41 protein-coding genes and 3 pseudogenes are annotated in these 43,628 nt (G+C 37.2%); 41 read left to right on the top strand and 3 right to left on the bottom strand.

All coding sequences use genetic code 11. The features are described from left to right. The first annotated feature begins 128 nt into the window (after positions 1-128). The 11 genes and pseudogenes from AB5Z12_RS14685 to AB5Z12_RS14635 all read left to right on the top strand — a co-directional run bounded on the left by AB5Z12_RS14685 (position 129) and on the right by AB5Z12_RS14635 (position 9,233). On the top strand, positions 129-1,124 hold the full coding sequence (locus AB5Z12_RS14685) for a SpaA isopeptide-forming pilin-related protein (protein WP_330602472.1): 996 nt from the start codon (positions 129-131) through the stop codon (positions 1,122-1,124). Between the two features lie 66 nt (positions 1,125-1,190). Then, a complete protein-coding gene (gene srtB, locus AB5Z12_RS14680; RefSeq protein ID WP_173735733.1) occupies positions 1,191-1,919 on the top strand; it encodes a class B sortase in 729 nt (242 codons plus the stop codon). Positions 1,920-2,140: 221 nt separating this feature from the next. After that, positions 2,141-2,602: a hypothetical protein gene (locus tag AB5Z12_RS14675; protein WP_173735734.1), complete on the top strand. Its 462-nt coding sequence runs from the start codon at positions 2,141-2,143 to the stop codon at positions 2,600-2,602. A 24-nt stretch (positions 2,603-2,626) separates the two neighbouring features. After that, positions 2,627-2,908: a hypothetical protein gene (locus AB5Z12_RS14670; RefSeq protein WP_148462716.1), complete on the top strand. Its 282-nt coding sequence runs from the start codon at positions 2,627-2,629 to the stop codon at positions 2,906-2,908. A 289-nt stretch (positions 2,909-3,197) separates the two neighbouring features. After that, positions 3,198-3,761: an RNA polymerase sigma factor gene (locus AB5Z12_RS14665; protein WP_148462715.1), complete on the top strand. Its 564-nt coding sequence runs from the start codon at positions 3,198-3,200 to the stop codon at positions 3,759-3,761. Next, positions 3,751-4,821 (top strand): DUF4179 domain-containing protein, encoded by a 1,071-nt coding sequence (locus AB5Z12_RS14660; RefSeq protein WP_148462714.1) that lies wholly within the window; start codon positions 3,751-3,753, stop codon positions 4,819-4,821. Before AB5Z12_RS14665 ends, AB5Z12_RS14660 begins: the two co-directional genes overlap by 11 nt. Before the next feature lie 144 nt (positions 4,822-4,965). After that, positions 4,966-6,087, top strand: a complete 1,122-nt coding sequence (locus tag AB5Z12_RS14655) for an IS110 family transposase (protein WP_243880102.1) — start codon at positions 4,966-4,968, stop codon at positions 6,085-6,087. Further along, complete coding sequence (locus AB5Z12_RS14650; protein ID WP_243880104.1) at positions 6,088-6,408, top strand: transposase; 321 nt, start codon at positions 6,088-6,090, stop codon at positions 6,406-6,408. It abuts the gene before it with no gap. Between the two features lie 539 nt (positions 6,409-6,947). Then, positions 6,948-7,122: pseudogene (locus AB5Z12_RS14645) on the top strand (peroxiredoxin); the annotation flags it as partial. A gap of 92 nt (positions 7,123-7,214) precedes the next feature. Beyond that, entirely contained in the window at positions 7,215-8,198 is a 984-nt protein-coding gene (locus AB5Z12_RS14640) for a KamA family radical SAM protein (protein ID WP_148462713.1), read from the top strand. 27 nt (positions 8,199-8,225) lie between these two features. Then, a complete protein-coding gene (locus AB5Z12_RS14635) occupies positions 8,226-9,233 on the top strand; it encodes an ATP-grasp domain-containing protein (RefSeq protein ID WP_368357331.1) in 1,008 nt (335 codons plus the stop codon). A gap of 6 nt (positions 9,234-9,239) precedes the next feature. Here AB5Z12_RS14635 and AB5Z12_RS14630 read toward each other — a convergent pair whose 3' ends face one another. Beyond that, a complete protein-coding gene (locus tag AB5Z12_RS14630) occupies positions 9,240-12,086 on the bottom strand; it encodes a TIR domain-containing protein (protein ID WP_173735735.1) in 2,847 nt (948 codons plus the stop codon). A gap of 506 nt (positions 12,087-12,592) precedes the next feature. Here AB5Z12_RS14630 and AB5Z12_RS14625 point away from each other — a divergent pair. The 4 genes from AB5Z12_RS14625 (at position 12,593) to AB5Z12_RS14610 (ending at position 21,436) form a co-directional block, all read left to right on the top strand. Then, a complete protein-coding gene (locus AB5Z12_RS14625; protein WP_148462710.1) occupies positions 12,593-13,510 on the top strand; it encodes a tyrosine-type recombinase/integrase in 918 nt (305 codons plus the stop codon). 496 nt (positions 13,511-14,006) lie between these two features. After that, complete coding sequence (locus AB5Z12_RS14620) at positions 14,007-17,159, top strand: tetratricopeptide repeat protein (RefSeq protein ID WP_173736304.1); 3,153 nt, start codon at positions 14,007-14,009, stop codon at positions 17,157-17,159. A 165-nt stretch (positions 17,160-17,324) separates the two neighbouring features. After that, positions 17,325-17,918, top strand: coding sequence for a type IV toxin-antitoxin system AbiEi family antitoxin domain-containing protein (locus AB5Z12_RS14615; RefSeq protein ID WP_173736305.1), 594 nt, complete (start codon positions 17,325-17,327; stop codon positions 17,916-17,918). Between the two features lie 332 nt (positions 17,919-18,250). Further along, positions 18,251-21,436 (top strand): hypothetical protein, encoded by a 3,186-nt coding sequence (locus AB5Z12_RS14610; RefSeq protein WP_148462707.1) that lies wholly within the window; start codon positions 18,251-18,253, stop codon positions 21,434-21,436. Here AB5Z12_RS14610 and AB5Z12_RS14605 read toward each other — a convergent pair. Together AB5Z12_RS14605 and AB5Z12_RS14600 are read right to left on the bottom strand one after the other, a co-directional pair. Beyond that, positions 21,416-22,537, bottom strand: coding sequence for a glycosyltransferase (locus tag AB5Z12_RS14605; protein ID WP_368368693.1), 1,122 nt, complete (start codon positions 22,535-22,537; stop codon positions 21,416-21,418). The genes AB5Z12_RS14610 and AB5Z12_RS14605 overlap by 21 nt on opposite strands. A gap of 12 nt (positions 22,538-22,549) precedes the next feature. After that, positions 22,550-23,632, bottom strand: coding sequence for a glycosyltransferase family 2 protein (locus AB5Z12_RS14600; RefSeq protein WP_148462705.1), 1,083 nt, complete (start codon positions 23,630-23,632; stop codon positions 22,550-22,552). A 264-nt stretch (positions 23,633-23,896) separates the two neighbouring features. On the opposite strand from AB5Z12_RS14600, the gene AB5Z12_RS14595 reads away from it, so the two are divergent. The 26 genes and pseudogenes from AB5Z12_RS14595 to AB5Z12_RS14470 all read left to right on the top strand — a co-directional run bounded on the left by AB5Z12_RS14595 (position 23,897) and on the right by AB5Z12_RS14470 (position 43,492). Then, positions 23,897-24,934, top strand: a complete 1,038-nt coding sequence (locus tag AB5Z12_RS14595) for a nucleoid-associated protein (RefSeq protein WP_148462704.1) — start codon at positions 23,897-23,899, stop codon at positions 24,932-24,934. 11 nt (positions 24,935-24,945) lie between these two features. Beyond that, positions 24,946-26,421 carry a hypothetical protein gene (locus AB5Z12_RS14590; RefSeq protein ID WP_148462703.1) on the top strand — a complete coding sequence of 492 codons (1,476 nt, stop codon included), beginning with the start codon at positions 24,946-24,948 and terminating at the stop codon, positions 26,419-26,421. A gap of 1 nt (position 26,422) precedes the next feature. Then, positions 26,423-27,478 carry a hypothetical protein gene (locus tag AB5Z12_RS14585; RefSeq protein ID WP_148462702.1) on the top strand — a complete coding sequence of 352 codons (1,056 nt, stop codon included), beginning with the start codon at positions 26,423-26,425 and terminating at the stop codon, positions 27,476-27,478. Continuing rightward, on the top strand, positions 27,475-28,044 hold the full coding sequence (locus AB5Z12_RS14580; RefSeq protein WP_148462701.1) for a hypothetical protein: 570 nt from the start codon (positions 27,475-27,477) through the stop codon (positions 28,042-28,044). Before AB5Z12_RS14585 ends, AB5Z12_RS14580 begins: the two co-directional genes overlap by 4 nt. A 210-nt stretch (positions 28,045-28,254) precedes the next feature. Then, complete coding sequence (locus tag AB5Z12_RS14575; protein ID WP_195587472.1) at positions 28,255-28,485, top strand: hypothetical protein; 231 nt, start codon at positions 28,255-28,257, stop codon at positions 28,483-28,485. A 74-nt stretch (positions 28,486-28,559) separates the two neighbouring features. Beyond that, on the top strand, positions 28,560-28,964 hold the full coding sequence (locus AB5Z12_RS14570; protein ID WP_173736306.1) for a hypothetical protein: 405 nt from the start codon (positions 28,560-28,562) through the stop codon (positions 28,962-28,964). A 213-nt stretch (positions 28,965-29,177) separates the two neighbouring features. Further along, a pseudogene (locus AB5Z12_RS14565) lies at positions 29,178-29,367 on the top strand (helix-turn-helix domain-containing protein). 51 nt (positions 29,368-29,418) lie between these two features. Further along, the gene (locus AB5Z12_RS14560; protein WP_148462699.1) at positions 29,419-30,111 is read left to right on the top strand and encodes a response regulator transcription factor; all 693 of its coding nucleotides are present in this window, start codon (positions 29,419-29,421) and stop codon (positions 30,109-30,111) included. Continuing rightward, positions 30,108-31,139: a sensor histidine kinase KdpD gene (locus AB5Z12_RS14555; RefSeq protein ID WP_173736307.1), complete on the top strand. Its 1,032-nt coding sequence runs from the start codon at positions 30,108-30,110 to the stop codon at positions 31,137-31,139. Before AB5Z12_RS14560 ends, AB5Z12_RS14555 begins: the two co-directional genes overlap by 4 nt. Before the next feature lie 171 nt (positions 31,140-31,310). Continuing rightward, positions 31,311-31,976, top strand: coding sequence for an ABC transporter ATP-binding protein (locus tag AB5Z12_RS14550; RefSeq protein WP_148462697.1), 666 nt, complete (start codon positions 31,311-31,313; stop codon positions 31,974-31,976). Between the two features lie 15 nt (positions 31,977-31,991). Beyond that, positions 31,992-34,403 carry an FtsX-like permease family protein gene (locus AB5Z12_RS14545; protein WP_368357330.1) on the top strand — a complete coding sequence of 804 codons (2,412 nt, stop codon included), beginning with the start codon at positions 31,992-31,994 and terminating at the stop codon, positions 34,401-34,403. A gap of 148 nt (positions 34,404-34,551) precedes the next feature. Continuing rightward, positions 34,552-34,729, top strand: a pseudogene (locus AB5Z12_RS14540) (transposon-encoded TnpW family protein); the annotation flags it as partial. 253 nt (positions 34,730-34,982) lie between these two features. After that, the gene (locus AB5Z12_RS14535) at positions 34,983-35,678 is read left to right on the top strand and encodes a response regulator transcription factor (RefSeq protein WP_148462695.1); all 696 of its coding nucleotides are present in this window, start codon (positions 34,983-34,985) and stop codon (positions 35,676-35,678) included. Positions 35,679-35,694: 16 nt separating this feature from the next. Next, a complete protein-coding gene (locus tag AB5Z12_RS14530) occupies positions 35,695-36,204 on the top strand; it encodes a VanZ family protein (protein WP_148462694.1) in 510 nt (169 codons plus the stop codon). Positions 36,205-36,215: 11 nt separating this feature from the next. Next, the gene (locus AB5Z12_RS14525; protein WP_368357329.1) at positions 36,216-37,280 is read left to right on the top strand and encodes a sensor histidine kinase; all 1,065 of its coding nucleotides are present in this window, start codon (positions 36,216-36,218) and stop codon (positions 37,278-37,280) included. 140 nt (positions 37,281-37,420) lie between these two features. Beyond that, on the top strand, positions 37,421-37,921 hold the full coding sequence (locus tag AB5Z12_RS14520) for a hypothetical protein (protein ID WP_243243568.1): 501 nt from the start codon (positions 37,421-37,423) through the stop codon (positions 37,919-37,921). A gap of 373 nt (positions 37,922-38,294) precedes the next feature. Next, complete coding sequence (locus tag AB5Z12_RS14515; protein WP_187564930.1) at positions 38,295-38,591, top strand: hypothetical protein; 297 nt, start codon at positions 38,295-38,297, stop codon at positions 38,589-38,591. Between the two features lie 159 nt (positions 38,592-38,750). Next, on the top strand, positions 38,751-38,954 hold the full coding sequence (locus tag AB5Z12_RS14510; RefSeq protein ID WP_302673742.1) for a PF20097 family protein: 204 nt from the start codon (positions 38,751-38,753) through the stop codon (positions 38,952-38,954). An 85-nt stretch (positions 38,955-39,039) separates the two neighbouring features. After that, the gene (locus AB5Z12_RS14505; protein ID WP_187564929.1) at positions 39,040-40,020 is read left to right on the top strand and encodes a hypothetical protein; all 981 of its coding nucleotides are present in this window, start codon (positions 39,040-39,042) and stop codon (positions 40,018-40,020) included. 58 nt (positions 40,021-40,078) lie between these two features. Further along, positions 40,079-40,267, top strand: a complete 189-nt coding sequence (locus tag AB5Z12_RS14500) for a hypothetical protein (protein ID WP_055056116.1) — start codon at positions 40,079-40,081, stop codon at positions 40,265-40,267. Between the two features lie 59 nt (positions 40,268-40,326). Further along, positions 40,327-40,659, top strand: a complete 333-nt coding sequence (locus AB5Z12_RS14495; protein ID WP_187564928.1) for a DUF1648 domain-containing protein — start codon at positions 40,327-40,329, stop codon at positions 40,657-40,659. Positions 40,660-40,751: 92 nt separating this feature from the next. Beyond that, positions 40,752-41,132, top strand: coding sequence for a DUF4825 domain-containing protein (locus AB5Z12_RS14490; protein WP_055056114.1), 381 nt, complete (start codon positions 40,752-40,754; stop codon positions 41,130-41,132). Positions 41,133-41,212: 80 nt separating this feature from the next. Further along, the gene (locus tag AB5Z12_RS14485) at positions 41,213-41,407 is read left to right on the top strand and encodes a zinc ribbon domain-containing protein (protein ID WP_055056113.1); all 195 of its coding nucleotides are present in this window, start codon (positions 41,213-41,215) and stop codon (positions 41,405-41,407) included. 61 nt (positions 41,408-41,468) lie between these two features. Then, positions 41,469-41,948, top strand: a complete 480-nt coding sequence (locus AB5Z12_RS14480; RefSeq protein ID WP_368357328.1) for a hypothetical protein — start codon at positions 41,469-41,471, stop codon at positions 41,946-41,948. A 717-nt stretch (positions 41,949-42,665) separates the two neighbouring features. Beyond that, positions 42,666-43,223, top strand: coding sequence for a Uma2 family endonuclease (locus AB5Z12_RS14475; protein ID WP_187564926.1), 558 nt, complete (start codon positions 42,666-42,668; stop codon positions 43,221-43,223). A 77-nt stretch (positions 43,224-43,300) separates the two neighbouring features. Beyond that, positions 43,301-43,492, top strand: coding sequence for a hypothetical protein (locus tag AB5Z12_RS14470; protein ID WP_243243567.1), 192 nt, complete (start codon positions 43,301-43,303; stop codon positions 43,490-43,492). The last annotated feature ends 136 nt before the right edge of the window (positions 43,493-43,628 follow it).

The following is a 43,628-nucleotide window of genomic DNA, read 5'->3' as shown; positions in this document are numbered from 1 at the left end:
TATTTAGTTTTCAAGGAGCGAAATTAAATAAGCAGAATCATAACGATTTTAAGTTGACACTATATTGCTAGCATTGGTATTAGGGTGATAAAACCGCCCAGGCTGTTTATGAATTTACCTTTGAGGATGTGCAGACTTCTGTAGAGCTTTCCAAGGCAGACTTAACAGATGGAAAAGAGCTTCCGGGCGCTTCCTTACATGTATTGGATTCCACTGGAACTGTTGTGGAAGAATGGATTTCTACGGAAGAACCCCATATGATACGCGGCCTGTTAGTAGGGGAAACCTACACCCTGGTGGAAACCAAACCAGCAGATGGCTATACCACTGCAGAAAGTATCGAGTTTAAGGTGGAAGATACTGCTGAGATTCAGAAACACCAGATGCTTGATGATGTGACAAAAGTAGAAATCAGTAAGACAGACATGACAGATTCCAAGGAAGTCCCAGGTGCGAAGCTGACCATTCTGGACAAAGATGGAAAAGTAGTAGAAAGCTGGGTATCTGATAAAGATCCGCATATGGTAGAAAAACTTCCGGTTGGAACCTATACCCTTCGGGAAGAACAGGCACCGGATGGGTACCTGGTTGCGGAAGAGGTATCTTTTGAGGTCAAAGATACTGGGGAAATCCAGAAGGTGGAAATGAAAGATGCCCGTCCGGTTGGAAAACTGGTTCTTAAGAAAACCGATGCAGAAGATGGCTCCCCTCTTGCCGGAGCAGAGTTTGAGCTTCGGATCAAGAAATCTGGAAAAGTTGTGGCAACCCTTGTCACAGATGAAGAGGGCGCAGCCACAAGCGGAGACATTCCAATTGCGACCTATAAAGATGGAAAGATGAAAAAAGAAATCGAGTACATCCTGGTTGAGACCAAAGCGACGGATGGCTATGTGAGAAGCGAAAAAGAGGAATCCGTTGTATTTACCTATCAGGATGATAAGACCAAAGAGATTGAGATCACCAAAGAACTTACTAATGAGCGGATCCCAACTGGCGGTTATGTAAAATCTCCGAAAACAGGAGATGACACCAACATTTGGCTTCCTATCTTTCTTCTTGTTTTATCAGTGGGCGGAATTGCCGGAATCTTCTGGTACACCAAAAAGAAAAACCATAAGGAATAAGAAATCTGGACTGTCACTTCGGTGGCGGTCCTTTTTTCGTGTAAAAAATTGGAAATGGAGGGAATTATGAAGCAAGTAAAAGAAATGGGAATCGTGGCTGTGTGCCTGATGCTGCTTGGTTTTGGAATCTGCATGGGAATCGGAACGTATCTTATGTACCGGGATGGGGAAGAGGAATATGACACCCTGCGGGAATATGTTGACGTGGAAGAACCAAAAGAAAATGCAGATAGTGAAGACACAGAAGAAAATCAGGAAGAAACTGTTACCGTGGATTTTGAAGCTTTGAAAAAAATAAACCGGGAGATCATTGCCTGGATCCGAATTCCGGACACCGGGATTGATTATCCGGTTGTGCAGGGAGCAGACAACGAATATTATCTAAAGCATACCTTTAAAAAGACAGAACATGTAGCCGGAAGCATTTTTCTGGATAAGGACAACAGTCCGGATTTTTCCAACCGAAAGAGCATTCTATATGGTCATAATATGAAAGATGGCAGCATGTTCCAGGGGCTGCACAAGTACGAAAATGAGCAATATTTAGAAATACACAATAAAGTGTACCTATATCTGCCGGATGGACAAACCTTGATCTATTCGGTAATAAAATGCGGATATGTAAGTGCAAACAGCGATACCTTCTGGCTGGGAGAGCCAGTTGAAACCAGGCAGCTTTTATTATCCACCTGCGGTTCCGATTCTTCGAAACGCCTGGTTCTTTTCTGTGAGCTGCCAGAGGAAAGCGAAGAGTCAGAGACAAATGGTGAGGGTATAAGTATGGAAGTCTTTTAATACCAGGAAAATAAAATGCCATAAATTACTTTATATCGTCAGGAAAATACGGAAATTATGTTTTAAGACTAAAAATAAATTATTTTTAGCAGGTATGCAACTGATACCGAAATTTTACGTGATATATAGTGAAAAAAGAATAAAGAAACTTTGAAGGGAGGACTCTAAAAAATTTTACTTACAATTTACAGGAGAAAATTTAAGAAAACGAGGTAAAAAGGATGAGTGGATTAAAAAAGTGGATGGCAATTATTATGACAAGTGTTACAATTATGGGAAATATGACAGGACAGGGTATTCCTGTAATGGGAGCGGAAAAGGAAGTGCAGGAAGTAATTACCAGTGGAAACATTTATGTAACAGAAACTGGCGCAAAGGAAAGAGTTGTCAGAGTAAATGAAGACGGATCTTTTGTAACAGAACCGATTGAAGAGATTTCTTCATACGTGACAAATGCGTCCTGTGAACACCCGGCGAGATATTTAGAAGCTGTGGGTAAAAAAACGGATTTTCAAACAGTGGGAACAGCAGGAACCTGTTATAAAGAAAGGCTGATTATTTCTAATAAATGCAATAAGTGTCAACGCAGAGGAATTAAAACTTATAGCCCATGGGTTCGCTGCAGTAAGCATAGATACCCATTGTTGAAAAAGACTTGTAGTATTTGTGGATATAAAAAGTAATTGCAATTAGAAAGGAGCAGTTAAATGAAACGGAAAAAATTTTGGATTGGCGTGGCAGCGTGTATGCTGATTGGTACTGCTTCAGTGGCAGCTAGTTCCGGAGTTGAGTTGCATGAATTTTTCAATGCAAATAGAGAGAGGGTAATGTACCCGATGGCTACATTTGACGAAGATCCGGATTTAAGCACCAGCGGACCGCAGGATCAGGTATCTGTAGGGCAGATTATTGAAACAGAAGACGGAAAAGAAAAAGTTATTGCAGTAGATGGTCAGGGAGCTTATGTGACAGAAGTAATAGACCAGTAAGGGGAATATTAAACAAGATATGTTATTATAAAGTATATTCTGCTGTGTATAAATGTACAAACCAGAAGTGTTCTGTTAGAAGAGTTATTAAAACAAATGTTTCCGTACATCATGTATATAGAAATAAAAGATGCACTGTTTGTGGCTGGAAAAGGAAATAGGGAAGGTGAGCTAATGAATAAAACCAAAATAATATTTTTTTCTGCAAAAAAATAAAAAAATTACATTTTTCATGCGACCAATTGAAATAAAATACGTGATATAAGATAAAAAGGGAGGATAGCTTAGGATGGATGACGCACAGATCATTAACTTATATTTTGCCAGAGATGAAAATGCAATTGTAGAGACTCAAAATAAATATCAAAATATGTGTTATATAGTTGCACACAATATTTTATACAACAGGGAAGATTCTGAAGAGTGTGTAAATGATACATGGCTTTTTACTTGGAACAGCATTCCTCCGAGAAGACCATCTATTTTGTCTTCCTTTGTTTCAAAAATAACAAGAAATACAGCAATCGACCGTTATCGTAAAAGAAATGCTCAGAAACGGATGGATTCACATATGGAAGATATTGCTGGGGAAGTGGAAAAAATCGGAAGTGCAATTTCTTCTGATATTGAAATCTATTTAAAAAAGAAAGAACTTGTAAAACTATTTGACCACTTTTTATCAACGCTTTCGGAACGTGACCGGGATATTTTTATTAGACGCTACTGGTATATGGATCCCATAAAAGCGATAGCAGACCGACATGCTTGTGGGGAAAGTAAGATCAAGTCAGTTTTGGCTCGCAACAGGAAAAAACTTTATCGTTTATTAAAGGAGGCTGGCTATGAGGGATAATAAAGGCTGGGATTTTTTAACAGTATTTGAGGATATAGATGAGAAATACATTTATCAGGCGGCGAAACCGTGGAAAGAAAATAAAATCGTAAGAGTCAAGCACTACATACGGGTAGCAGCGGCTTGTATCATATTAGTGGCTGCTATTGGTGGTGGTCTTACACATCAGAATGAGGTAAAAGCAGCCTGGTATAAAATGACTTCTCTTATTGGCCGGATTTTGGGAATTGAGAAGGAAACCGATGAATATGTGAAAACAATTCAAAAGACAATCGAAAAAAATGGGATTGCGGTTTCGTTAGAGGAAGTTGCAGCGGATGCAAAAAGTCTTTGGATTGCATATTCCCTGACGGATGTAAATGGCGAAAATGACATTTCCATGAGCAGTGTTCAGGCTGCTGTTAATGGAAAGTCATTAGCGTTAGAAAATCAATATTCGCTTGATAACAGCAGCGGATCAGAAAAAATAAATTCCAAATACTTTGTAGCGAAATTTAATCGAAGTAGAGCTGATCATTTCCAGAAGTTTGAAATTCAAATAGGAACTTTCCAAAATCAAAATGAGCAGGTTGAGGAAAGGGATGTATATAGTTTTTCATTCACAACAGATCCAGAAGCACTGCAGGCGGACACAAAAGAAATTGACATTCAAGAGTCTATCCCAATTGAGAAGAATCAGACGTTTTTGATTTCAGAAATGAAATATAATATTTTCGGGTGTACCATTTCTGGATCATATTCCGATATGACAAATGAAGATGAATTCTGGCTTCGCGGGAAGGATGATTTAGGAAATGAATATGTTTTTAGTCTCACTTCCTACGATAAACCGAATCTAATTTTTGAATTACAGGATTTGGGGATTTCGGATCATGCAAAACAGTTAACGCTACAGCTTTATCACTATTCAGGAACTACAGGAAAAATGGTTTCCTATGAGCAGAAAGAATCAGAAGAGGCTTACATAGAAGAAATAGGAACGGTATATGATGAAGACCAGGCACCGGAAGACCTAGCGGTTTCAGTTGGAGATGGTATTACCGTTGATTTACAAAATTAAATCGGAAATGTAGTAGGAATGGGAAGGAGCTTCCTGTATACTTTAAAGAGTAAAAGGAATTGACCAAAAAGAATACCTCAAGTAAATTTAGATTATTACTGACCGGCCAGTTAGTAAAAATCTAAAGTACAAGAGGTATCTGAAATGAATGTTAAAACAAATAAGACAAAAAAGCAAGCAAATGTAGAAAATCAGGCAGTTAATCTTTTATCAAAAGAAGAACTCTGCAAGCGGATTGAAGGTGTTGAAAAAGAATTAAAATCGTATACCTGGAGAGAACTGGAAACAAACGGTAAATTTGCAAAAAATGATAAACTTTCCTTTATCACGGATGACATGCTTATAGTTGGATGCGATATAGGCAGTGAAACTCATTATATAAGAGCAATCGACATCCGAGGAAGGAAATTAAGCAGAAAAGCATTTGAATTCAGTAACACAGCAGAAGGCTTTGAAGCAGCTAAAGCATGGATGCTGGAGCTTGCAGTACAGAATAGAAAAAGCCAGATTGTCTTGGGGCTTGAACCGACTGGCCACTACTGGTTTACACTGGCTGCATGGCTGATCACGGCTGGAATCAGCGTTGTCCAGGTGAATCCATATGCTGTAAAACAGAGCAAGGAAATCGAAGACAACAGCCAGCTCAAGGATGACAGAAAGGATCCTAAACTGATTGCGAATCTTGTAAAAGATGGGAATTACGGAATGCCTTATCTCCCGGAAGAAATCTATGCAGACATGAGACGACTTTCGATGTTCAGGGATCAGCTTACAGAAGACCGTATTAGAAATATTAATCGTCTTCACAGGGAGCTTAAAATCTATTTTCCAGAATACATGGACGCATTTGGAAAAATCGATGGTGCATTCGCATTGGAAGTAGTGAAAATGCCGTGCATTCCATCAGAGATTACAGAACTGGGGACAGAAGGTCTGAGGAACATCTGGCATGAAGCGAAGCTAAGAGGACGCGGCTATAGCAGAACCAGTGAAATCGTGGAGTATGCAGAAAAAAACGTAGGACTGAAAGATGGATCCAGTGTCGGTCGTGAGACAGTGAAGTGGTTTGCGAAAGAAATCATGAAACTGGATGAACAGCTTGCCTGGATAGAGAATACCCTGCATAAAAAATGCATGGAAATACCTTATACAGAAAATATCCTGGAGATCAAAGGCGTGGGTGAAAATATTTTAGCCGGAATTGTGGCAGAAATGGGAGACATCAGCAGATTTGATGATGTAAAAGAGATCCAGAAATTAAGCTGAATGAGTCTTGTAGCAGGCAGTTCAGGTAAGCACAAAGGGCAGACAAAGATCAGTCACAGGGGACGCAAGCGGCTCCGGTACTGGCTGTTCCAGGCGGCAAGATCAGCAGTTTCCCATGCCGAAGAATTTAAAGAATTGCATGTATATTACACAACACGGGCTGACAACCCGCTGAAAAAGATGCAGTCCCTGATAGTGATAGCCTGCAAGATATTAAGAGTAATATACACCATCCTGAAGACAGGAAGAGACTATGATCCGCAAAAAATGTTAAAGGACATCAAACGGCCAAAAGCTGCATTAGCCGCAAAAGCAGCATAAAGAGCAAAACAGTCAATGCTTCCAGAACTCTGTCGAGGCTGTAATAATCCGAATTGGAGACTGGACAGGGTTCTGGAATAGAAACCCGTAAACGATGAGGTCTGAAACGGACCACATCAGTCAAAAGACTAACAGGAATCTGTAATGGTATAGCGTCCACTGAGTAAATCAGTACCATAATAGATGAATGCAGGTCAGTAACAATCGAACAGAAAAAAACAAGAGCTGTAGCCGGCATCGGTGTTTACCATGGGGCATGGATCCTGTTTAGGAGCTTGGCTGGCACTCAGTGTATGGTAGATGGGACGAAGGAAGTTGGGACATGATCCCTTTAGACACGGAAGGTTCATCATCATAGTTGATCAGAGGGAAAATAGCCTTTATAAAGCAAACAAAAGGGATGCTTTTAAAACTATATCCATTTATCAGCTATTCGGTACATGATACTACGATATCCATCACTCCCGGCTCTGTTTTTGAGGTAAATAAAAATCGTCAAAGCTTATAAAATCAATAAATTTAGGCTTGACAGAATAGGAAGGTTTGAAGAAAAATATGGACTGGCATTTACTCTCTTATCAGATCCGAAACATAAAGTGATTGAAGCATATGATGTCCGGAAAGAAAAATTATGTAAAAGTTTCTATAAGAATAGTAAGGACAAATTGCAGGAATGAAAAAGGAATGAAAATTTTATGCTACGATATTTATTAGTATGGATAATTCTGGAAATATCTGCTATAATTATTATGGGATAATTCCAAATTATCCTTTATTTTAGAATACAGAACAACGGAGATTGGACTATGACTTGGGAAGAACAACTGCAAAACTGTGTAACAAACGATACATCTGCCAGTGGAAGAATACTCCATTTAACGCCATATATGGATGAATTAATAAAAAGCACACATAGCATGGCTCTTCAAAAACAGTTTATCCCCCCCACAGCGGAGTGTAATTTTCAGTTTGCAGACGATTATCTCTGTGAAGATAAATACACTCCTGTTCCGAATCTTATTCATAGATACAAAAATAAGGCCGTTATAATAGCAACCAATCAATGTGCATGTTATTGCCAATTTTGTACGAGACAGCGCCTTACCCGTAGTGGAGAAATCAGTCTTGATAATTTTGGGAAAATACTGGCTTATATAAAAGAACACTCTGAAATAGAGGATATTCTGGTAACAGGTGGGGATCCTTTAATTTTAAATACCAGCAAAATTGTTGCTATATTACAGGAATTAGAAAAAATAGACAGCATAAAAATTATGAGAATTGGAACCAGAATTCCAATCACGCTTCCTCAAAGAATAAATACTGAACTAATTCAGGCTCTAAAAATGTTTAATCATCTGTATATAAATATACATATAAATCATCCGGATGAATTAACGTCGGAAAGCAGAGATGCCATCTTGGCGCTGGCAAATAATGGGATTCCGCTTGGAAGTCAGTCGGTCTTATTAAAAGGCATTAATGATGACTATGATATTTTAAAAAAATTATTTCAACAACTAATTCAAATAAAAGTAAAGCCTTATTATCTGTATCAATGTGACAAGGTGAAAGGCTGTGAAGATTATATCGTTGATATTCAAAAAGGTATTGATATCATTAATAAATTATGTAATCAAATCAGCGGTTTCGCTATCCCCAAATTTGTTGTGGACACACCAGAAATGGGGAAGATGATACTGGCACCCTGTTCGATGAGTGGAACTGATGAAGATATCTTTTATTTTTCAAATAGCAACGGACAGTGTTCTTACAAAAATGTAAAATAAACTACAGTACAGTAGCAGGAGATTAATATGAAAAAAAAATTATGTGTCGGAATTGCATACGATGTAAAAGAGGATTATAGCATTTCTGCAGAAGGTTTTTCTCACTGTGATTTTAGTATGCTATTTGAAATTAAGATGATAAAAGAACTCCTTGAGGAACGTGGACATGTTGTATATCTATTAGGAAACTATCAAAAAATTAATAAAATGTTTATGGATGGAACGTTTCCGGAAGTTGATATTGTTATGAATACTGCTGAAGGTATTCTCAGCAGAAACAGAGAAGGATGGTTGCCATCTCTGTTTGAAATAAATGATATCCCTTATTCGGGTTCAGACGCCTATGCCTTAAATCTGACTTTGAATAAATTACATACGAAAATCATAGCGGAATATCTTAAAATTCCAACACCTACGTACTGTAAGATTGATTGTATGGATGATGTCCAAATGGCTATCAAATCAGTAAAGGGACCTTGGATATTAAAACCCAATTATGAGGGGAGTAGTTCTGGTGTTATGCTTGCAAATTCAGAAGAGCAATTAAAACAAGTTTTTTTGAAATTGAGTGCGGAATATCAGCAAACGTTGTTATGTGAGAACTATATTGACGGGCGAGAATTTACGGTTGCACTTTTATATAACGGCGAAAAAACGAAATCTCTTGGGACAGTTGAAATTATCCGAAAAGGAAAGAAAAATATAGGAATTTTCAGTGCAGAAGATAAATATTCCGATACCTGTACTAAAATTCCCGCTATTTTACATGAAGATATTATTAACAGTATGGAAGAGGATGCCAAAAAGCTTCACCAGTTCTTAGAATGCCATGATTATAGCAGAATCGATTACAGGGTGGATTCGGATGGAAAGTATTATCTGTTAGAAATCACACCACTGCCAAATGTAGATTTTGAAAGTGGATTTGCCAAATGTTGTGAATATAGTAAATATAATCTTGGGAAAATATTAGAAGAAATACTTTACAATGCTTTACTGCGTTACAAAAACAGACAGGGGATTAAACTCCCCTAATCTGTCTTAAACGCTTTCATAAAAGCGGAGCGTTGTAAAATAAAAACCATTTTCTATGCATTTTTTGTATACTTTTTTAGGTGCGCTTCCAGCTGTGTTACGTGTTTTTAGTCCCATCGCTTTCTTTGCTTTGTACGTTAGCACTTTATATACATACCTAAAGCGTGGTTCTATATATTCCAGATTTGAACATGTTTTGAGTTTTTCCAAGCATTTTTCATATTCTTTAATATGAAAATAGTAAAATGCCCAGTTCAAATTGTGATATATCGCATATACTGGAATGTGCTGTGCTTCCTGTACCTTAATTAATTGATCGATTCGATTTAGTTGCTTTAATGCCTCATCATGCGTCCCCAAAACATTCATACAATTAAGAATGTTTGTTCGAATAGTAATTTCAGAATAAGGTTCCATTTCATATTGTAACGCTTGTTCAAAAATAGTAAGGGCAGATATAAAATCATTATCCAATACCATTTTTAATATTCCTTTTGTATTCAGCGGACAATGAACGGCAATACTTCCAAAAGAATCAAATAATTCGATGGATTCGTTAATCGGCTCAGAAATGTTCGCTAACTCATCTATATACAAGTAGTCTGTGGCAATGTTGTGAAGAACTTCTGCCAGATATCTTGTAGACTTTTGCTTTCTAAAAAATGCTTCTGCCGTTTTTTCCATGTTAATTGCGATTTCTTCTCCAAAAACCATGCTCGCCATGCGAAGCAGAACATAATATTCCTGCTCATACTGATTTTTTTTGTAATAATCTAATGCGGTTGCATAATATTTTTCTTGACTTTTTATATCTCCAGTTGAATCGCAAGTAGATGCTAATAACGATAATACTTTTATATACCAATGATTGCAGATACTATTTTTTTCAAAATGTTCTTTCAAGTGATTTAGTTTTGCGACTGCCTCTTTTACCTTACCATTCATATATAGACAATAAGACATCTGGTAAAGGACTTCTACTACAGTGTCTGATAATTGGTCTGTATCCAGATAACTCAGGCATTCTTCATAGATTTGATAAGCTTTAAGGAAATCACCCATATTTCTATAGCAGTCTGCTTCTGCTTTAAAAACATCATATTCTAAGGAATCTAAATGCAAACGATCCAAATCGACATATTCCAACATATACTTCGTATCATGAACTGCTGCTAATTCATGTATATAATCAGATATTCGCTCATATTTTGCAATTAACTCAATATAAAACATAATCGCAGCGTTATAATTTTGTGCATACTTATAATGTTTTGCAATCGGATACAATGCCGCAATTTCTTGTTCTACTGTTTTTGTCCTTTTACGCTGCTGCTCCTTTTTCAATAATTTTTTATAATAATTCGCCAAAATCTCATGCCACTCTTTTTGCTGTTCTGGTGATACACTATTTTTTATTAACTGATATACATCATTGGTTTCAAAAGAATAAGTTTTATCGTCTGGGCGAACAATTAATTGAGATATCTTTTCGATTTTCTGTAGCATATCATCCGCATTAATAATCTGAAATGGTTTTGAAAGCAATTCCGCATTAAAAACATTTCCGATAATGGATGATTTTGAAAGTACTTCTTTTAATGTATCATCAAGTTTGTCATAACGCTGAAGAATAAATTCTTTTAAAACATCTGCCAAGATACCGGAAGGCAATTTGTCACATATGCATTTTCCATTTTCGCATCGTATATAATGTTCCCCTTTTAAATAGTTAATTGCTATATTTAAATACATTATATTTCCGAATGAAGAATTCAAAATATATGCAAGATTTTCATTTGATATTGTAATATCGCCTAAGACATTAAAAAAATAAGTTTTTAAATCATCTACAGAAAGTTTATCAAAACATATAAAGTCTGTATGATTAGGAGGTAATTTATAAAACGGAACAAGGACATTCGTATTTTCCTCAATGTCTAACTCGAATATCATAAACGTTTGGTAATGCAAAAAGCGATTTAATAATGCTTCCGTTGTTTCGGAAAGAAATTTGGCAGTCTGAGAATCTAGATCATAAAATCGTTCAACATAAATAATCAACGGTTCTTTTTTACATATGGTCAAAAATTCTTTTCTAATCTGATCTTCAAAACATAAATCCGAATTATGCGACAGATACTTTGTATCTAATTCAAGTGCTGACATAACTGGTTCTAATTGAAATCGATTTTCAGCATTAGGAGATACCCTTATAACCTTTTTCTTTTCATGCAGGAAGCGTTGAATACAGCTTCGCTTTCCTAATCCTTTTTCTCCATAAACAATAATCGCATGTGACGTTGTTCGATAAGAGAAAATATTGTCCATGATTTTCCGTTTGTCTTCATTAATTTTATCATAATGATTTATTGAGAAAGGCTCTGGCACCACGTCCTCTTTATTATTTTTTTCAATTTTTTCCCCGTTTTTCACTTTTTCGTATATCATACGCGCAATTTCCTGAGGGGTTATTTTTCTAGCATCAATGTGTCCAATACTTCCTACAATGCCAGGAACTCTCGTATCATCAAAGCGTACCGGTAAAATATACTGCTGAAAATCAGGACGTGACTCATGCATATTTCTTTCTAGGGCGGAATTGACTTCTAATCTTGTCCATATCTTTTCTACATATTCTTTTGAAATAAAAGGAACAAAATACATTGCTTTTTCAAAATAGACACTATCAAGATACTGGGTAAGATTCTTGCCCCAGAGATTAACCTGTTCATTATAGTCATAAAAATGTCCGACATTAAGACGTGTTAGTTCCTTTGACACTTTCTCAACATAATCACGTTGTTCTCCCGCAAATGAGAGCGCCACTTCGTATTCAAAATCCTGTTTTTTCATGCTGTTCCTCTTATACATCAAAAAATATTGGATAATTTGGAATTATCCAATGGTACTGGTGCGATTTGAGGAAACAGTATGACAATATAAGGTAATTAGAAAATCCTTTGAAATCGAGATAACGGATTTTTACAGAATTTTCTTCCGAAAATAAATGTGCAAACGCTTTCGTGCGACGGCATTGAAAGAAGTATTGTGTTTAGGCAGGACAATTGCTGAGAACGATTGATACTTGGAAGGAGATTGTGATCACGCTAGGAAGGATATAGTAAGTCCCAGCAGTAGGGGACAGAAGGAGCAGAGTAGAAAACTTCTGGCCTTTTACTGAAGAATTGTATGCTAATGATCTGTTTATACCAGCTTGAGCAGATTATGAGAGCTGAGTTTGCTTGCTTGAATTGGGGGAATACGTTTATCTGTTTCAGAAAAATGAAAGTAATGGTGAAGAATATTCTATTACTGTAAATGGCAGTATGATATGATGGTGGAAAACGGAGGCGTTTAGGATGAAATTGCAGGATAAACTGATACCATACTTGGAGTATTGCACTTATAGAAAAGAACTGGACAAAAAAACAGTGAAAGCATACCGGATTGACTTGAAGCAGTACTTTTCTATTGTATGTTGTGATGAACCGGATAAGGAAAAAATCGAAGAGTACATTACTGGACTGCATAAAAAATACAAGCAGAAAACTGTGAAGAGAAAAATTGCATCTGTAAAGGCATTTTATAATTATCTGGAAGAAGAGGAGCTGATAGCGCAGAATCCATTTCATAAGATAAAGGTTAAATTCAAAGAGACTACGATTCTTCCGCGGATTATACCGAGGGAAGAAATCGAGCAGCTGCTTAATTATATGTATGCGTGCTTAGGGGATGCTTCTGTTGTCGGCTACAAATATCGTTTGCGAGATGTAGCTGTTGTAGAAACGTTTTTTGCAACCGGTGCCAGGGTATATGAGATATCCAATATACGAGAAGAGAGCGTGAATCTTAATTCCGGTCTGATACGGATTATGGGGAAGGGGGGAAAAGAACGGTATGTGCAGATTAGTAATGACTCTGTTTTAATGATTCTAAGAAAGTATTATGAAGAAAACAAAAGTGAAATAAAAAAGAGTGGTTTTTTTTTCATAAACAACAGAGGCAACAGATATACAGAGCAGTCCATTCGTCTGATGTTGAAGAAGTATACTGGACAGGCAGGAATCGAACGAAACATTACGCCACATATGTTCCGACACTCATTTGCTACCTATCTAATTGAGGAAGGCGTGGATGTGAGCTGTGTTCAGCAGATATTAGGACATTCATCCATTAAAACGACACAAATTTATATTCATATAGCAGCAAAAAAACAAGCGGAGATTCTCCGGGAAATGCATCCTAGGAATAATATGAGCATTGTAGGTGCAGCATAAAATAAGAATATAACATAAAGGGCGTTTGGTTGATCGGTCAAAAAAGGGCGGTCTTTTTTGTATACCATAATATAAATTTTAAGATAGTTTTTGCCATAAGAAAGGGGAAGAATACATCATGCCGTTCGCTTCAAATTCTGTCACGAGAGGCCAGATGCTATCTGGGACGCCTATGGCGAATATCCTGATGGGGAAAAGAATGATGCGGAAGAATTTATATTTGTGCTGACCAGTTTTATAAATTTTTTGGTGAGGGTATATGTGGAATTCGAATATGCAAAGCTGAATTCAGTGGAAAGTCGGAATTCAAAATCGGTGGTTTTGTAAATTAATCGGACAAATAAGAAAATTAGCTCTCAGTGGTATTTTTCCATACTTTATTGACAAGATTGATTCGTTTGTATGATAATTTATAAAAAAGAAATTTGGCAACTTGAAGATATTGGGTGCAATCATTTGATGATGAATCTGTCATAAGGAATATGGAGGAATGCACATGAGCCTGGCATCAATCATTATATCAGCAGCAACAAAAGAGTTTGCTGGTTTTTCGGTAATCGGCTATCTGACGGAGAAAGCAGCAGATGTTGGTACGGGAAAAATTTGGACAGAATTGAAAAAGAAAATAAGTGATAAGCCTGATTCGTTTGAATGCAGGTTATATGGGGCAATTGAGAAAAGTGTTGGGGAGTATCTTTGCAAAGAAACCGGGGAAGATGTATCCGCTGCAATTTGCGAATGTATTTTTGACGTATGGTGTCTGGAAGGTTATTTAACCCCTGAACAGATTGCAAACATACTTTACCGCTATTCTGCATACGCAAAGCAGAACGATATTCTGGAGTGGTATCGTACTTTTCAGAACCAAATCATAAAAGATAATGTCTTGTATCCTATGTTTATGATGAATAATATACAGTTGAGTGGCAAACTGCAAAGGGAGCAGGATAAAAAAATAGACCAGGTATTGGCATTGTTGCAGGCTGTTATGAAAGAGAATAAAGAAACGCAGCAGAAAAAACCGGAGTATATTTCTGATCCGCCTACAGATATTGATTCATTCTATGTGGATAGAACGATGCTTGAAAACGAATTATGGACAGCCTTTATTTTAGCCGGAAAATCAGCGCTTCTATATGGGATGGGCGGAATAGGTAAAACGGAAATGGCAAAAGCTGTTCTGAAAAAAATCTATTCTTTACCTTGTGATGTTACGGGTATTTATCAGATTGCATGGGTTACTTATACGAATGGAAAGTTGAAAGATTCTCTGATTGAAGCGTTTTATGATACAAAAGGGTATACAGACAGGGACGAGGCATGGGAACATGTATATAACAGGATACAAACCCAGCGAGAGAAACTGCTGATTGTAATTGATAATGTGGAAATGATCGAACAGGATCGGGATATTGAAAGAGTGGGAGACCTGCCTTGCAGGATACTGGTAACAAGCAGAACCGAAAAGATCGGTGGGCTTTATAGATGTTCCGTAGACCATTTGCCGGAGGAAGACTGCCGGGATATCTTTTATCATTATTATGTTGGGAATCATGATAATCATTACTTGGATAAGATTCTGAGATTAATAGAATATCATACGGTAATGCTGGAACTTTTGGCTAAGACAGCTAATATGGAAGAAAAAACTCTGCAGGAGTTTTATGAGCTGCTTGTTCAAAAAGGGTTCCGCATGAGTAATGAAGAAGTCGATTCGCACCATCCATTATTGCAATCAGAAAAGAGGGTAACAGAGCAATTAAAAATCTTATTTACGATTTCAAAATGTCGTATCCAGGATAAGGACTTACTGTGCCAGCTTTCCGTCATACCGGCAATTCCATTTCAATATAAAGCCGTGAGAAACTGGATTGAGATTCAACATAAGTCACAGTTGGAATATTTGGTAAAGACAGGCTGGCTTAAAAGTGACGGAAAACTTGTTTCAACATATATCATGCATTCTGTAATTGCCTCTGCTATACGGTTTCAGAATGAGGAGTGCCTATATGAAAAATGCAGATATGTAATCCATTCCATTACAAAAGAAATGGAATGCAAAGAGCAGGAACACGGTTCAGAAAAGTCTTACCTAATCCCATTTTCTTGGTCCATTTCCGATGTACTACGGGATCATTTATGTGATGAACAGGATGCCGAGTTTCTGACGAATCTGGCATATGTTTATTATGATATAGGAAACTATGATAATGCGTATCAATTTTTTCAAAGAGCATTAGAAATTGATGAACGGGTAACTGGTCCGGATTCCATTACCGTTTCTTCGGATTACTACAATCTGGCAGATGTAAGTTATAATATGTACCAGTTTTCAAAGTCTCTTTTGTATTTGCGGAAAGCTCTGGCAATTCGGAAAAAGCATTATTCGTCTGACGATATTGGAGTTGTTGTGCTTATAAAATTATTGGCAGGAATATATGTAAAACTGAACCGGCCGGATCGCGCTGAAGCACTATATTCCTGGGCGGCAGATAAATTTGAACGGAATCCGAAAACCGATATCCTGCAGTTAAGTACACTTTATTCCGATATGGCTTCTTTTTTTAGGGAACGCGGATATCCGGGAGATTACGAGAAGGCAAAGATCTATTATCAGAAAACAGAACAAGGGATGAAACAGATCTATGGTGACAAGCCTCATCCGGAAATGGCTGCCTTTTATGATGAGTATGCGTTGCTTTATGATAATATGGGAAAATATTCAGAAGCGCTTTCTTTACTTCAAAAAGCATTAGAGATAAAACAAAAAACATTAAAGAAAGAGCATCCGGATATTGTTCAATCCTATGGAAGCATCGGACTAATCTATTATGAACTTACGGAATATGACAAGGCACTGGATTATTTAAATGAAGCTTTAGAAATTGCAGATAAAATCTGGTCAGGCCCGTTTTCGTTTAAATCGGATATTTATAATAATCTGGGACTTGTATACCGGAGTAAAGGAGACTATCAGAAAGCAGAAGAGTTGTATGGACGTGCGCTGCGTATAAGAGAAGAGATTTATACACCAGATCATCCGATGGTTCTTGCAACAAAAAATAATATTGCGCAGGTTTATGCCAGTGAAGAAAGGTATAGCGAAGCTATTTCGCTGTTTGAAACAGTTATCCGAAAATACCGTGGAAATTCTACAGAGGATTCGGTATTTCTGGCAACAATATATGATAACCTGTCAACTGCATACCGGGAAATGGAAAGATACAATGACGCTATTGATATATGCACAAAAGGCTTAAATATACGTAAAAACATTTATGGGAAGAAAAGTTTGGATTACGCAATCAGTTTGAATAACCTTGCCCTGATTTATTATGAAATGGGAGCGCTTAATGATGCGGCGGATATATTTAGTGAGGCGGTGACAATTAAAAAAGAGACTCTTCCAGAAATACACGGGCAGATCAGTATCGGCTATTTTAATTTGGGCCTTGTGTATGATAAGCTACATAGGGATAATGAAGCACTGGAAAATTATCGGGCTTCTATGGAAATAGACAATGAACTGGGAGCATATGGAGATGTTCTGCTGACAGCCGAATATGTTGCCGAAATATATGAAAGGAATGATATGCCAGAGGAAGCAGAGGCATATCGTACACTCTGCAGCGAAGATGATGAGCATTAGCCTGTTACGTCATAATAGATGATTTCAAGGGAACGATGTGCTTACGAATAAGATATTTTCACTGATCTTACTTGATTTTGGGAGGATTTTCTTTTATACTGAATTGGCAAACTGCACACGTTTTTTAAAAAAGTTGTACGGTTTAGGAATGGAGGCGAATTATTTGTGAATCAAGACCTTAGAAATGCATTTTTAAAAAAAGGCGGGATTCTTCAGACAAAGGATCTGCGTCAATTGGGATATTATTATCAGAAGATACAAGAATTGTTGGAAAAGGGTGAAATTGAGCAAATACGTCGTGGATATTATCAGTATATAGATGACGATTCTTATTCAGATATTTCAATTTTGAAAGCACTGTTTCCTGACGGTGTGCTGTGCAGGGAGAGTGCATTGGATTATTATGGATATACAGAACGAACTCCTTCAGCTTGGCATATTGCGGTTGACAGACAGACTTCAAGAAGAAGATTTCAAATTGATTACCCTATTGTAAAGCCTCATTTTGTGGTCTCTGACAAATTTTCTGTGGGAATAGAAATTGTAGAAATTGAAGGGTCAGAAATTCAGATTTATGATAGGGAACGTACGATATGTGATTGTTTGAAACACAGGAATAAGTTAAACGCGGAAGTATTTAATGGAGCGATTCAGTGTTATCTGGCGGATGGTAAAAAGAATGAGGGAAGACTTGGAAAATATGCATCTGTCTTTCATGTAGATAAAAAGGTAAGGGGGATTTTAGGAATATGGCTGTGAAAAATCGTGTAGCTTCAACATTGGCAAGATTGCGTAACCAGGCAAAAGCTGAGGGAATTGAGTATCAGGTGTGTCTTCAATTGTTTTTTCAAGAAGAATTTTTAAGAAGGCTTTCTTGTTCAAGTTAGACAATATCCAAAGTGTTATGACGGAGATTTGTGAGGTGAATACCGAGAATGAGTTTGTCCGGTTGGAGGTTGTGGAGTCAGAAAGAAAGCTACGGTATTTATTAATATGGAAAAATTAGGAAATATCTAGTATACTGTTTGATAGGATAATATGTAGTTATCCGTTATTGGTATATGTTCAATCAAAAGGGATAGGTCGTAAAAATGGGGATAAATTGGACAAAATTATATGAGCTTAGTAATGAAAATAATAAAATTTCTGGCTCAAAATTTGAAAAACTTGTATTAGATTATTTGAACCAATATTATAAGGAATATGACTGGAAAAGCACAAAATCATCATGGGATAACAATAGGGATTTCATTTCTCTTATACTGGAAAATATATGGGCAGAAGCAAAATATAAAAAAGACTGTACTGCCTTGAAAAAATCAGATATAGATCCTACAATGATGTCAGGTTTTTTGAATGGAAAGATAGAAATTATCTTTTTTCTGACTAATGGATATTTGCCGGATACTTTATTGAAGCGCATTAAACAAGCTGAAAGAATGCACTTTTTTCGTGTTATTTGTATAACAAAAGTTCAATTAGAATACTGGTTGTATCTTCATCCAGATATATATGAAACACATTTTCAAGAAAAGTTAGATTCTGCCAATCAATATCTTTCTGCCGCACTTATTACGGAAATAGAGATTTTGGACTTAGTTAATAGTAATAATAATTTGCTTGCACTGAAGCAAGAGTTATATGCACAACATTTTTATGCTTTCGTTGTAACAATAGAAGCAAATATATCCGCTGAAATCGCAATTTTGGATGATACCTATCCTTTTTCCTTTATAAATTCCCCTGGATATGAAAATTATGAGTGTATACGGATTAAACCAGGCATTCAGCAGTTTAAATTTCTGGTTTATACCAAAAACTGTTATGATGGTGCTGTAGAGTTGAGATATAAAATGAATGATGAAATGCCATTGTCTTATGCCTTTACTCTAAACATTTGCTCGGATAATGAAGTTAAATTGATGTATTCACAGCAATTAGTATATAAAGAAAGAATAATCAGGATATTATCGGACAAAAACCCAAATGAGCGTTTATTAATTCTAGGTGGAGACTCTGGATTTGGAAAAACATTTTTATTAAGAGATGTTATGAGGCATTTTTATGCAACAAGGCAAATTATGTATTTCAATTTTTATCCTCAAGGAGATTACCGAAATGCTATTGAGATGTGCAGGTTGATAATCTACATTAATTTCGGAGAGGTTGTAAATTATTTCAAAAAAGAAACATCTACAGACACAAAAGATTATTATAAGGGGTTATTAAAAGAAAGGCTTGATCCGAAAAATGGAGATTTGAATCTAATATTAGAGATAATAGACGGATGTTATGATGAAATTCACGCACAAAATGTCAAGAGAAATATAATGTCTAACCGTCAATTTATTAATAAGGTAATTTTGCACCGAACAGACTCAGTGGCACATCTGGCATTGTTAGACAATACAGAGCGATTGTGTACCCCTGAGTATGATGCTGTCAAGAGTATTATTGAACATTCTATACGTTTTAATAGCACTCGCTTTTTGATTAGTTCTAAAGGGAGGGAAAATGACTGTGATTTTTATTTGAGCGGATTAACATCTGGTGATATAAAAAATAGTCTCTCAAATAATTTCACCAATTGGACGTCTTCTTTTATCGATGTGATTTATAAAGAAATGCCTTGTTGTCCAGCATCATTTATAGATGTTGTAGAAGTCTTGAAGTATTATCTGGATCAGGAAGATAATATAGACGTAATTGCGAAATATATTCATCTTTCTGACAATGCTGGGAATATCACTTTGTACAAATCAAATTTTACATTTGACAAACGATATTTGGAAACACTGTCTTTTATCTATCTGTTTGAAAATGGTGTACCGAGGGAGATTCTATATGACATAGGTGTACTTGAAGAACAGCTTGACAATTTAAAAAAAGCACAATACATAAAATACAGTGCCGGAAATGTGAAAGCGTATAGTAAATTATATAGAAATGCATTTCTTAAAGAAAATTTGCATATATGTACTGACTATATAGTTTGTTGCCTTAATAAAATTGTAGACAATGCAACTAATTACGAAAATTTGATTTTTCTTCCCGAAATTTATACAAAATATATTGAAGTCACCCCAAAAAGTGTAATAAATATTTCAACAGATCTGCTGGAACATATGCGAACATGTAGTTACGTTTGTGATTATAGAAACATGTATAATTATGGGAAAATTGCATACTATTTTTTGAATCAAAAAGAAGCAGTAGAATGGTCGGAATCAGATTATATGATATTATTTTACTATGGGATTTCTTTACTTCATTGTGACCGAAAGCGTGGCGCTATCGAAATTTTTCGGAAAATAAAAAATAGTACACCTATTGGTTCTAATGTAAATTCTATGGCTAGTTGCGAATTGTACAATAATTTGTATAGTCTATTTCAAATTGATCAATTAGAAGGTGAAATACTTATCACTTTAACAGAATTGGAAAGGAAAATTAACTGTCTAAAGGATGAAACTGATTATTTAGCATTGGATATTCGAATTGCGTATTCTACTTGCATGAATCGCTATATGATGATTTTGTTCATGCAAGATAGGATTTTGGATGCTACTGGTATCTTCGAGAGATATATTAAATATAATAATAACATTCCTATTTCTTTGTATTCATATAAGTATAATTCCATGATAGGAGAATGGCTCTTAGATTACGCACGGGGTATTTCCTATGTATGTCCGTTATGTGCGGAAATCTATTATAAAAGAAGCATTAAATTATTAGAGAACGGTAAAAATGAAAAACGGTATATTTTAGCAAAAATGGATTTTGCTTTCCTGCAGTGCGTGTATTTCGAAAAGTTTGATGAAATAGAAACAATCCATAACTTAACAATTGATTTGCAAAGAGAAAATTATATCAATGAATATTTTCGTGGATTCTTACGTGAAAACTTATGCAAATTAGTACAATATTTTAAAAATCCAGGTATCGCAAATTCAAAAGGAATTAAAGCAATTGCACAAAAAATGAAGGAAGAAGCTTTAAGTATCGAACTGGATTCTATGCTATATATTAGCGGACGTCTTGCTTATCAAACAGGGATGTATTTTTCTGCTCTTGACACAATTATTCAAGATTTTGTTGAGGCAAAAAAATATTTAGAACGGAATCTTAATATGGTTTCCAAGGCTGGTGGCTCATTTACAAACATAGCTTTACATAATTTGAGATATTATAAACAAATCCAAAATATCGAGTGGGGAAATATGGAAGGGGGTTACTCTCCCCACTCATTTATTTTAGATCCGCGGATATGGTGACAAAAGGACTTCAAGCTTCTTTTTAGAAATAGTCTCTTTTTTGTCCCAGTAATCCGCTCCATTTGTTGCTTTTTTGATCAATGTATTTGTATAGCCAGAATCAAGAATACAGTTTTTCATTGCATTCGCCAACGCATATTCAGAGGGTTCGACGATTTCTCCAAATAATCCGTTTTTTAAAACCTCACGTGTTCCAGGCGTATCACAGGCAATTACCGGTATATGCATACAAAGTGCTTCCTGCACGGAAACTCCGAAAGCTTCTGTATATGACGGACTTACATAACAAATGCAATTTTTAAAGTATGGAAAAGGATTTGGAACCGCAGGAACCAGGTGTACTTCATCTATTAAATTATACATCATAATCATTTCCTTTAAATCGTGTTCTAATTCTCCTTTTCCTATAATGATTATTTTGAACAGCATATTACAATCTTTTAGCAATCTTGCAGCTTTTATAAGCCTGTCCAACCCCTTTTGCGGAGAATACCTTGAAAGCACAAGAAAATACGAATCCTGCATTTGTTGCTGATGTTGTTGAGCACATTCATTACAAAATGCTGAATGTATCAAAGGATAAATAACTTCTTTGTTTTTGAAATTATTTTTTAAAGTTTTATCAAATGCATTTTGAACAGATTTCGAGCAGAAAACAATATTATTAAATTGGCTGTATGCATTTAATTCTTCTTCATCATTATCATATGCATTTGCAGAAAAATGATATTCTTGAAAATTAGAATGAACCCATGCAATTTTTTTCGATTTTTTATTTTTACTGGTACTAATAATTTTGGTGGCATAACTCTCTTGAAATGCAATCTCTACGTCATATGTATCATGTATTACGGAATAATATACTTCCTGTGGTTCGTTTTTCATAAATTGCTTATAATCATTTGTTTTATAAGGAAAAATACTGAATAACTCAATTTGATTGCTAGTATATCCTAGATCAAACTCAAAATCCATCTGCATTCTATAATTGTATAATAAATACAAATCAATCTTATAGCCAAGAGATATAAAAACAGGCAAAAAGCGCAACAGCATTTTTTCTGCTCCACCAATATCAAGATGTTTTGTAATGATTAACATTTTCTTTGGCATTTAAATATTTTGAATCAATGTATTCAAGCGAAGTAGATTCCCGTTCAAATCTAATACTAAGTCTGTCGGATTATTACGATTGCGGATCCAATTATCATTGGACGCGATTTGTGAAAAAGAATCACATAGAAATAAATATGGACCCGGATAATGCAAGGAAGTAAACGAAATACAGTCATATAAATTGATCTTTTCGTCAAATCGTTCCTCCAAAACTATTACTTGTTCATAATTGATTCTTAATTCCTCCAATATTCTTCTCCAAGCTGTTGAACTGCTTAAATTATAAACGATATATTCAACAAAATCCATATTAAAATTTATTTGCTGAGACAAATATTTTTCCAAATCATTGATAATATGGCTATGCCATTGCTGATAAAAGTATGCTCTTTGTCTACTGATATCAAAAGCCGTCTTTTGGCGTGCAACACCAGAACAATGATATGCAATTGCTTCAGCACAATACATACAAATATAACCGTGAAGAGACATTTTTAGTGTTAGTTCCATTCCTTCGTGAGAATTAAAATACGTCTCATTAAACCCACCCAGTTGCCAAAAAACTTTCTTTTTTACTGCACACAACGCCATTGTTAATGCTTGTCGAGATGCTGATTGTTTAATAATCTTATCCGTTGACTTTCTCATAGAAAAAAGGTGTCCGCTCTTAAATTCCGAAAACACATGTCCAGTACTTTGAACCAAACCACTTTGCGGGTATAGAAGTAATGGTTGTACAGCCGCGATTTTTTCATCACTGTTTAGTGCGCAAATCATTTTATTGATGCAATCATTATTCGGAAACACATCTGTATTAATAAAAACCAATGTTTCTGATGTGGCTACATTTACTGCCAAATTATTTACTTTTGCGAATCCTAATTTTTCCTTCAGCTTTATTAAACGAATTCTCAAGTCTATTTGAGCCAGTGAGTTAAGATAATCCATTGTGGCAGTACTGTCACAACCGTCACATGCGATAATTATTTCATCATCCGGTTTTACTGAAGGTAACAAAAACCCAAAGAAATTACTCATGAGTGCATATGTATTATTCATTGCAATGATATAACTAATCATATATATTCTCCTCCAACCAGCGGATAACTACATATTATCCCATTATCCATGTCAGCTAAGGCATTAGCGAGAGTAGTGCGGCTGCTCGTATACGGGACTTTACTTGAAGGTTATGTTTATAACAAAAGTTCTTTGGGGTTAGCAGCAAAATATGGTATACTTAATGAAAAATAATAGGGAAGAGTGCTGTGGCAATTTATACTTCAGGCATGATGATATGGTATGTACTCTTCTTCCGATACATAAGATGGGAGAGCTATACGCATGAGGATTATTACACAAGCGATTAGAGTGATTGACTATGAAAATAACAAAGTACTGCCGAGAGATATTATGCCTAAATTCGGTGAGTATATAGAGCAGTTGATTAGTTATATAAACGGTAATACTTCAATACGGGAATATAAAACACAATCCGTTGGAGGGGAAGTCATTAGTAGTATTCTGGAAATCGTTGAGAACAGATCGAACGAAGAAATAATCCTGCAGAGAATAGATATGATGGCGGAACGATTGCTGCGTAAGGAGAGAGAAGCACAGGAGCAGGTAGCAAGCATGGATATTAAGGTACAGAAGGGGAGTCTGATACTTTCATTAATTGAACATGATGAAAATTTATTGTTCCTGCTAGCAAAAGTTGAGCATACAGATTTTTTCGATGATACGGATTATAGCATTAAATCAGGATTTTCAAAAGATACGAAAAAGATATGGAAAACATGCTTATTTGAAATTTATGATGTAAGAGCGGAACAGTTTTGTGCAAAAATATACTCTAATACAGTTGCGAAATACTGGTGGCATGACTTTTTGGAATTAGAAGAACTTCAAAGCGATGAATGCAATACAAAAAGAGCGTTTAAAGCAATAGAAAATACATTAAACAGAAATCTAAAAAAAGTGGCACCGTATGATCATATGGTGATTCAGAATGCGATATATTTATATTTTAGCAGTACTGAGCAGTTTGACTTTTCTGAAATGTTAGAGAGGAATGTAAAGAACTATACGCCTAATGATATGACTGTTGAAAAGAAAGAGGAGCTCTTGCAGAAACTGCAGAAATTACCGGAAGAGCAGCACTTTGACCAGCAGTTCCACCCTTCTCTTTCAGTAATCAAACGTAAGATGAAAAAAACATATGATGTGTATAGCGGAATTCAGATTAAAGTAACCAGTGCAGTTGAGGATTTAGGAGATGTTATCGAAGCATATCAGGCAAATGACGGAAAAAGATATCTTAAAATTCGTATAGATAATGATGTGACATTTCGGACTTTTGAAAGGAAAGCAGAGAGTTAGGGGGAGAAATTTTGTTAGACCATATTATGGATAAGATAACTGATCTGACTGAGGAAGAGCGCCGAAAAATTTATACTGCCCGGTTTACATTTCAATCGAAGCAGGCAGTGAGTTATTCGGAATTGGCGGATATTATGCGGAAGATCCCATTGAGAGATGAAATCAGAATCTTTTTGGAATCCGAGAATGAAGATACTTTTATGATGAACAGAAATTCTACAGAAGCAGAGTATCGGGAGTTTATGGGAGAAATTTTGGAAGATGAAGTTATTTCGGCGAAGATTGAGATAAACAAAACTTTATCGGCAGGATATTTTTCTATTTACCGATTTCACAAATTTGCTGAAGATATTGTCAGATTACCAATGGATGAAGTACTGAAAATATTTGCTATGTTGTTGGATGAGGCGGAAAATAGTATAGTATTTGAAATGTTTGACAATGCAAACGCCTTTTATACCAAAACAATGTATTTCCTTCCTACAGGGAACAATGAAACGTCATGTTCCTTTGACAGAAAGCAGAGATTGTCAGAATGCAGGGACACATCTTATCTTTATAATCAGGATGTGTACGCGCTTCTTCCAGATGATTTTAAAATAGAAGTAGGATACGAGGGAAATCCGTTTAAAGAACTGTTTTTTAGACTGGAAACAGTTTTAGCAGCCAGTATGGTGGCATCAAATGCAATGTTGCAGGAGGGGCAGATAAAACTTCAAATTGTAGGGCAGCGTTCCATAGATTATGCTTTTAAGATAGACGATGTAGAAGGGAACCGGGTGTTGTACAAAATATATGATTGGATATATTCAGGTGGGAGTTCCATTGACAAGGCAATTATTGCCCGGAATATCATCTGTCTGCATTGTAAATACGAGCCGCTGTTAAAGGTGGATACAAAAATCCTTGCTTCTATTCAATCTAATTATAATCTGTACTTAAAAGATAATGTGACGCAGTATCTTGAAATGAGAAATAAAGTAGCGGAGTTTATCAGTGATATTATGTCCAGAACCGGGGAATATGCAACGGATCTGCTTGATAAATTCAAGACCAATATCATAGCAGTGTTTGGATTTTTGTTTTCCGTGATTCTTGCGAACATCGTATCAGATCAACCGCTGGATAATATTTTTACAAGGGATATTACAATTATTTTGGAATTGGTGCTGGTGGGATCAGTAGGATATCTTCTTATTTGCTACAAGCAGTCAAAATTTCAGATGGAGAAAGTTTACGATAGTTATGAGAAATTAAAAAAATCTTATGAAGGGATATTGACCGAGGATGATGTCCGGGAGTGCTTTCAGGATGACAGTCTGCTCAATGACATGAAGCAAACTGTAAGCAAAGCAGAGAAAAAATATTTGTTTTTGTGGATTGCTTTTCTTTTAATATTCTTTGTAATCATTGAAAAGATTAGTGAGGCTCCGATCGTGTTTCCGATTGTAAAAGAAGTGGCAGGAAAATGGCGGGTGATTCATTAATATGGAAAAAGATGTATTGGTACAAAAGGAAAGAGGTTTTATAGAAAAGTTCATGGTCCCTCAGATGTACGATCTGTTTCGGTTTGGCGGCAGTTCTGTGAAGGATGATGAGATGGGCATGCAAAGAATGCTGCAGAACTTTTCTGGCCTTTTTACGGAAGAACAGCTACGCAAAAACATGGAAAAGTACAACCTGCAGAAGATGTTCGGGGTGGTAAAGGAATATTTCAAAAAGGAATATGGATATGCGGGTGATTCTATCATACTGAGCAATAATTATCAGCATACTATTAATAGTTACATATATAATGACAGGGAAAATCCGGCATTTATCCATATTGATGAACTGTTTGAATCTACGGTGATTGCATTTCTCCTATCTATGTTTAAGTGGTCGAAAGATTTTGGAAACCTGGAGATTTACAGTGAGTGCTTCAAATATGTTTTATTTCTGATGAATGATGTATGTATTTTCGGAAAGATGCAGGGAACCGATTCGAATGATGTGCTTCTGGGACTGGTATCCGGAGATATACAAATTTTACAACTCGCAGAGGATTGTTACTGGACGATTGTGGTTTTCAGTCTGGCGCATGAAGTTGCCCATGCATATCTGGCATATACGGGTAGACAATATTCCAAACAGCATCCGGAAAAGGAAGAATACAACGCCGACATGATGGCATATCATATTGTCCTGAAAATCATTATGGAGAAAGAGGGTGAAGAACAGATTTTAGAAAAGTACACTTATCTAGCGCCCATGATGTATATGGATTTCTTTGACCTGTACTATTATACAGACCGGGTACTGTACAAATCAAGGCTTTCCGATCCACAGCATCCCTGGCCGGTTGATAGAAAAAACCGGTTGTTTGCAGTTGTGAATAAAGATGAATATGACTTTGATACAGTGGATGGAAATCACTTATATAGCGGGTTCCTTGATGTTTATGATGAATATAAAGACCAGGTTTTATTGAAAATGGAACGTGGAAAATTGGATAAGATCCTCCATACGGAGAGAAGAAATAGAATGCGGTGTGTAAAAGTATGACAAGGCAGGATGCGATAGAGTATGATAACTGGTTAAAAAGCGGGCTGATGCAGGAAGCAGAAGTTCTTGGGCTTGGTGAAAAGGCAGGGAGTGACCTTGCAGATAGGTACATCACAGTAATCCCGGATGACGAGAGGAAAGGAATGGTTTTTCTGGGAGAGGAAGCAGCCTCCTATAAACTGGGAAATGTACGACTGGATCTCAAAAAAGCAATCGTTGCAGCTCTGGAGTTGGCAGCATCGGTTAGTCTGCCGGAAAGCTTCTTCAATTATTTGCAATTATTGATTGTTGGGGCATTTTTTATCCAGAAATCTACGAAACAGGAGATTGGAAAAAACGAAGCTTATATATTGTATTTCCTTCATCAGAAAAATTGCTATGAAAGAGGAATTGATGAGGAAGATTTTCAGGATGAGTTTAAAATTTGGTGTGAAGAAAAAATGGAAAGCTGCCCGGATGGAGTGAAATGTAAAAAGGCGCTGAGAACACTGCGTAAGTACAAGGTAATTGATATAGAAGATGGAAAAATTTATTTAAGAGAGCGTGTAATAGGATATGTTGAGTGAAAGTAAATTTGAATCTTTGATTCCAACAAAAAAGTAATCTTTGCCTTTGTGTAGGGTAAAACCGTGTTCCGGGCAATCCTGCGGTTGACGAAAAAAAGCGATCAGAATCCAGAAAGTGAGAGCGGGCAAGAGGTAGAGTTTGTTGATATGTTAAAAGAGCAGGAAAAAGAAACGCCGGATGTGGGAGAAACTGAATAACTGGTCTTGTTTTTGAAACATTCATATTATGCCGGGATACCTGCAGGACAGCTTAGCATGGTTATGGAAAACGTTATCCATTTGGCGGAGAAAAAAGCAGAGAAAATCGGGGCGGAAACTGTAGTTAGCACAAGTTATAGGGAGTACGTTCAGGAAAGAGAGGATTATGCAAAAGCAAACTTTTATCTGTATATCTCAAAATCCAAGAATGGACTGATGCAGTTGGAACTGATGGAAATTTAGTAAATAATACGCTGTCTTATATTAAGTTCGGTAATGGCATTGATTCAGTGGATGAGATTGTAAAAACAGAAAGTGTGAAACAAAAGCTCGTCTATGCGACAGTTACTTATACCAATAAGTCAGATGAAGAAATTAACCATATGCTTTATATTGGTACATTGCTGTTGATGGACCATGAAGATGGATCATATCAAATTTACGATCCGACAGAACAGTCCGGAGATGACTACGACCGTGTTATATGGGATGGTGTTGCACGTACAGCTGAAATGACATACAACAGTATATCAGAGGATTATGGAAATGGAGGAAACTATATTTCTTCATTAAAACCTGGTGAGAGTATACAGGTGAATATGGCATGGATCGTAAATGAGAATGACTTGAATAATATGTATCTGAGTCTTAATGGTGATGGAGCTACATATGAGTTTTCAGATTCAATGTTAAAAACAGGATTGGTGGACATATATCAGTAATGAAAATCTTATTATAGAGAAGAGGCTGTCCGTAGTGGGCAGCTTCTTTTAGACATATTCAATCACCCAGCTACATTTTGCAATTCCTCTTTTCCACAGAAAATGTCCTGCGTATTCATATAATTAGCTTAAATAATTCGCATTTTCTTTCTTGTAATCATTCAGCTGGCCATATATAATAAATGCCAAATTGATTTGCTGGAGGAAACTATAATGCTCGAATATATCTCTGCTCCAGAAGCGGCGAAAAAGTGGGGGTATCTCTGAGCGGCAAGTACAGAAGTTGTGCGAAGAAAACCGCATATCTGGCGCAGCAAGACTCAGCCGTATGTGGCTGATACCAAAGGACGCAGAAAAGCACGTTGATGGGCAACTGAAAATTAGCAAATCTACGGATATGTAACATTTCACGGACATTTGCCTGTTATACTGTAGATACAAAGGAAGTGAGGATATGAAGCAAATTTTGATTGTTGAGGATGACAGCTTTTTGAATAAGATGCTGTCCTATAATCTGACAGCAGACGGTTACGGCGTGACTTCTGCCCTGAATTTCAGAACCGCTGCTGAAGCTGTTCGTCAGCGGGAATTTGATTTGATACTGCTGGATGTCAATCTCCCCGATGGCAGCGGCTTTGAACTGTGCAAACTCGTAAAGCCTAACTGCCCGGATGCAATTGTGATTTTTTTGACTGCCAACGATCAAGAGAGCGACCAAATACGAGGATATGAAGTTGGTGCAGTAGATTATATTACAAAACCTTTTTTGGTAGGAACCTTGCAGAGGAAAATCAAAGCGATGTTTTCGTTGTTGGAACATCATAAGTCTGCAAAGGAAGTTTACGACGATGGGCGGCTATTCTTGGATTTCTCAGAGCATTCCGCTTCACTAAACGGCATCTCACTAACCCTGTCAGCAATGGAATTTAAGATGCTGAATCTGTTCCGCAGAAACCCAAAACAGGTATTGACGCGCAGACAGTTATTAGAAAAACTATGGGATATTGACGAGCGTTTTGTAGACGAACACACGCTGACAACTTCTGTGAGCAGAATCCGCAGCAAGATAGAATCCGATGGCGGTGCGCCCTACATCAAGACAATCTATGGTTTGGGGTATCAATGGACAGGAGGCGAAGCAAAGTGAAGTTGCAAGGTCTTTCAGTAAAGCGGTTATTTTTTTATGTGATAATAGGACTTATCCTCTCCATGACCGTGGCCGCTGCCATTTTATATTATATAACAGAGCAAGCTGCGGTGTTAGCTGTCGGTGCTGTGCTGATTTTGTGCGCCCTTGCGTGGCTTCTTGCTTTGACACAAATATTGGGAAAGAAACTCGCTCTCTTTACCTCTGATCTATGCGGGACCTTAGATCATATGATTGCCGGAAATAAAGGCATCTCTCTTTCCGAGGACAGTGAGACACAGCTTGCCAGAATTGGTCACAGGCTGGCAAGGTTATATCAGATCATGCAGGAGGATCGTCGCCGGGTGGAAGAAGATCGGCAGGAATTGCAGTCTCTTGTATCGGATATTTCCCATCAGGTGAAAACCCCCGTAAGCAATCTGAAAATAGCAACAGACACACTGTTGGAAAAGCCTATGGCTGAGGCAGAGCGCACGGACTTTATTCGTGGAATCCGTACACAGACAGATAAGCTGGATTTTCTTTTTCAGGCGCTTGTGAAAACCTCCCGGTTGGAAACAGGCGTAATCCAGTTGGAGAAGAAAGTAAGCAGCCTATATGACACAGTGGCGCAGGCCATGAGTGGAATCGTATATGCCGCAGAGAAAAAAGAGATTTCTGTGTCCGTAAACTGTCCGGAAGAATTGATGCTTTCCCATGACAGCAAGTGGACGGTCGAAGCACTCTTTAATCTTTTGGATAACGCGGTGAAATACACATCGGTTGGCGGAAAAATCTCCGTATCAGTCGTACAATGGGAAATGTATGTGGAGATTAAAGTAGCTGATAATGGTAAAGGAATTTCTGAAAGCAATCAGGCAGCTATTTTTCGGCGCTTTTACCGCGAGGAAGAAGTGCATAGCGAGCCCGGCGTCGGCATAGGATTGTACCTTGCCCGCGAGATCATAACAAGACAGGGCGGTTATATTAAGGTGGTTTCTGCGCTGGGAAATGGATCTGCGTTTTCTATCATGCTTCCCGCGAAATAATATGTGGTGGGTGGTCGTTTTTGACTGCCTGCCATTTTTTGAAATGTCCGAGGGCTGTAACATTCCACCTTGATTTGCAGTGATACAAATTGACCGTTGTAACATTTCACGGACATTTAGGTTTTACAATATCCCCATTAAAAGGCGGGTAGCCTTGAAAGGAGTTTCTATATGAGCGTTTTACAGACAATTGACCTGAAAAAGTATTACGGCACAGAGCCAAACATTACTCGTGCTCTTGATGGCGTGAATTTTTCTGTAGACGATGGCGAATTTGTTGCGGTGGTTGGAACCTCCGGCAGCGGCAAGTCCACGTTGCTTCACATGATGGGGGGACTGGATACGCCCACCAGTGGAACCGTGATCGTCCGCGGTGAGGAATTGGCAAAGAAGAATGACGAACAACTCACTATTTTCCGTCGCCGCAACATCGGTTTCATTTTTCAGAATTACAACCTCGTTCCGATTCTGAACATATATGAAAATATTGTCTTGCCTGTCGAATTGGACGGCGACACAGTGGATAAGAGATTTTTGAACGAGATTGTTTATTTGTTAGGTTTGGAAGATAAACTGAAAAAATTGCCGAATAATCTTTCCGGCGGACAGCAGCAGCGCGTAGCGATTGCCCGGGCTCTGATTACCAAACCTGCTATCGTGCTTGCCGATGAGCCGACGGGCAGCCTTGACAGCAAGACCAGCGCCGAGGTATTGGGACTTATCAAGCGCACCAGCGCTGAGTTCAAGCAGACGGTCGTTATGATTACGCACAACAATGATATTGCCCGCCTTGCAGATCGTATTATCCGCATCGAGGACGGAAAAATCGTGGGATAAGGGGGATGACGCAGTATGACATGGCCTTTTGAGAATGATACCAGTGCTATCACAAATAAGCTGGCCAAACGGAGCAGGAAAGCAGATAAGCGAAGCAAAGCCTTTCTGCTCCTTACGATTGCGCTTTCTGTCTGCATGATTTTTTCAATCATTTTAATATCCGCAGGTGCGCAGGAAGAGTTTAAGAATACACAGCGCACTAAAGGGCAGATCGCAATTCTGGGAATAACCGACGACCAGCTATCCAGTTTGCGTCAAAGTAAAGACGTTCAATGGATTGGCGAGTATGCTGCAATCGGACTATCTTATTCAGGCAATAAGACAATTACGGTTGCTTATGGGAGCGAAGATTATTTTACGCATCAGGAGGAAATGTCTTTACAAGGCAGCATCCCACAAAAGGCAAATGAAATCATGCTCCCGCAAAATTATATTGACTTTTTGGGAGAATCATATCGTCCCGGCGATATCATTACTTTTGATGTGACCGGTACGGGGGATGAAGCAGAATATACACTTTCAGGCATTTTGAACGAGGATTGCAAGAGCAATGGGTATTTTGTCTATCTGAGCAAAGATCTCGCCATGAGCCTGATGGATCACCTTCAAGTAACAGCATATACCCGTCTGAATACAGATGCAATCCGGTCTGATGCCATCCTTGACTTTACGGATAAAATCATTGAAAACACTGGCATTGTAGAAGATCAGATATATCTTACGGAGTATTCTGCCGTTATGACGGGGGTTATTCAGTCCGGCATTCAACTCCCTATCCCTCTGCTGGCTGCATTGACTGCTGTGCTGGCTGCAACGATTATATATGGTGTCTTTTACACAAAGATTGCGAAAAACGTGCAGTTGTTCGGCCAACTGCAGACAATTGGAATGACAAAAAAGCAAATAAAACGGATGGCAAAAAAAGAAGGACTCCGGTATGCTTTTACTGGTATTCCTCTTGGACTAATTGCTGGCTTGCTGATTGGGTTCGCTGCGTATCCGAAGGGATTTCAAATCAAAACGGCGACGGTCTATGCGGTACTGATTGCTATAGTGGGCATTGTAATGGTGAATATTGCAATTTTCAAGCCGGTTCGAGTCGCAATGAACACTTCTCCCGTTGAGGGCGCAAGATACCTTGCCTATTCCGGGAAAGCAAAGGTCAGTTCAAAGCTGCATCGCAAGCTGTCACCTAACAATCTTGCAAAAATCAATATTCAACGAAATCGGCAAAAAGCTATTTTGACGTTAGTAATGCTGGGTGTGAGCGGTGCGCTTTTGCTGGGTGCATCTACAGTTGCAGGTTCTATCGATCCAGAAAAACAGGCAGCTTTCAAATACTATCCTGCTGGCAGTATTCTTTTGCAGGTGAAGAATCACGTTGAAAGTTCGTTTGATAAAGAATCTGAGCCGTACGGAAGTTCAAAACTGCAACTGGAAGAAAACCCGCTTGAAAGTCAAACACTGCGGCACAACTTAGAAAATACTGCCGGAATAGAAAGCGTAACTGCATTTAACAGCGTCCAGATGTCTATTACCTTTCCCGGCGGAAGTGGTTCCCTTACCAGTATTATGAACGATTTCCCGACCTTAAATCGTGAACAACTGGCAGAAAAGCAAGCAGTTCTATCGTCTGGAACAGCAGATTACGATGTTATGACTGAAAAATATGGAATACTGGTATCCGAAAACATTGCGAATGTTGGCGACACTTTGCAATTGGAAGGGCGTTCTCCAGATGGCAGCACATTTAATGTTGACGCAGTTGTTGTAGGCACCTATAACCCAACCGATTTGATGGAACGTAGTCCGGTTGTTCCAGGCAGTCCGTATTTTATGATGACGTACGATATGGCAAAGAATCTGACAGGTATAACGGAACAGACTGGTATCTTGGCACTTACGGTCACGCCCGATCATTTTGACGAAGTCCTGAACGTTGTTCAGGAAATTGCAGAGCAAAACGGAAAAATATCGGTCAATACGATTGAGCAGACGATTAAAAACATTCAGTATCGGTACAGTTCATCGATAAAGGCACTATACATGGCAGCAGCGATCCTGTTTACATTTGGCGGTATCAGCCTTATGAATATGTTGATGGTTGATTTTCAGAATAGAAAACGGGAATTTGGTCTGCTGGAAGCTGTCGGGGCAACACAAAAGCAGCTAAAAGCTATGTTGAGCCGAGAAATTGGTATCTACCTAGGTGGATCGCTGACAGTGTCACTTGCGCTGGGTACACTTATCAGTATCATAGCTTGCCAGCGTTTGGAGGCAGTAAATCATTGTATATCATTAAAACTACCGTGGCTGTTCCTCATAGCACTTATTGCTGCAATGGTAGTTATCTATATGATTTTCACGGCATACGCAAAAGCTGAATTAAGGAAAACCGGAATTTTATCTGCCATTCGCGAAGAATAAACACAAATGATAATAAATCAGCGGAACACTCGATAAATGCTGTTCTGCTGATTTTTCATTTTTGCCAGAAAGAACTTCAGGAAGGAAAACGCGACGGCAACGAGAACGGCGGCAAAAGAGATCGTGTCACCTATAGAAAGCTATGTAGATGAACATTGAAAATACACCCCATACAACGACCGTTCAGACGGAGCAGAACGTCCCGGCGCTGGTACGGAAGATTGGAAAGACAACCTACAAAGGTGCGCGTACATTTCAGCACCACCAGCACCGAAACCATGAGCGACAAAATCAAACGGATGCTGAAAAACGAGGTGCGGCAGATGCGAGCTTTTTGTAAATTTAATGTAAATTTAATGAAAAAGTCCTTGACAAAATGTTTCTGGAATTATATGACGAAACGTTTTTAGATGTATAATACATACATAAAAAACGATATATCATCTGCTTTAGCGATTTTGAGTTGCCCAAATTTGAAAGTTAGGAAAATCTTAATAATTTCTCAGGCAATCCATTGTGAATTTAGATGCTGTATTTGTTATACTTAATCGAGTACAAGCAAAAAGGAGAGTTGAAAATATGTCTGAAAAGATATTGATTATAGATGACGAGCAAGATATAGCGGATCTGTTGGAGGTCTACTTGAAAAACGAAAATTACGTCGTTTATAAATTTTACTGCGCAACGGATGCCATGTCGTGTATTGAAAGCGGTGACATTGATCTTGCCATTCTGGATATTATGCTCCCGGATATGAACGGCTTTACACTTTGCCAGCTTATCCGAAAGAAATACACTTATCCAATCATAATGCTAACGGCTAAAATTGAGGAAACGAATAAAATAACGGGGCTGACATTGGGCGCGGACGATTATGTGACAAAACCTTTTCGCCCACTTGAAGTAGTTGCCAGAGTGAAAGCGCAGTTAAGACGTTACAAGAAATATTCGCCCGGTATCATCACAGAGAAAGTTCCATCGGAACTTTCCTATAACAAATTGTGCTTGAATGTTCAAACCCACGAATGTTTGTTGGATGGGGAATCTGTTTCTCTAACCCCGACAGAGTTTTCTATTCTCCAAGTCCTTTTGTCAAGTGCTGGAAATGTTGTAAGCATTGAGGAACTGTTTCATGCGGTTTGGAAAGATGAATACTACTCTAAAAACAGCAGCACAATTACTGTGCATATCCGGCATCTGCGCGAGAAACTGAACGATACTTCCGATACTCCGCAGTATATTAAAACAATTTGGGGTGTCGGCTACAAAATTTAAGCGAAAGGAGAACGCTATGAAGAGAAAATCAAATTGCTTCGTAACCATTTTATTCTTAATTTATCTGGCACTCTTGGTTTGGATCATACTTTTCAAATTACAATTTTCAATTAGTGATCTGGACAAGATAAGAAGTATAAACTTAATTCCTTTTCACTATGACAAGGAAATTGGAGCAGCATTTCACTTAACAGAGGTGCTCGATAATTTCTTGATATTTGTGCCTATGGGGATTTATCTTCAAATGCTTCTGCCAGGAACAAAATTATATGTGAAATTCATGCTGATTGCTGGAACAAGTTTTTTATTAGAAACTATGCAGTATATCTTAGCAGTCGGACGGTCGGATATTACCGATGTACTCACAAATACGGCAGGCGGTCTTTTGGGACTTGCTGTATATTCGATAGCAGCCCGGTTAATCGGAAATAGAATAAAAGCAAACAGACTGTTTTCCATTCTGGCAGGCATAGTAAGTGTTGTCGTGATTGGCCTGCTTGGCTTTCTTTTGTTTGCTAATCGGTAGGAGGTGTATTCATGTCGAATAAAGAAATGGTAACAGAAAAGCGCCTTAAAGTGCGCCTATACCTATCATTGCTGGTTTATACCGTTGTTGGATATGGTTTGACCCTTATCTTGGACTACATCTTTTCAAAATTTGATAACGGTATTTTTGCATGGCTCTATTGGCGGCTTGGTCCGCTGTTTATTCTGTATCTGGTGATAGGCTTTGTATGTATCTTCAATTACTATTGGAAAAAGCCGTGGGACTATCTGGATGAAGTAATTGACGCAACCCAAACGGTCTATGAGCAGAACAGCCATACCGTATCGTTGTCTGATCCGTTGAAAGAACTGGAGGAACAGCTCAATCAGATCAAAATGTCTGTTCTGTTAAGCAAGCAGGCTGCAAAGCAGGCAGAAGAAAAGAAAAATGAAATTGTCATGTACCTGGCACATGATATACGCACCCCTCTCACAACGGTAATCGGCTATTTGAGCCTGCTCCATGAAGCCCCTGATATGCCTGAGCAGCAAAAGGAAAAGTATGTGAAGGTCGCGTTGGACAAAGCAGAGCGCCTTGAAAGACTTATCAATGAGCTTTTTGAAATTACCAAGTACAATGCACATACGGTCATTATCAAAAAAGAAAATGTAGATTTACATTGTTTGATTGCGCAGGTAATAGATGAAATATACCCGACACTCTCTGTAAATAGCAACACGGCGGTATTTACTGCGGAGGACAACTTATATGTGAACGCTGATCCCGAAAAGCTGGCGAGAGTTTTCAGTAACCTTTTACGAAATGCAGCGTCATATAGCTACCCGCAGACAGAGATCACTATATCCGCCAAACGGTTAGAGCATGATATACAGATCACTTTTGAAAATCGTGGAAAAACAATTCCACAGGAACAGCTTAACAGTATATTTGAGAAATTCAATCGGTTGGATGAAGCCCGGCTTTCCAATACAGGTGGTGCGGGGCTTGGTCTTTCTATTGCGGAAGAAATTATACATTTACATGGTGGAAAGATTACTGCATCCAGTCAAAACGAAACCATAGACTTTGTGATTACATTACCCCTTTCCGCTTAGGAAAATAAGAATGTGATCTTAGGAATTGCTTAGGAATTTAAGCGTGTGATTTTTGAGATTGAAAAGCCTTTGTTCGGTACAATGATTATCGAACAAGGGCTTTTTATTGTTCAGCCGAAGCAAAAGAAAGGAGTGTAAGCATGGAACTCGTTGTTACTTTCCTTGTCGGGATTACGGTACACATTCTGATTTTAGATGCAGCGTTCGGGACAGATTGCTTAAAAACATCGTTTCAGATGCTATACTCTATCATTAACCTGCCAAACATCAATCTGGGGCAGTTGCAGATAATTCTCGCAGCAGCGGGCTTACTTTCTGTATTAGCAACGGTTAGCTGTACGTTGTTCCTGTCTGCAAAATGTAAAGACACATTGACAGTTTTGCTGATTTCTATTGTAGTTCTTCTCATGCCGCTTTTTGCTTATGTGGCGATGGGAGCAACATGGCTCTCCACCATACTTCCATCTGCCGGAATTGGTATGCAGAACAATTTCCTTTATCAGCTTGCAAATTTCAATTATCTGAATATCGGTGGAATGAGTTTCTGGACACCGCAGATTATTTTGCTTTCGGCAGGAATTGAATTATTTGTGTTTATATTATTGGCAATTTATTCCTATTGCAGACATCAGGTAGCATAAAAGAAGTTCAAAATAGAATGAATTGATTATCTGCCGCATGACGGTAAAAGAAAAAAAGCCACCGTTTCTTTGTGGCAACACAAACCTATGATGAATTTTCCGGAAATATTGTAGCTAATAGCATTGTTTATGCGTTGAAAATATCTGAAAAATTGATGATAGTAGAAATATAATATTAAAATAAAAAATAATATAAAAAATTGTTTTACTTTAGAGGAATATATAGTATAATACACCCATAAGAAGTGATAAAAAAATAACAAGTTGACCTAGCCAAACATAATAAGTTTTACTTTTGTGTTTGGCTTTTTTTATTTGATGGTCATGCTAAGAGAATGTATAAAGTTAGAGAAATAAACATAGGAGGAAAAACATGGGAGAGATTGCAGCAAGAAGAATCGTAAAGGATAATCAGAAGAAAATTGTTGAGAATCTGATAGAAGGTAAGATAATGTTTGAAGATCAATTCGAAGATCCAATAACTAGAACCACAGTTGCTGAAATTCGAAGAATTATTGAAGAAGAGTATGGATTGGAGGAAGAATCTATAAGCTATATGGAAATTCCGATTAACGGAGAATGGAAATATGTTTTTTGGAGAAATGTAGAAGAAAATGTTATTTCTCTTGATGACATAAAGGAAATGGCAAGAATACATTTTACAAAATAGAAGTATGTGAGAATACATATGAGGCGCTCCATATGGGAGATGCAATTAATATATTTTATCAAAGATAAGCAAAAAGGTGCTTATAGTACAAAAAATGAATGGATAAAGTTCAATAATATGAACTGTGTAATGTGAAAATTAGGAGATATAAATAAAAATATGAGATGTCCATATTGTGAAGGAAAAATGCGAAAGGGTCAGTTGCATGCGGTTGGTGCAGGGGCAGGACTGGAGTGGAAAGAAAGCTCTGAGAGTTTGCGGTTAAATACGGATCCAGAGTTGGCAGCAAGGATATCTGGAGACCGCATAGCTGCCTATAATTGTGATTTTTGCAGAAAGATTATTGTCTCTTACGAATATTGAGATTTTCAATTTATTGAATAATATGCTTTATGTAGAGATGGGAACCAATTGAATTTGAATACGATTAATTGCGAGGAATCAGGCGATGAAGATAAAACGTGGAGATATTTATCAGATAAAATTGTATCTGGAACCTAAAAAAATTTCTGATCATAATAGAAGAGACAATGGAACTTTGTCATTTACCGGGGTAGAACTAATAGATGCTATTGTGTCGGTTGGGATGCCAGATGTATATTTGACCGAGAAAAAGATAATAGACCGTAAAGAAGAAATATATTTCAAAATTAGATTATTTGAAACATTTGTTTCTTTATTGCCAAAGGGAGAACTTTCATTTGATTTAGCAAGAAAAGATTATTTGGATAGTACAGAAGTTGGTGCAATTAATTACTGGCTTGGGATGATACTTACTACAGTACTTGGAAAGAAAAAGTACTCTTATGAGTATATGGTTCACTTATCAATGGTATTAAAACTCAGTTCACAGCCGTCCATAGAAAAATATCAATTTCTTTCAGCTAATGGTAAAACTACATACAAATCACCGGATTTAATAGCAATGAACAATTTGGGCGGCTTCTATGGTGTTTTTGAATCAAAAGGATGTAGTGAGTATAAAAAAGAAACGATGGAAAAAGGCTTTGTTCAAGCAAAGTCAATAGAGAAGATAAATACAGAATTTCCGAAAAACTCTTTAGTTGTAATGACCGTAACGGGAAAGGATAAAATAGAGATAATAGAAAAAGATCCAGAGGGCGAGGAAGGCCGGATAAAAGTTAATTTAAGTTTCCTACAAATGTGTCATTATTTGCCGATTGTTGAGTTGATCGTGGAATTAGGCCCAGAGGAACAGGAAGACTGGACATTTGGTTCTCTCGTATATGAGGAAGAAAAGTATTCTATTGGAATTCCTACGGTTTTGTATAAGGAACTTCTGCCAATAGCAGAAGGTAAGGAAGAAAATTTACTGGATGAGTTTCTTGAAAAAATTTCTTCTAAGGAAACATATTTATTAGATATCGTTCCAGATGAGGCAAGGCAGCATATTCTTCATGTAAAATAGAAATATGGAACCTTAAATCTTTATCAACAAATTAATGTAGATGTGGGAGGAAAGGGATATGAAAAAAGAATATAAGGTACTTATTTGTATTCTGGCTTTGATATTCAGCATAGGTGCGACTTGCATAGGTTTTGGATTGATTGGGAGCTCTTCTATGAAATTTGGAATGAAATATGTGTGTGATTTCGTTTTTCTGATGCAAACAATAGCTACATGCTGGGTTGTTATAGAATTGCTCAAAAAGTAAGCTTATTAGAGGGCTTTGAGTAAGTACCAGTATCTGACATATGAGAGGAAGGCACTGTTATGGATGGTATAAGCAGCAGAAAATTAACATGGGGAATTTGCATCGTTGGAATTGCGATTGCAATAATAAGCTTCTTTTTCTTACCGGAGATTATTCCCGTTCACTTTGCTGGAAATGGAGCAGCAGATGACTTTGGCAATAAGATGGAAATTTTTTTAATGCCGATACTTCTTTTGACAGTTACGATCTTGAGTGGTATAAAAAGTGTAAAGTATGTTCTGATGCATTCGAAAACTTGGCTAACAGTTGGTCAATATAACCTGATGATTGATTGTGTTTTAGGAATTATTTTGATTGCAGAAATTTTTATGATTTATGCTTCGTTTGTTTAAAGGCTGATCTATAAATAAAGAAGCAGATATATGGCAGTTTCTGGTTCATTGGGCAGGCTGTTTTATATCAAAGTGTGAAGAGGAGCTGGTTCATGATGAAAAAAGTAATTCCAATTATTTTATTTACGGTATCAGCAATATTGCTTTCTGCATGTGGCAGAAAAGAAGAACTGTACGAGATTCCTGACCTGTCACAGTACAAGACAGATTATGTAGGAGATTCTTCGAATGTTATAAATATTGTAAGTGGGCAAGAGTATCCGGAAGGATATTCTTATGATAGCATACAGATACAGTCTGAAACGAAGCCTTATGGATTAACAGTATTTCTAAAAGTTGAGCCGTCTGCAGTTAAGATTGAAGATGAATTGCAAGTTAATGCGGATATGACATTTGATTTGATTGGTAATTTGGAAACGCTTGATTATAAAATAGCGGATAGTAAGGAAATCATTGCATCGTATGAACGGTAGATCATTCAGTGGTTAATATTTTGTCTGCTATTATATAGTAAGAAAAACAGGAAAGCGAAACATATATTTGGAGGACAGCAATGAGAAAATGCGAAAAGTGTGGAACAGTCATGAGAGCGGATTTAAGACTTAAAGTTAATGGCGGTGGCTATGGGATCGTTGTAGATGTAGATGAAAAACAAAAAACGACAACTATAGATGATGTTAAAGTTGCAGTCTGTCCAGAGTGTGGACATACAGAAATGTATTTAGAGGATTTAACTAAATTGAAGTAAAATTAGATATGATTGAAACAGGATAAAAAATTTTGATGGAATGCTTGTGGAGAAAATAAATATGAAAAAACTTAACTATACAGAAGATTTATTGAGAGTTATCTTCTTTTGGATAGGAATATTCTTTCTTGTTTCCGGTGTCTTAAGTTTTCTTGGGATATTAAAACCAGCAGTAAACTCAGGCATTCAGGATCCAGACATGTTGGGAACTGTGTTTTCTATAACGGGAGTGCTTTTGTGTATAATAAGTGCTGCTCTTGGAATTTATACTGTAAAGCTTGATAAATTACATTTACAATTAATCGAAAATGGTACAAAAGTGAAGGGCTTGGTAGAAAAAGTATATTTGCAAAAATATACAAGATATAGAAGACAGATTCCATACAGGATTTTATATAGTTTTACATATCATGATAAAGTGTATTATCATAAAAGCCGTTTGGTATGGAAAAAGCCGGATCTTAAGAAAGGCGACTTGATTACCGTATATGTAAATAATCTTGGTAAATCAACAGTTTATAATTGCAATGAAGCGGTCTGATATCTAGCCTCTATAGTTCGGAAAAATACTGCACGATCTGTGGTTTACAGAAGATTAGCTTCAAAGAATGCTGAGGATGAAAAATGCAAATCCATCAGATGTATGGAAATTCAGAGATTATTAATTGGACAAATTGAAAGCTGAAAGGAAAACAGCCTATCCGTTTTCTGCATTAGCGGATCCGTCTGCTAATAAGTGGTTTACAAATCAAAAAACGTGGTAAGAGTATTTTCATAATTCTGTTCGATTTTGTCTATGTTTTCGAGAATCCTGTTCATATACTAATGCAACTAAATTAAAGTATAATAAGGGAAACCATTGAAACTGGGTTTCCGTAAAGGACATTCCTGTGATGGCAGGAGTGTCCTTTACATATAGCGGTAAATTCTGAAGTAGTTGGCATAGAAGTTCATGAGTAAACGGTAGAACACAGGTACATTGACAAATATCAGGCCGCTTTTAGCGGCTGTATCATTTTTCCTCTGCCTGCTTAGGTTTTTGGATATGCGCTGGCAGTGTCTTTGACCAGGGCAGAAATTCTTCGAGGAAATGTTTTATCAGGCATTGTTTTATCAGGCATTGTTTTATCAGGCATTTGAAAACGCATTGTATTACAGGGAAAAATCCGCTATAATAGAAACAAAGGTTGCTGATAGGAATCATTGCAGAACATAAAGCCAGACAAAGATACGAATTATAGATTTGGAGGGAACGTATATGCCATTATTTAAGGAAGAATATAAAAAGGAAGAGAAAATAAATGGTGTCATTTATGATATGTCGCCATCACCAAATTATCAGCATGGTATCGTAAACGGAAATATATACCGGATTATATCTGGAAAACTGCAGGGAAGTATTTGTCTGGCATTCATTGAGAACTTGGATTACAAATACCATCCTGAAATAAATGATGATTATGTAATCCCGGATGTTATGATTGTGTGTGACCGGAAATACTTAAAAGGCGGTGCCTATTCTGGCGTGCCTAAATTTATAGTAGAAACACTTAGCCCGGCTACTGCATTGCGTGATAAAACAGACAAGAAAGAAATATACCAGGAAGCTGGGGTAGAAGAATATTGGATCGTGTCACCTAGAGAAAGAGCGGTTGAAATCTACTACCTGGAAGATGGAAGTTATAAGTTGAACTATAGTTATATTCTTCAGGATGATCCAGAGGAAGCGCATTATAATGCAGACACCGTGATCACATTAAAAGAATTCCCGAATATCAGTATGGCGCTGGCAGAAATTTTTGCGGATATTGATTGAGGCTTTACTATCTGGTTTTTGTGGATCCGTACAATAAGGTATGTATTCTGCAATCCACTTCAAACATGATGTATGTGATGAGAAAACAGCTGACACCAGATCAGATTGAAGAGATATTTCGTAAATTGAGTCTGATTTTTGAATTTGCAGTGCAGAGTGCGACGGCGGAATCTGTTCATGCAGATTATATCATGACAAGAAATCTGAAAGATTTTACCAAAAGTAAAGTTATAGCATTTATACCAACCGATCTTTTGGCAAGAATTTGACTCTTGTGGTAAAAATGAAAAACAAATTGTTTATAACACAAAATACAGAAAATGAATTATGTCAAGCGTTTTTGAAAATGTCCTAAAATAATTGAAGTATTAGCCCCGGCTTTTTGCTGGGGCTTGTTATATTGAT

Origin of the sequence: Ruminococcus sp. RTP21358st1_G6_RTP21358_211008, from assembly GCF_040908885.1 — a bacterium.
GTDB classification, from domain to species: domain Bacteria; phylum Bacillota; class Clostridia; order Lachnospirales; family Lachnospiraceae; genus Blautia_A; species Blautia_A faecis.
This window is presented reverse-complemented; position numbering and strand designations above follow the sequence as displayed.

Bases quoted from the DNA above. Each gene is read 5' to 3' on its own strand.
- srtB (WP_173735733.1), top strand. From the start codon at position 1,191: ATGAAGCAAGTAAAAGAAATGGGAATCGTGGCTGTGTGCCTGATGCTG.
- AB5Z12_RS14675 (WP_173735734.1), top strand. From the start codon at position 2,141: ATGAGTGGATTAAAAAAGTGGATGGCAATTATTATGACAAGTGTTACA.
- AB5Z12_RS14670 (WP_148462716.1), top strand. From the start codon at position 2,627: ATGAAACGGAAAAAATTTTGGATTGGCGTGGCAGCGTGTATGCTGATT.
- AB5Z12_RS14665 (WP_148462715.1), top strand. From the start codon at position 3,198: ATGGATGACGCACAGATCATTAACTTATATTTTGCCAGAGATGAAAAT.
- AB5Z12_RS14660 (WP_148462714.1), top strand. From the start codon at position 3,751: ATGAGGGATAATAAAGGCTGGGATTTTTTAACAGTATTTGAGGATATA.
- AB5Z12_RS14655 (WP_243880102.1), top strand. From the start codon at position 4,966: ATGAATGTTAAAACAAATAAGACAAAAAAGCAAGCAAATGTAGAAAAT.
- AB5Z12_RS14650 (WP_243880104.1), top strand. From the start codon at position 6,088: ATGAGTCTTGTAGCAGGCAGTTCAGGTAAGCACAAAGGGCAGACAAAG.
- AB5Z12_RS14640 (WP_148462713.1), top strand. From the start codon at position 7,215: ATGACTTGGGAAGAACAACTGCAAAACTGTGTAACAAACGATACATCT.
- AB5Z12_RS14635 (WP_368357331.1), top strand. From the start codon at position 8,226: ATGAAAAAAAAATTATGTGTCGGAATTGCATACGATGTAAAAGAGGAT.
- AB5Z12_RS14630 (WP_173735735.1), bottom strand. From the start codon at position 12,086: ATGAAAAAACAGGATTTTGAATACGAAGTGGCGCTCTCATTTGCGGGA.
- AB5Z12_RS14625 (WP_148462710.1), top strand. From the start codon at position 12,593: ATGAAATTGCAGGATAAACTGATACCATACTTGGAGTATTGCACTTAT.
- AB5Z12_RS14620 (WP_173736304.1), top strand. From the start codon at position 14,007: ATGAGCCTGGCATCAATCATTATATCAGCAGCAACAAAAGAGTTTGCT.
- AB5Z12_RS14610 (WP_148462707.1), top strand. From the start codon at position 18,251: ATGGGGATAAATTGGACAAAATTATATGAGCTTAGTAATGAAAATAAT.
- AB5Z12_RS14605 (WP_368368693.1), bottom strand. From the start codon at position 22,537: ATGTTAATCATTACAAAACATCTTGATATTGGTGGAGCAGAAAAAATG.
- AB5Z12_RS14600 (WP_148462705.1), bottom strand. From the start codon at position 23,632: ATGATTAGTTATATCATTGCAATGAATAATACATATGCACTCATGAGT.
- AB5Z12_RS14595 (WP_148462704.1), top strand. From the start codon at position 23,897: ATGAGGATTATTACACAAGCGATTAGAGTGATTGACTATGAAAATAAC.
- AB5Z12_RS14585 (WP_148462702.1), top strand. From the start codon at position 26,423: ATGGAAAAAGATGTATTGGTACAAAAGGAAAGAGGTTTTATAGAAAAG.
- AB5Z12_RS14580 (WP_148462701.1), top strand. From the start codon at position 27,475: ATGACAAGGCAGGATGCGATAGAGTATGATAACTGGTTAAAAAGCGGG.
- AB5Z12_RS14560 (WP_148462699.1), top strand. From the start codon at position 29,419: ATGAAGCAAATTTTGATTGTTGAGGATGACAGCTTTTTGAATAAGATG.
- AB5Z12_RS14550 (WP_148462697.1), top strand. From the start codon at position 31,311: ATGAGCGTTTTACAGACAATTGACCTGAAAAAGTATTACGGCACAGAG.
- AB5Z12_RS14545 (WP_368357330.1), top strand. From the start codon at position 31,992: ATGACATGGCCTTTTGAGAATGATACCAGTGCTATCACAAATAAGCTG.
- AB5Z12_RS14535 (WP_148462695.1), top strand. From the start codon at position 34,983: ATGTCTGAAAAGATATTGATTATAGATGACGAGCAAGATATAGCGGAT.
- AB5Z12_RS14530 (WP_148462694.1), top strand. From the start codon at position 35,695: ATGAAGAGAAAATCAAATTGCTTCGTAACCATTTTATTCTTAATTTAT.
- AB5Z12_RS14525 (WP_368357329.1), top strand. From the start codon at position 36,216: ATGTCGAATAAAGAAATGGTAACAGAAAAGCGCCTTAAAGTGCGCCTA.
- AB5Z12_RS14520 (WP_243243568.1), top strand. From the start codon at position 37,421: ATGGAACTCGTTGTTACTTTCCTTGTCGGGATTACGGTACACATTCTG.
- AB5Z12_RS14515 (WP_187564930.1), top strand. From the start codon at position 38,295: ATGGGAGAGATTGCAGCAAGAAGAATCGTAAAGGATAATCAGAAGAAA.
- AB5Z12_RS14510 (WP_302673742.1), top strand. From the start codon at position 38,751: ATGAGATGTCCATATTGTGAAGGAAAAATGCGAAAGGGTCAGTTGCAT.
- AB5Z12_RS14505 (WP_187564929.1), top strand. From the start codon at position 39,040: ATGAAGATAAAACGTGGAGATATTTATCAGATAAAATTGTATCTGGAA.
- AB5Z12_RS14500 (WP_055056116.1), top strand. From the start codon at position 40,079: ATGAAAAAAGAATATAAGGTACTTATTTGTATTCTGGCTTTGATATTC.
- AB5Z12_RS14495 (WP_187564928.1), top strand. From the start codon at position 40,327: ATGGATGGTATAAGCAGCAGAAAATTAACATGGGGAATTTGCATCGTT.
- AB5Z12_RS14490 (WP_055056114.1), top strand. From the start codon at position 40,752: ATGATGAAAAAAGTAATTCCAATTATTTTATTTACGGTATCAGCAATA.
- AB5Z12_RS14485 (WP_055056113.1), top strand. From the start codon at position 41,213: ATGAGAAAATGCGAAAAGTGTGGAACAGTCATGAGAGCGGATTTAAGA.
- AB5Z12_RS14480 (WP_368357328.1), top strand. From the start codon at position 41,469: ATGAAAAAACTTAACTATACAGAAGATTTATTGAGAGTTATCTTCTTT.
- AB5Z12_RS14475 (WP_187564926.1), top strand. From the start codon at position 42,666: ATGCCATTATTTAAGGAAGAATATAAAAAGGAAGAGAAAATAAATGGT.
- AB5Z12_RS14470 (WP_243243567.1), top strand. From the start codon at position 43,301: ATGAGAAAACAGCTGACACCAGATCAGATTGAAGAGATATTTCGTAAA.